Consider the following 57,671-nt stretch of genomic DNA (forward strand, 5'->3'; position numbering starts at 1 on the left):
CGCCTCGTTGTTCCAGTACCGGGCGATGTCCCCCTGGTAGGGGGTCGCCGGGGCCGGGATCGTCGCGGAGACGGTGGGGGTGATTTCTGTGGTCACTAAGGTGTCCGTTCCTTACCAGAAGGCGGGCAGGCTGTAGCGGAAGGTGTTGGTGCGGTGCCAGTCGTGGTTGCCGTCGACCCACGCGGCCACGCCCTTGAGGAAGCGCACCACGGGGGGCAGGGGGCAGGCCGCGGCCAGGTCGGCCGCCGCCGCCTCGAAGGCGTGCATGAGCTCGTTGTGGACCTCGACCGCCTTGAGATAGGCGTCGCGTTCCGAGAGCTGCTCGCGTTCGGCGATCACCACGGGCAGGTTGAGATGTCTGCCGGGGCTGGCGAGTTCCTTGGTGTAGGAGTACAGGTCGTTGACGATGGTGGTCGCGTTGCCGGCCAGGGCGATGACCCGTTGCATCTCCGGCCGGGCGTGCAGGTCCGCTGGGAGCTCGTAGCCTCCGATGGTGTCGGTGATGGTGGGGCAGGGGCGGAAGTTGTTGAACTGGCGCATCGCCAGGTACTCCCACACCTCGGGGACATGATCGGTTTCGGCCCAGGCCGCCTCGGCCAGGTAGCCCAGGTGCAGCCGGGCCATGTCGTGGCGGTAGCGGTCGGTCTGGGAGGGCGAGGCCATGCGCACGAAGTAGTCCATCGCGCTGCGGTAGGCGCGCCGCGGCGGGTCCGAGCCGAGCGACTCCTGCCACCCGGGCGCGTACTCGGGGGTCGTGTGGAGAGGGTCGAGCGCGGTGTGCGCGAGGAGGAGGCGTCCGCCGAGACCGACGGGGGAGCCGCCGTGGTCCTCGCAGTAGCAGTCGTCGACGGCGTTCTCCGCGACCATCAGCCGGGTGGCGATCATCAGGTGATCGACCGTCGGGGCGTCGGGGTGGCAGCCGACCATGTACCGCCCCACGGAGAAGCCGTCGAACTGGCCTTCCCACTCCTCGGGGTAGAGCTGGACCTCGTCCTCCGCCCAGCATTTGATCCGACGGCTCACCTCCTCGACTAGTTCCGGGTCGGGCTCCGGGACGGGGTGGTGGTACAGGCCCGGTACGGCCTGGCCCTCGGCGGGTGGCGCCGGGGCCGGGAGCGTGGCGACGGGCTCCGCGGGCAGTCGAAGCGGGGTGTGGGCCAGTGACAGTGAGGCGGTGCCCAGCCCGGTGGGTCCGCCGAGGACCAGCCGCCGGAGGTCCGGGTCGGTCGCGGGCGCCGGAGGTGCGGCGGCCTCGACCGAAGCGGCCGGTGGAGACGGCGGTGTGTCGGTCGGCGACGAACCGGCCGCCAGGGACAGCGAGGTCGTGCCCAGTCCGGTGGGTCCGCCCAGGACCCGCTGAAACGCCGGTACGGGAGGCGGGGCCGACAGGATGCCGGTGGTCGGCGGCGAGGGCGGCGGGGGAGCGAGCGGTGGATGCGCCACCTTCGCGAGACCGAAGGCGGCCGCGGTGACCGGAAGGTCGGGGACCGCCGGCGCGGGGACATCCGGTACGGCGGTGCCCGGCCTCGACCGTTGGGCGGGCAGGGATGGTACGGAGGACCCGGGATCGGACATCTTCGTTCTGCTCCTTAGTCGCGTCCGCGGGCGATCTGCACGTTCTCCATCACGCCGAGCGCGTCGGGCACGAGCACCGCGGCGGAGTAGTACGTGCTGACGAGATAGGACATGACGGCCTGCTCGTTGATGCCCATGAACCGTGCCGAGAGTCCCGGCTCGACCTCGTCCGGCAGCCCGGTCTGCCACAGACCGATGACCCCTTGGTTCTTCTCGCCCGTGCGCATGGCGATGATGGAGCTGGTCTGCTCCTTGCTGATCGGGATCTTGTTGCAGGGCAGGATCGGGACGCCGCGCCAGGCGGGGACGGACTGTCCGCCGACGTCGACGTGGTCCGGGTAGAGCCCGCAGGCGTTGAAACCGCGTCCGATCGCGGCGATGGTCCTCGGATGGGCGAGGAAGAACTTGGTGCCGCGGCGACGACAGAGCAGATCGTCCATGTCATCCGGGGTCGGCGGCCCTGAGTGGGTCTGGATGCGCTGCTTGAAGTCGGCGTTGTGCAGCAACCCGAACTCGGGGTTGTTGACGAGCTCGTGCTCCTGGCGCTCGCGCAACGCCTCGATGGTCAGCCGGAGTTGTTCCTCCGTCTGGTTCATCGGCCCGTTGTAGAGGTCGGCGACCCGGGTGTGGATCCGCAGCACGGTCTGTGCGACGGAGAGTTCGTACTCCCGAGGCTTCAGCTCGTAGTCGACGAAGGTGTGCGGCACGTCGATCTCGCCGACATGACCGGCCGACAGGGCGATCTCGGCCTCGCCGTGCTTGTTCTGCCGACGCCCGGTGGCCGAGGTGAACTCGCTGACGTGGGCCTGAAGACCGGGCGCGGAGTCCTTCACGGCGGTGAAGTCGGCGCGGGAGAGGGTCAGCAGCGTGCCCGATGTCTCGGCGGTGGCCGTGTACGCGTAGCGGGCCTCGGAGTCGAGGAGGGCGTCCTCACCGAAGTGGTCGCCGTCCGCGAGCACCGCGAGGGAGATCTCCCCGCCGTACTTGCCCTCCCCGGACTGACTGACACGCCCGTGGGCGATCAGGTGGATCCGGTCCGCAGGGCTGCCGCGCTCGACGATGACCTCGCCGGCGGCGAAGTCCCGCTGGTTGCAGCGCTCGGCGAGCGCGGTGAGGGCGTCCAGGTCCTCGAAGCCTCGCAGTAAGGCCAGTTCACCCAGTTCGCGCGGGATCACACGGACGGTGGAACCCTCCTGCACGAACTCGATGCGCCCGTCGCCGACGGTGTGCCGCAGCCGTCGGTTGACCCGGTAGGCGCCTCCCTTGGTCTCGACCCAGGGCAGCATCCGCAGCAACCAGCGGGAGGTGATCTCCTGCATCTGCGGGGCGGACTTCGTGGTGTGGGTGAGGTTGCGTGCGGCGGCGGTACTCAGGGACTGCTGCGGAGCTGCTGGTGCGGCCTGGGTTTCCGGGCTGCTGTCCACGGTCATCGCGGGGGGCTACTCCTTCTTGGCCGGCATCGGTGATCCATCCACTCGCTGGACCGTAATCGCCGGTAGAGCCGCCTCGCCCGGATAACCCGGATGCTTCCTCCGAAGCAGTGACAATCATGCGAATACGGTTTATCGGACCGTTGAGCGACATCACGCCACCCGCCGCGCATGATCAAGCCATCGGGAGAGGCCCGCGCCCTTGGGGTGAATCGACGACAGCCGTCCCCTGGTGTCCGGTTCTCGCCGCTGTGCGGTAAATGCCTGGACTGAGGGCCGCAGATGACGGGACACTTCCGACTTCCAAACCTCCGGGAGTGTGATGGGGACAACAGACACGCGAGCACCGGCGCCGGGCAGGAGCGCGGTCGTTCTGGCACTGCGCCGCTACGGCCAGGAACTGCTGAGACTTCGACGACTGGCCCTGCCCGCCCTGCTGCTGCCGGCCCTGGGCAACATCGGCACCCGTTACGTCGCGCCCCTGCTCATCGCCAAGCTGGCGGGTCAGGCCGTCGACGGCGGTCTCACCCTCGGCGCGGCGCTGCCGTACGTGTTGGGCTTCGGCGTGACGCTGCTGCTCGCCGAGGCCGTGTGGCGGGTCGGGCAGCACTGTCTGAACCGCGTGGACGCCCTCGGCATGGAGCACCTGTACGTGAGCGGCATGGACGAACTCCTCGCCAAGGACGCTGCGTTCTTCCACGACAACTTCGCCGGCTCCCTGACCAAGCGGGTGCTGAGCTACGGCAAGCGCTTCGAGGACTTCGTCGACACGATGACGTACCGGATCGTGGGCAGCCTCGTCCCCCTCCTGTTCGGCGCCGTGGTGCTGTGGAGCTACGAACCGATGCTCGTCGTCGGCCTCTTGGTGATGATCGCGCTGACCGTGGCGGCCGCGACACCGCTGATCCGGCGCAGGCAACGGCTCGTCAACGACCGCGAGGCGGCGCTCGCCCGGGTCTCCGGCCATGTCTCCGACAGCCTCATGAACATGGAGACCATCCGGGCGTTCGCGGCCGAACGCCGGGAGGCCGACGAGCACCGCAGCCGGGTCGCGGACTCCCGGCGCCTGACGCTGAGGTCGTGGGACTACGGCAATCTGCGCGTCGACACCCTCATCGCCCCGATGTCGGTGCTGACCAACGTACTCGGCCTGCTCCTCGCCATCGCTCTCGGCGGCCCGGCCCAGGGAGTGGAGCAGATCGTCGTCGCCTTCACGTACTACTCCAACGCGACCCAGATCATGTTCGAGTTCAACCAGATCTACCGACGCCTGGAAAGCTCGATGACCGAGGCCGCGCAGTTCACCGAGCTGATGCTGGATCCGCCCACGGTGCTCGACCCGACGGAACCCGAACCGCTCGCATCGCGCGACAGCGGCGTCCGGTTCGAGACGGTGACCTTCGCCCACGCCGGCGCGAAGCCGATCTTCGAGGGACTCGACCTGGACGTGCCCGCGGGCGCCCGGATCGGTCTGGTCGGCAGGTCCGGCGGCGGCAAGACCACCCTCACCCGGCTCCTGCTGCGGATGTCGGACATCGACGGCGGACGCATCCTGATCGGCGGGCAGGACATCGCCCGGCTGCGCCAGAGCGACCTTCGCTCACTGATCGCGTACGTCCCGCAGGAGCCCGCCATGTTCCACCGCAGCCTGCGGGACAACATCGCCTTCGCCCGGCCCGGCGCCACCGACGACGAGATCCGCGCCGCGGCCGGGGCCGCGCACGTCACGGAGTTCGCCGACCAGCTCCCCGACGGTTTCGCGACCTTGGTGGGGGAGCGCGGAGTGAAACTCTCGGGCGGCCAGCGCCAGCGCGTCGCCCTCGCCCGGGCCATCCTGCGTGACGCCCCGGTCCTGCTGCTCGACGAGGCGACCAGCGCACTGGACTCGGAGAGCGAGATCCTCGTCCAGGACGCCCTGTGGCGGTTGATGGAGGGACGCACCGCGCTCGTGGTCGCCCACCGTCTGAGCACCGTCGCCGGCATGGACCGCCTTGTCGTCCTCGACCGGGGAAGCGTCGTCGAACAGGGCTCCCACCACGAACTGCTCACGGCGAACGGCGCCTACGCCAAGCTGTGGCAGCACCAGTCGGGCGGCTTCCTCGGCGAGAGCGCGGAGTCCGATCCCGAGGACCCGGCCGCCCCCGGAGCGGGGCTCGGCGGCATGCCGGGACAGCCCGGCCGGGCGCCGGCCGAGGACGGCAGAACGCCGACACCCGCTCGTACGAGCACGGGGTCCTGACCGGTGGTCTCGGCCCGGCGCGGGCCGCGCCCGTTCACACCGGGTGCGGCCCGCGCCGAGCCGGGCCCGGGATGCCCTTGGGGCACCGGCCTCGACCGCCGGGCCGCCGCGGCGGACTCTCCTACGAGGAACGCGTCGGCGCGCTCGACACCGAGGGTCCGCCCCTCAGGGGATCCGGATCCCGCGCCCCGCCATGTACCGCACGGGGTCGATGTCCGTGCCGTAGTGGCGGCGGGCGCGTACCTCGAAGTGGAGGTGGGGGCCCGTCGCGCGACCCGTGGCGCCGGTGAGCCCGATGCGCTGGCCGGGGGTGACGCGCTGGCCTTCGCGCACCTGGATGCGGGAGAGGTGGGCGTACAGGGCGTAACTGCCGTCCGGCAGCCGCATGGTGACGGCCTTGCCGTACGTCCCGGAGCGGCGGGCGAGGACGACGACGCCGGAACCCACGGCGTACGCGGGGGTGCCGAGGGGGGCGGCGAGGTCGATGCCGGTGTGGTGGCCGGCGAGCCAGGGACCCCGGAGGCGGTAGCGGGCGGTGACCTTGTAACTGCGGCGCAGGGGCCGGGCCCAGCGGGGTCGGGACAGTGCGTCGGTCTCGGCGAGGTCGCGGTCCTCCTGGCGTTGGTCCGGGCCCGGTTCGAGGACTTCGGCGAGCGCGGCCTCGTAGTCCCAGTCGACGAACTCCGCACAGGCGCCGTCTGTTTCCTGGCCGGTCTCGGGGGCGAGCACCTCGCCGGGGTCGAGTACGTCCCCGCGGGCGGGAGGCGCGTCGGTAGCGGGCGGCTCGTCGGGTATTCGGCCGGCGATCGTGCCGCCGGCGAGCAGTGCCGCCGTCAGGCCGAGGGCCCGGCGACGGGTCGTACCGGATTCGTGGTCCATGTCCACGAGCACATCGCCGTGGCGCGCGGCTCGCACGCTTCCGTACGCCGATCGGGCAGGAGTGAGGCGACCGCAGTAGCGCGCGTCCCTCGATCGGGTGGGCCGGACGGCATGACTGTTGACGTCGTTCACCTCCGAAGCCGGTTGAGCCGGTGCGACCACGCGCCCGCCGCTCGACGCACCGCGCGCGAGGTGATTCTGAGCGACTCGTAGACTCCGCTGTGTGAAGTTCGTGCAGCGCAGGCTGCTGTGGCTGATGCTCCTCTGCTACCTGTCGGCCGGCGTGTTCCCGGGGCCCGGGGAGAGGGTGCGTGGGCTGGCGCTGCCGGTCTCCGTGGGGGGCAAGGCGCTGACGGTGTCGATGGTGTTGTTGGCGGTGATGCTGTTCAACGCCGGGCTGGGGGTGCGGGTCGCCGATCTGCGGGGTGTGATGGCACGGCCGGTGCGGCTGATGCTCGGCGTCGCGGCCAACGCCCTGCTGCCCCTGCTGGTGGTTCCGGTCGTCGCGGTCGGCCTGCGGGCCTGGCCCGATGCGGCGGAGGCGGAGGGCCTGGTGGTCGGGCTGATGCTGGTGCTGGCGATGCCGATCGCGGGCGGTGCCGCTTCCTGGGGGCAGAACGCGGGCGGCAACGTCCCTCTGGCCGTGGCCATGGTGATCGGCTCCACGCTGCTCAGCCCGCTCACCATCCCGCTGGGGATGCGGGTGACCGGCCTTCTGGTCGGTCCCGACGGTGCCGGTGCCCTGGACGACACGAGCACGGTCGACTTCATCGCCCGGACCGGGGCCGGATTCTTCGCCCTGGTGTCGGTGGTGCTGCCGTGCCTCGTCGGCATCGCCGTACGGGCCGCGCTCGGCGAGGACCGTGCGCGGCGTCTCCTGCCGGCGGTCAAAGCCGCCAACGTGCTGAACATCCTGCTGCTCTGCTACCTCAACGCGGCCGGCGCCCTGGGGCAGGCCCTCGCGCACCCTGATCCGGACCTGCTGGTGCTCGCCCTCGGGCTGTCCGGCGCGGTGTGCTGCCTGGCCTTCGCCTGCGGCCGCTGGATGTCCCGCTGGACGGGCGGCGACCGGCCCGACCAGATCTCCCTCACCTTCGCGACCGGCATGAACAACAGCAGCGCCGCGGCCGTGCTGGCCGCCGGCTGGTTCTCCCACCGCCCCGAGGTCCTGCTGCCGATCCTCTCCTACAGCCTCTTGCAGAAGGTCGTCGCAGGGACGGCGGGGAAGCCGCCCGGCCTCAAGGGGAGGTTCTCCATCGGCAGGCCGGGCGCCCGGTCACGCCGCGCAGCACATCAGCACTGAGGGACGTACGAGACATTTCACGGACGTGTTCGAGTCAGGGGGTGTCGGCGCTGGCCTCGGCGGGTTCAGCTCCGGCCTCCCGGGCCATGGTCAGGAACCGGTGGATGGCCTCGATGGGCATGTCCAGTCCTTCGGACGCGGACTGCTCGTCACCGAAGACGCGTACGGCCTCGGTGACGGCGACGGCCAGCTCGGACTCTGCCTTGTGGACCTTGATCTCCGCCTTGTCCACGATGTCGACCGCCAGCAGTTGGCGGCGCTGCTTCTCCTGCAGCCGCTGCTTGCGGGAAGGAGCCTTCTCGGGGGTCTGCACTGTCATGACCAAGATCATAGTGAGTCGCGGAGCGGCCGCGGCCCGGTACCGTGAGGCTCCGTCCGAGGTGCCGGCGCACCCGGGAATGCACGGGACGGGAGCCGCGTTACAGACCCTGAATGACATGGCCGGGTCAAGCGGCTCGGTGATGGTGGAAGGAGTACCTCATGGCACGCAGCACCACGCGGCCCGTGGTCAAGCTCAGGTCGACAGCCGGTACCGGGGTGACCTACGTGACCCGCAAGAGCCGTCTGAACGACCCCGACCGGCTCGTCCTGCGCAAGTACGACCCGGTGGCCGGCCGGCACCTGCTGTTCCGCGAAGAACGATGACCCACCGCCTCGGCCGTCGGCCGGGGCACACGAAGGAGGCACCACCCATGAGGACCGGCATCCACCCGATCTCGCGCCCGGTCGTCTTCCGCGACCGCGCGGCAGGGTTCCGCATGCTCACCCGCTCCACCCTCGACGCCCAAGGCACGGTCGAGTGGGAGGACGGCGTCACCTACCCGGTGGTCGACGTGGACGTCTCGTCCGCGAGCCACCCGTTCTACACCGGCACCTCGCGCATCGTGGACACCGCGGGCCGGGTGGAGCGTTTCGAGCGGCGCTACGGCCGTACCGCCGCCGCCCGCCCCTGACGGCGACCTCGCCGTTCCCTCTCCCCGGAAGGAGACCGCTGTGAAGGTGCGCAAGTCCCTCCGCTCGCTGAAGGCCAAGCCCGGAGCGCAGGTGGTCCGCCGACGCGGCGTGACCTTCGTGATCAACAAGAAGGACCCCCGCTTCAAGGCCCGCCAGGGCTGACGCCGTCCCGTCAAGCCGTGGCGACACGGCGGCCCGGCACCGTACTCCGGTGCCGGGCCGCATCATGGGATGCCTCCTCTCGTCCGGAGTCGGAGGAGCCGGCCGCTGGATCGGTGCCGCACCTGTTTGAGCTGGGCGCAGGCGTGTACGCGAGAGACATGACCTCCTCGCAGCGTGAGACAGAGCGAAAGTACGAGGCTCCATCGGCCGACGACACCACGTGGCTTCCGGACCTCGCCGGCGTGGCCGCCATCGAGGCGGTCGTGGCACAGGGCATCGACGAGCTGGACGCCGTGTACTTCGACACGGAGGACCTGCGCCTGGCGGGCGCCTCGGCGACCCTGCGGCGCAGGACGGGCGGCGCGGACGCCGGATGGCACCTGAAACTGCCCCTCTCGGGGGACACCCGGGAGGAAGTGCGGGCCCCACTGTCCGACACACTTCCGGACACGCTGAGCGACCTGGCTCTGTCCCGCACCCGAGGGGCGGAGCTGGCGCCGGTCGTGCGGATCCGCTCCACCCGGGAGACCCGCGGCCTCGTCGACGGCGACGGCAATGTCCTGGCCGAGCTGACCCTCGACAGGGTCCGGGCCGAGTCCCTGCGCGGCCTGCCCACGCTGGCCGTGTGGACCGAGATGGAAGTCGAGCTCGCGCAGGACACGGATCCCTCGCTGCTCGACGCCGTGGACAAGACGCTGCGCAAGAAGGGCGTCGACCGCGCGGGCCGGCCGTCCAAGCTGGCCCGTGCTCTGGAGGAGACGGGAGTGGGCGGGCGGCGGCTGCCGGACGAGCGGGTCGAGACCGTCGAGCCCGGCTCGGCCGGGGACGAGGTGCTCCGGTACCTGGACGAACAGGTGCGCACTCTGGTGAGCCTCGACCCCGCGGTCCGCCGCGACCGGCCCGACGCCGTGCACAAGATGCGTGTCACCTGCCGCCGGCTGCGCAGCACCCTGCGCTCCTACCGTTCGGTACTGGACCGTGCGGTCACCGACCCGATCCGCGACGACCTCAAGTGGCTGGGCGGCGAGATGGGCGCCGAACGCGACCAGGAGGTCCTCATGGAACGGCTCACCTCCCGCGTCGGGGCCGCGCCGCGCGAGCTGGTCCTCGGCCCCGTCACCGCCCGCCTTCAGGCGTGGAACGTCGCCAACGCCACCGCGGCACACCGGCGCACCCTCGATGCCCTGCGCACCTCCCGCTATCTGGCCCTGCTCAACGCGCTGGCCGCGCTCACGCAACACCCGCCGCTGCGTCGCAAGGCCAGCCGCAAGCCCGAGAAGGTGCTGGTCAAGTCGATCCTCAAGGAGTACGAGCGGCTCGCCGGCCGAGTGACCCACGCGCTGGAACTCTCCCCGGGAACGGAGCGTGACACGGCCCTGCACGAGGCCCGTAAGGCGGCCAAGAAGACGCGCTACGCCACCGAGCCGGCACGCGCCACGCTCGGCAAGCCAGCCAAGCGGCTCAGGAAGCGCGTGAAGGCCGTACAGAAGGTGCTCGGTGATCACCAGGACAGCGTCGTGGCACGGGACGCCCTGCGGAGTCTGGCCCTGACGGCGCACTCCGCGGGGGAGGCCGGCTTCACCTGGGGTCTGCTGTACGGCCAGGAACAGGCCGTGGCCGCGGAGCGTGAACGGGAGCTCCCGGAGGTGTGGGCCGAAGCGTCGGAGCCGGGTCTGCGCAAGGCGCTCGGCCACTGACACCCGCCCCTACGGGCACCCCCCGGCCGGGTGAAACAGCCTCGGCGGTCCGAGTCGGTGCGATGGGCCCTGTCGAGGAGGGCGGCATCGTTGCGGAGTCCCGACATCGGATTGCGCAGGAGGAAACGCATGCTCGGCACCGACTTCCGCACCGGATCACCCAACTGGATCGACCTCGGCAGCCCCGACATCGAAGCGGCCGCCGCTTTCTACGGGGCCGTCTTCGAGTGGCGGTTCATTTCCGCGGGGCCGGACGCGGGCGGGTACGGGTTCTTCCAGAAGGGCGCGAAGATCGTCGGCGCGCTCGGCCCGCTGACGGAGGAGGGCGCCAAGTCGGCCTGGACGACGTACTTCCAGAGCGACGACATCCAGGCCACCGCGCGGGATGTGCTCGCCGACGGGGGCACTGTGCGTGCCGAGCCCATGGACGTCATGGGCGAGGGCTGGATGGCCCAGTTCACCGACCCGCAGGGCGCGCAGTTCGCCGCCTGGCAGCCCGCGAGGACGAAGGGCCTGGAGGTGGCTTCGGAGGACAACACGCTGGTGTGGACGGAACTGCACGCCGGCGACCCGGCGGCGGCGATCCGCTTCTACCAGGGGCTGTTCGGCTGGCGTACCCAGGAGATGCAGGCTCCCGGGATGACGTACCAGGTGCTCAGCATCAAGGACGGCGACCAGCAGGAGGGCTCCTTCGGCGGTGTGGCCCAGCTCCAGGACGGCGGGGAGGACGCGCGCTGGATCCCGTACTTCGCCGTGGCCGACGCCGACGCGGTCGAGACGAAGGCGCGGGAGAACGGCGGTTCGGTGCTGATGCCGGCCACGGACGTGCCGGATGTCGGGCGAATCGCCTGGCTGGCCGACTCGGGCCGGGCGGCGTTCGCCGTACTGAAGCCGAATCCGCGTCAGGGATGACAGCCGCGCCCGAGAACGCCGGGTGCAGGGCTCGTCCCGCCCGGCGTTCCGGGCGGTAACTTGGTGGAGGATGCCCCCGAAGGAGGGCGATGGGATGCCATGGTTCGTGTGGCTGCTCCTTGCCGCGGCGCTCGGCGTCGCGGAGTTCTTCACGCTGACACTGGTCCTGGGCCTGTTCGCGGGCGCGGCGTTGGTCGCCGCCGTGGTCGCGGGCGTGGGCATCGGGACCCTCGGACAACTCGTGGCGCTCGGCGTGACCGCGTCGGCGGGGCTGCTCCTCGCCCGCCCGGTCGCGCTGCGGTACATGGCGGAGACACCGCTGATGCGCGACGGCAGCGACGCGCTGATCGGCAGGCGCGCCGAGGTCGTGCAGGAGGTCACCGCGACCCGTGGCCTGATCAAACTCGGCGGCGAGGAGTGGACCGCCCGGGCCCTCGACGAGAGCCAGGTGATCCCGGTGGGGGCACTGGTGGACGTCATGGAGATCCAGGGCGCCACCGCCATCGTCTACCCCCGCGAGCTTCTGCCCTGAGCGTCTGATCGCACGGTTATGGAGGCACTGTGGAACCAGTTGTCATCGCCGTTGTCGTGGCGGCCATCGTCATCGTCTTCCTTGTCGCCTCCACGGTGCGGATCGTGCCGCAGGCGCGCCGCTACAACATCGAGCGGTTCGGCCGATACCGGCGCACGCTGCAACCGGGTCTCAACTTGGTGCTGCCGGTGGCGGACCGCATCAACACCAAACTCGACGTGCGGGAGCAGGTCTATTCGTCCGACCCCCGACCGGTGATCACCGAGGACAACCTCGTGGTGAACATCGACACCGTTCTCTACTACCAGATCACGGATCCACGGGCGGCGGCCTACGAGGTCGCCGACTACCTGCAGGCGATCGACCAGCTCACCGTGACCACGCTGCGGAACGTCATCGGCAGCATGGACCTGGAGGAGACGCTCACCTCGCGTGAGGAGATCAACTCCCGGCTCCGGGCCGTCCTCGACGACGCCACCGGCAAGTGGGGCATCAGGGTCAACCGTGTGGAGATCAAGGCCATCGACCCACCGCACACCATCAAGGAGGCGATGGAGAAGCAGATGAGGGCCGAGCGTGACAAGCGCGCGGCGATCCTGCACGCCGAAGGGGAGCGGCAGGCCAAGATCCTCACGGCGGAGGGCACGAAGCAGAAGGACATCCTGGAGGCGCAGGGCGCGCAACAGGCCATGATCCTGCGGGCGGACGGCGAGGCGAAGGCGGTGGAGCTCGTCTTCCAGGCGGTCCACCGCAACAATGCCGATCCGAAGGTCCTGGCCTACAAGTACCTGGAGACGCTGCCGCACTTGGCGGGTAGCGACAACAACACGTTCTGGGTGATCCCGGGAGAGCTGACCGAGGCGGTCCGGACCGTCACCCGTGCGTTCGGTGACCAGTCGACGGCGACTCCGGCTCCTGCGGCGCAACCCGAGAGCGCAGCTCCTGCCGGCGCCGGTGAGGTATCGGACGAAGCCCGCGGTCCCGCACTCGAATCGGGCTCGACGGCTCTGCTCGACGCCGCCAAGGCCGCCGACGAGGCCGGGAAGGAGGCCGCCGCAGCCGTGAACGACGCCAAGGCGGAGGCCGAGGCCGCACAGTCGACGACGGCGTCGCGTCGGGCGTAGACATACGGGGCGTCTCGGTTGTGACGCCTTTCGTGTGTTCGCGGTGGGTAGGGTGCGGCTGGGGTGGCGCGTACACCTGGCTGCCGCCTCGCCCCGCCTCCGCGCTCCGCACACACCTGGACGGTCGACCGACGTGCCAAGACGCCCCGAGGGACTGTTCGTCGGCCTGTGTACGTTCGACGTGGTCCAGCTCGTCGACCATGTGCCGGGCGCGGACGAGAAGGTGACGGCTCTTCGGCAGACGGTGGCCGCGGGTGGGCCGGCGGCCAACGCGGCCGTCGCCTTCGCGCACCTCGGTGGCGCGGCCACGCTGCTCACGTCGGTCGGGTGCCACCCTATGGGTGTCGTGGCCGCGGCGGAGTTGCGGGGGCTCGGGGTGACGGTGCGGGATCTGTCGGCCGACTCGGCCGCGCCGCCCGCCGTGTCCTCGATCCTGGTGACCGCGTCCAGCGGCGAGCGGGCGGTCGCGTCGACCAACGCGTCGGGACGCCGGATCACGGTGCCGGATGACCTGGCGGCGGTGGTGGCGGGGTACGACGTCGTCGAGTTCGACGGACATCACATGGAGCTGGCGGTGGCCGTCGCGCGCGCCGCACGTGCCGCCGGATGCCGGACCGTCCTCGACGGCGGCAGTTGGAAAGAGGGCACGGAGCAGCTGCTGGCCTCGGTCGACGTGGCCGTCTGCTCGGACGCCTTCCACCCGCCCGGCACCGCATGTCCTGAGGAGGTGCTGCGGTTTCTGCGCGAACGCGGGGTCACCTGGGCGGTGGTGAGCCGGGGCGGGCGGCCCCTCGTGTGGGAGGGGCCGAACGGCGGCGGCACGGTGGAGGTACCGGACGTGCGGGTCGTGGACACGCTGGGCGCGGGCGACGTGCTGCACGGCGCTCTCGCTCACCGGCTCACCGCACAGGGCGAGTTGACCGCGCGGGGATTCGCGGCGGCTCTGCGTGAAGCCGCCGTGTGGGCCTCACGGGCGTGCACGTCGTTCGGCACACGGGACTGGATGCGGGAGGGGCCTTCGCCGTCCGGGACTTCGTTGGTGCCGTGAGGTCCCGGACGGCCGTGCACACGTGAGGGAACACGCACCCGCTTCCCGGAGACGCGGCGGCGAGGAGCGGAGCAGGTGTCACGGGGCGTAGGTGATGTGGGGGCGGGGCGGGGTGGACATGCCGGATCCGAGGAAGTAGTCGACCTGGTGGGACTGCATGTACCCCTTGAAGGTCATGGCGTTCCGATAGGCCGGGTTGGGCGCGAGGGTGTACAGCCGGGTGGTCGTGGGCTGGTTCGTGGTGAAGATGATCAGCTCGTCGTAGGCGGAGTCGGTGTACATCGCCTCCTCGCGCCAGTCGCCGACGATGTCGCCCACGAAGAGGGGGTTGATCCCCTGGGAGGCGTCGACGGCACCGTAGTTCCAGGTGCTCACCAGGCGCGGCACGCTGCCGGTCGACGTCGGGTGCAGCGGGCCCCACTTCTCGATCTTGCCGTCGTTGAGCAGTTCCGCGGTGAGGTCGCCGTCCCACCACAGGCCCAGCTGCGGCCAGGGGCGCTTGGCGGTGTCGGGTTCGGTGAGGGCGTTGGTGCGCGCGTTGTACAGGCCGGAGAACGACCAGACCTCCATGCCCGGGTAGCGGGAGTCGATGTCGGCGGCCATGCCATGTCCGACGTCGGCGGGGCCGCCGTAGTGCTGCCAGATCAGGGCGCCGGTGGATGCCCTTGGGGCCCATGGAGTAGCGCAGGGTGCCGTCGCCGTTCAGGACGAACCCGATCTCGGCGATCTCGTCGGTGCCGTCGCCGTTGACGTCGATGGCGCGGGTGTTGTGTCCGTCGGGTGCGTCCTGGCTGCCGCGTTGCCAGGTCCACTGGCGGTCCAGCGAGCCGCCGTCGTACTTCCAGGCGCCGATCATCAGGTTGAACGCCCCGCCGTCCTGCCGGTTCTTCATGAAGGCGACCAGGCTGGAGGTCGTTCCGTCGAGGTAGGCCACGCCGAGGCGGGCGGCGAGCGGGCCGTCGGACAGATAGGTCGTGGGGATCGACGAGTACCGGCTGAGCGCGCCGGTGCGGCCGTCGAGGACCGCCATCCACTGCCGGGAGTCGTCGGCGTGCGTCCAGGTGGTCCCGTCGCCGAAGGTCACCCCGTCGGCGATCTTCAGGGCGACCTCGGCGTCGCCGTCGCTGTCGAAGTCGTAGACCGTGACACGGGCAGGGCCCGCCCGGGCGGCGTCGCCCTACCCGTTCACGCCCGCGGTGGTACGGCGGGCGACCAGCGTGGGGGAGAGCTTGATCTGCACGGAGGTCTTGGTGCGGTCGGCGATCCGCTCCAGCAGCAGACGCACCGCGTTGCCGCCGATCTCGTGCCCCGCCTGGTCGACGCTGGTCAGGGAGATGGGGCTGAAGGAGGCGAACGTCGTGTTGTCGTACCCGGCGACCGAGATGTCGCCGGGAACGGACAGCCCGGCGTCGGTGAGGGCTTCCAGGGCGCCCATCGCGACGATGTCCGCGCCGGCGAAGACGGCCGTGGGCCGTCGTGAACGGGCGAGCAGTTGCCGGGCGCCCTCGTATCCACCCTGTTGGGTGTAGGTGGTGGAGACGATGTCGATCTCGTCGGCGAGGCCGTGCGCCCGCATGGCACGCCGGTAGCCGTCCGCGCGCTGGGCGTTGGGCATCTCCGCGATGCGCGTGGGGTCGGTCTCGTGGTGCTCGATATGAGCGATACGGCGGTGGCCGAGGCCGACGAGGTGATCGATGACCAGGGACGCGCCCGCCATGTCGTCGTCCGTGACGGTGTCGTAGACGGGGGACTGCCCGTGCCGGCCGACCACGACGGTCGGCACGGCGGAGGCGACGTGCTCCAGGCGGGCGCGCGAGGAGACGGGAGCGATCAGGATGATGCCGTCCATCCCCCGGTCGATCATGGCCTCCGTGACCCGGGCCTCGGTCCGCTCGTCGTTGCAGCCGCCGGGGCCCAGGAAGACCTGGTAGTCGGTGTCGGCGAGGCGGCCGGTAACGCCGTCGACGATCTCGGGGAAGAAGGGGTTGCGGATGTCCGGGAGCATCACGCCGATGGTGTACGTCTGGCCGCGCAGACCCCGCGCGGCCGCCAGGGGCCGGTAGCCGAGCTCGTCGATGGCGCGCCGCACCTTGGCCCGCATCTCAGGGCTCGCCCCATAGGCGTTGCGCAGCACTTTGGACACCGCGGTGGTGGACACCCGCGCATGACGGGCCACGTCGACGATCGTCACGCGACGTGCGGGCTTGGGCGGCTCCATGCGGCTTCCTCCGGTGCCGTGGGCAACGTTGGCGGAAAGTGTACGGAGAAAGTCCTCCCGGGGTAAGTGCGATCAACGGAGCGGGATCGGTCGGACGGGGACAGCGCCGTAACAATCCTGCAGCGTGCGCGGCATCTTGACGTCATGCGGCGGGCTCTCTAGGGTCTGGCACCACCCGATGGGAAACGTTACCCGTCAGCCCCCAGCGGGTGCGCGTTCCGCTGTCGTCCGCAGCCCACAACACAACATTCCCGGCGGGTGCCCTCACTCCGCCGAGCCGCTCCAGCCCGCAACGGGCAGGCTTTGAATCGTTTCAAGGAAGCAGGTCCGCCCGTGACCCTCGCCCCGAACGCCCAGCTCCCGGACCGTGACCACTCCCCGGACCCCGTCCCGGGCGCCCCGGCCCGCCGGGCGCGCACCACACCGCCCTGGTGGTTCATGGCTCCGGCCCTGCTGCTGTTCGCCTTCGTCGTCCTTGTCCCCAGCGCCCGCGGGCTGTACTACGCGTTCACCGACTGGGACGGCCTGGACCCCGACTTCTCCTTCGTCGGCCTGGACAACTTCGCCGAGATGACCCGGGACGCCGACGCGGTCCAGGCCATCTGGCACACCCTGCTCATCGCCGTGGCCATCACGATCGTGCAGAACGCGGTGGGGCTGCTGCTGGCCCTGGGCGTCAACTCGGCCATCAAGTCCCGCAATCTGCTCAGGGTCCTGCTGTTCGCGCCGGCGGTGGTCACCCCGATCGTGACCGCCTACCTGTGGCGGAACCTGCTCGGCCCGGACGGCGCGGTCAACAGCCTCTTCGGCGCCGTAGGACTCGACGGCTTGCGGCAGGACTGGCTGGGCAGCCCCGACCTGGCCCTGTGGACGATCGTCGCGGTGATCGTCTGGCAGTACGCGGGCTATTCGATGGTCATCTTCCTGGCCGGACTGCAGTCGGTACCCCCGGAGATTCACGAGGCCGCCTCCCTCGACGGCGCCGGCCCCGTGCGCCGCTTCTGGTCGGTGACCCGGCCGCTGCTGGCCCCGGCCTTCACGATCAACCTGCTGCTGTCGAGCATCGGCGGGCTCAAACTCTTCGACCAGGTCTACGCGTTGACCGGCGGCGGCCCCGGGCACGCGACCGACACCCTCTCCACGCTCATCTACAAGGACGCCTTCACCCTCGGCGAGTTCGGCTACAGCATCGCCCTCGCCGTGGTTCTGACGATCGTCGTCGCCATCGCCTCCACCGGTCAGTACGCCATGCTGGCCCGCAGCGAGAGGGCCGCCTCGTGAACCGCTACCGCCCCCGCACCCTTGCCCTCGAACTGTCGATGATCGCCATCGCGCTCACCGTCGGCTTCCCGGTCTACGTCCTGGTCAACCTCGCCATGCGACCGGCCTCGGACACCTCGTCCCCCATCAGCCCGACCAGCTCGCCGACCCTGGACAACTTCACCACCACCTGGCAACAGGGCGCCCTCGGCGGGGCGTTGGCCAACAGCCTGCTGGTGACGGCGTGCAGCGTCGTGATCGTGCTGACCGTCTCCTCCCTCGCCGCCTATCCGCTGGCCCGCATCACGGCCCGCTGGTCACGAGGCACCTATCTGCTGGTCCTCCTCGGCCTCGTACTGCCGTTCCAACTCGCCTCGCTCCCGCTGTACCAGACCATGCGCGACCTGGGCCTCCTCGGCACCCCATGGGCGCTCGTGCTCTTCTACTCCGGCCTCCAGGTCCCGTTCACGGTCTTCCTGTACGCGGGTTTCCTGCGCGCCCTGCCCCGTGACTTCGAGGACGCGGCCCTGATCGACGGCTGCTCCCCGCTCCAGAGCTTCCGGTATGTCGTCCTGCCCGTGCTCAAGCCCATCACGGTGACCGCGCTGGTGCTCAACACCGTCACCATCTGGAACGACTTCTTCACCCCGCTGCTGTACCTCAGCGGCAGCGCCCAGCAGACCATGCCCGTCGCCATCGCGGGTTTCGTCGGCCAGTACGTCACCGACTGGAACCTCATCTTCGCCGCCCTGGTGATCAGCATCCTGCCGGTCCTGCTCATCTACTTCCTCCTGCAACGCAGCATCATCAACGGCTTTGCCGGAGGGCTGCGGGGATGACGCCTCGCCCTCACCCCGCCTTCTGCTCCGCAAGGGAGACACGATGAAGACACGCATGCTCACGGCCCTCGTCACCACGGCGACGGCCACCGCCCTGCTGGCCGCCTGTAGTGGCGGCACCAAGTCCGCGTCCGGCGCCGGCGGTTCCAAGACCCTGACACTGGCCTCGGTCGACCAGGGCTCCATCGAGGACGTCGTCAAGGCGTTCGAGAAGGCCAACCCGGGCGTCAAGGTCCGCTACACCACCAGCGGCGCCGACCAGTACCAGCAGCAGATCCGTACCCAACTCGCCTCGGGCACCGCACCCGACGTGATGTCGGTGTGGCCCGGCAACGGCAACCCCGGCGCCACCCACGTCCTCGCCAAGCCCGGCTATCTGCGCGACCTCTCCGACCAGCCGTGGGCCGCGAAGATGCCGGCGGCGATCAAGTCCGTCGCCCAGTACGAGGGCAAGACGTACAACGCGATCTTCGGCCAGAACGGCATCGGCGCGGTCTACAACGAACAGGCCCTGAAGAAGGCCGGCCTCACCCCGCCGGACACCTGGACGAAGCTGCTCGCCTTCTGCCGCGACGCCAAGGCCAAGGGAACCCCCGCCTTCGCGCTGGGCAACCAGGACAACTGGGTGACCCAGCTGGTGCTGTACGCGCTGGTCGCCACCACCGTCTACGGCCCCGACCGGAACTTCGACCAGAAGATGCAGGCGGGCCGGGCCACCTTCGCGAAGTCCGAGTGGGCCACCGCCCTGGACAAGTACCTGACGATGGAGAAGACCGGCTGCTTCCAGAAGAACCCGCTGGGCACCAACTACGAGGCCAGCCAGCAGCTCGCCGCCACCGGCAAGACCCTCGGCATCGTCCAGGGCAACTGGGTCATCGCCCTGCTCAAGGGCAAGAACCCCGAGGGCACGTTCACGCTCAAAGCGCTTCCGGCGACCGACACCCCCTCCCAGACCCTCATCCCGGCCGCGGCCGGCGCCGGGTACGGCGTCAACGCCAAGGCGAAGAACCCCGAACTGGCCCTGAAGTTCGTGAAGTTCGTGATGTCACCGCAGGGCATGAACCTGTTCGTCAAGAAGCAGGGCGGCCTGCCCTCCCTCCCGGACACGGGTTACCGGGCCGACGCCTCGCTCACCGAGCTGTCGGCGTTCATCACCGCCAACCGCACCGTGCCGTTCATGGACCAGCTGTGGCCCAACGCCAAGGTGCAGCAGACCATGCTCAGCGGCCTCCAGGAGATCTTCAGCGACCAGAGCACGCCGGAAGAGCTCCTCAAGGACATGGACAGCGACTACCAGGCCGGCTCCTGACCGCCGGGCCGGCGCCCGAAGGGCCGACGGAGTGAGCGATGAAGCACCCCAGAACCGAAGGAGTGGCCATGCCGAAGGACCGACGGGACCCGGCCGGCGCGCCGTGCTCGCGGCGACCGCGGGCGCGGTGCCGCTGATGGCCGGCACGACGGGCGCGCCGCCCGACGGGGCCGCGCCGCGGCGCCCCGTGGAGGAGGGCGAAGTGTATGGACTGACCGTGCAACACCGCACCGACCCGCTCGGCGTGGACGCCGCACGCCCCCGCTTCGGCTGGCGCATGCGGTCCGCCGGGCGCGGACGGAGCCAGGGCGCCTACGAGATCCTCGTGGCGAGCTCACCGGGCAAGCTGTCCGGGGACCGCGCCGACGTCTGGAGCAGCGGCCGTGTCCCGTCCGCCGAGTCGGTGACCGTCCGCTACCGGGGGAAGCCGTTGCGGGCCGCGACCCGCTACCACTGGACCGTCAACGTCTGGGACGCCCAGGGCCGCTGGATCGGCAGCGGCCCCGTGGCCTGGTTCGAGACGGGCCTGATGAGCACCGACGGCGTCACCGGCTGGGACGACGCCGAGTGGATCGGGATGAGCGGCAAGAGGCCCCACTCGCCCGGCGCGCCGATGCTGCGCACGCAGACGCGCCTGAAGGGCCGGGTCCGTGGGGCGCGGCTGTACGTCTCCGCGCTCGGCGTCTACGACGCCTACGTCAGCGGGCACCGGGTGACCGTCCCGCAGGACGGCGGCACCACCCTCGAACTGCTGCCGCCCGGCTGGACGAACTACGACGTCCGCACCGACTACCTCACCTACGACGTCACCCACCTCGTCGCCCGGGAACCGGTCGTCACCCTGGCGGCCGTCCTCGGCAACGGCTGGTACAACGGTCGGATATCCGAGGGCAGTTCGTACTGGTCCGAGGACGGCCACGCCCTCGCCCTGAAGGCCAAGCTGCTGATCCGCTACGCCGACGGCACCACCGAGTCCGTAGTCACCCGGCCGGACGGCACCTGGAAGGCCACCGACACCGGCCCCTGGCGCGCCGACGACCTCTACGACGGCGAGACCTACGACGCCCGCGCGGAACTGCCCGGCTGGACGTCCTCCGGCTACGACGACTCCGCCTGGTCCGACACCGAACGCGTCCCCTACACGACCGTGTACCCCGACGCCCAACTCCTTGCCTACCCGGCCGAGTCCGCCCGGCTGATGAGCCGCTGGGACCGCCGGCCTCAGTCGGTCACCGTGTACACGGGCGTGACCGGTGCGGGCCGGGGCCGCGTGGTCGTCGATCCCGACCGCACGGTGACCGACCCGCTCAAGGCGGCCACCGCCCAGGTCGTGATCGGCGCGGGCGACACCGCGCTCTTCGACCTGGGCCAGAACATGGTCGGGGTGCCGCGCTACAGCGTGCGCGGCCCCGCCGGCGCCCAAGTCGCCTTCCGGTTCGGGGAGATGCTCAACGACGACAGCGCCGGCGCGGACGGCCCCGCGGGCTCGGTCTACCGGGCCAACCTCCGCACCGCCAAGGCCACCAGCACCTATGTCCTCAAGGGTGACCACGACGGCGAGACCCACCAGGACTCCCTCACCTTCTACGGCTTCCGCTACGCGTCCGTCACCGCGACCGAGACGGTCACGATCACCCGGCTTACGGGCAGGGTCGCCACCTCCGTGGTGCACGAGACCGGGGCGGTCACCACCGACGACCCGGACACCAACCAGCTGATCAGCAACATCCGTTGGGGCCAGCGCGGCAACTACCTGTGGGTGCCCACCGACTGCCCCCAGCGCGACGAGCGCCTCGGCTGGACGGGCGACACCCAGGTCTTCGCCACCACCGGCCTCTACAACGCGGACGCCGCCCCCTTCCTCGCCCATTTCCAGGACACGGTCGTCGACTCCGCGACGCTCTACGGCATGGACAAGGCCCAGTTCACCGGGGTCGCCCCCGGCGGACGCTACAACTGGCCGGGCGGCGGCAGCGGTTGGGCCGACTGCGGGGTCGTACTGCCCTGGACGCTGTGGCAGATGACCGGCGATCCGCAGGTCGTCGAGCGCAGCTGGCCCGCGATGACCCGCTACCTCGACTGGATCCGTCAGCAGACCGGCGACACCTACGCCGGACAGGGCTCCCTCACCGGCGACTGGCTCGCCCCGCAGCAGACCAGCGCCCAGTTGATGAGCGACGTCTACTACGGCTACACCGCTCACCTGATGGCCCGGATGGCCCGCGCCATCGACCGCCCGTCGGAGGCGTCCGCCTACGAGGAGCTCTTCACGGGCATCAAGCGGGCCTTCATCGCCAAGTACCTGAGCAGCGAAGGCGGGACGGTCACCCTCCGCTCCAGCCTCGGCGAAGCCTCACCGATCGAACCGGGCGTCGACCCGAACCAGACGACGGAGGACAACACCCAGTCCGCCCTGCTGTGGGTGCTCAAACTCGGCTTCTACGACACCGAGGCCCAACACCGGGCCCTCGTCGGTCACTTGGCGGACAACATCGGCAACGACGCGGCCTACAAGGCGGCCCACCCGGACAGCAGCCGGGTCAAGTACGCCGAGAACACCCTGTCCGTGGGCTTCCTCGGCGTCAACGTCCTCGCCCCGGTCCTCAGCGACGAGGGCCGCACCGACCTGGCGTACCGGCTCCTCCACCAGGACGCGATGCCGTCCTGGCTGTACTCGGTGCGGAACGGGGCCACCACGGTGTGGGAGCGCTGGAACTCCTACGCCGGGGACGACGGCTTCGGCCCGGTCAGCATGAACTCCTTCAACCACTACGCCTACGGCGCCGTCATGGAGTGGATGTACGCCTACATGGCCGGCATCGCCCGCGACCCCGACAGCCCCGGCTTCAAACACTTCCTCCTCCAGCCGCACCTCGACCCCACGGGGCGGATCACCCGCGTCTCGGCGGCCTACGAGTCTCCGTACGGCCGGATCAGGAGCGAGTGGGGGCTCGACGGGGGAGGCACGACCCTCTCGTACGACGTCCAGGTGCCCGCCAACAGCGAGGCCACCCTGCGCCTTCCGGCCGCCTCCGCCGACGCCGTCCGCGAGGGGCGGACGCCGCTGGCCGGCGTCGAGGGGGTGCGCTTCCTCGGCCATGCCGACGGTGTGGCCTCCTACCGGCTGCCCTCCGGCTCGTACCAGCTCACCAGCAGGCTTCGCTGACCAACGCGTGGGTGTGCGGGGGCGCCGTGCACCCACGCCGGGTGGGCAGGGATGCCGTACACCCGTGATTGAAACGTTTCATACATCTCGCTTCCGACGAGGGAGACTTCGCATGGCAGAGGCATCGAACGGCACACCGAGCCGCAGACGGGTGGTCGGCACCATGGCGGCATCCGCCGCGGGACGCGCTCTTCCCCTGACGCCAGGGCTTGCCGCGCAGAGCGCGTACGCCCAGCAGCAGGACAGCAGCGGTGGCGGCGCCCGGGTCGTGGGGCTCGCGATCGACGGCCGTGAGGACCGTCCGCTCGGTGTCGACGACCCCGCGCCGCGCCTGAGTTGGCGGGTCGTCCACGCGGGCGGAGGGTGGTTGCAGAGCGCCTACCAGATCCGGGCGGCGCGCTCGGAGCGCGACCTCGACGCCGGGCGCCTGCTGTGGGACAGCGGCAGGGTCCGCTCCGCCGCGCAGACCGACGTCGCGTGGCGGGGGCCCGCGCTCGGCTCACGAGACCGCGTCGTCTGGCGCGTGCGGGTATGGGGCGAGCGGGGCGAGGCGACCCCGTGGAGCGGCTCGGCCTCCTGGGAGATGGGGCTGCTACGGCACGCAGACTGGGGCGCGGCACGCTGGATCGAGTACGCCGGACGCACCGTCGACCAGCCGCTGCCCGTGTTCGCCCGCGCCTTCCGCGTCGACGGCCGAGGCGGCGGCGTCAGCAGGGCCCGGCTGTATCTGTCCGGCGTCGGACTCCACGTGGCCCGGCTCAACGACCGGCCCGTCACGGACGAGGTGCTCGCCCCGGGCAACTCCAACTACCAACTGTCCGTCGAGTACCGGGCCTACGACGTCACGCACCTCATCAGGAACGGCGACAACACCCTGGGTGTCGAACTGGGCCATGGCACCGCACTGGTGACCCGGTCCGTGACCAACAGCGCGACCGGGCGCGGCGCCCCGTACAGCTGGTGGCAGAGCCAGTTCAAGGGCACCGGAAGCCTGGTCGAGGCCGCCCCGCGGGGTTCCGGCGCCGTCAAGGTGAGCAGCGTGGCCAACTACCACGTCGGGGGCAGCGTCAACATCGACACCGGTGACGGGGGAGTGCGGCTGGAGTCACGGACGATCACGGCGATCGACACCGCGGGCACCACCCTCACCTTCCAGCCCGCCCTCTCCTTCGACCACGCCTCCGGCGCCGGGGTCTCCGCCTCGGGCAACTCGCTCGCGAGCACCGACCCCAGCGCGGGTGCCGCGGTCACCCCGCGTCTCATCGCCCGCCTTGAGGTCACCAAGGCCGACGGCACCGTCCAGACCATCGTCAGCGACCGCTCCTGGAAGGCGGCCCTCGGCCCGACGACCACCGCCAACTGGTACTCCGGCTCCGACTACGACGCCCGACGCGAACAGCCCGCCTGGACCGCTCCCGGCGCCGACCTGAGCGCGGCGGCCGAGCGCCGCGACGGCATGGCCATGGGCTGGGTCGACGCCGGCCTCGCCCCGCCCCCCAACCTCACCACCGAGCTGGTGTGGCGGGCGGCCGAGCCCCTCAAGGTCGTCGACAGGCTGCGACCGGTCAGCGTCACCCAGCCCCAACCGGGCGTCTGGGTCTTCGACTTCGGGCAGAACTTCGCCGGCTGGCCCCAGCTCGACCTGAAGGGCCGGGTCCCCGCCGGAACCACCGTCAAGCTCCGGCCCGCCGAGTCCCTGGCCCCGGACGGCACCGTGGACCAGGCATCCATCCGCGGCGGCGGCGCGGCCCGGGGAACCGACGTCTTCGCCGCCTACACCACCCACGGCGCGACCGTCGACGAGACGTGGCACCCGCGGTTCCACTACTTCGGCATGCAGTGGATCCAGGTCACCGGCCTGCCCGAGGGCTACACACCCACCCGCGACACGATCACCGGTCTGCAGATCCACGCGGACGTGCCGGCCGCGGGCGACGTGCGTACCTCGGACGAGCGGATCAACCGCATCCACCGTATGTCCCGTTACTCGATCATGAGCAACGTCATGTCGACGTTCACCGACTGCCCGGGCCGCGAGAAGCTCGCCTACCCGGCCGACTACCTCCAGCCCTTCGCCTCACTGCACCGCACCTTCGGATACGCCGCCTATCTGCGCACCATGGAACGGCACTTGGCCGAGGGCCAGTCCAAGGCGGGCGACAACATCGGCAACGTGGCGCTCAAGGCGCCGGTCTACGACTGGGGTTACACGGGCCGCTTCGGCGACGAGATCAACTGGGGCGACGGCATCGTCCTGACGCCGTGGTTCCTGTACGAGACGTACGGCGACACGCAGACGATGGCCCGCTACTACCCGCAGATGCAGGCCTTCGTCACCTACATCCGCACCAAGAAGGCGGGCACCGGCCAGGACGCCCACCTCGTGGACGCCGCGCTGGCCGACTGGATCGCGAGCGAGCAGACCTCCGGCCGTATCACCGGCACCTGGGGCTACCACCAGGTCGCCGACCGGATGGCCCGCATGGCCGACCTCCTTGGCCGCACGGCAGACGCCGCCGAGTACCGCAGCCTCGCCGCGAACATCAAGAAGGCCTTCAACGACGCCTTCTACAACAGCTCCCTCGGCCGTTACACCGCCCAGGGCGAGCAGGGCACCACGGGGGCGACCCAGGCCGCACAGGCGCTGGCACTGGACGAGGGGCTGGTGCCGGAGGGCGAGCGGGAGAAGGTCCTGGACGCGCTGGTCGAGCTGGTCCACGCCCATCAACCGTACGGCGGGGGCCCGCACTTCAGTGGCGGCACCATCGGCCTTGCCCCCATCGTCAGGGCCCTCCACGAAGGCGGCCGTGACGACGTCCTGTGGGACGTGCTCCAAGAGGAAACCCGCCCGAGCTACGGCTACTTCATGCGGCCCACGACGGCCAATCCGGGCGGTCTGACGACCCATCCCGAGCAATGGGACATGGGCAACTCCAAGAACCACATGATCCTCCTCCAGATCGAGGAGTGGTTCCACAGCGGCCTCGCCGGAATCCGCCGGCCGCGCGGCGGCGTGGCCTACCGCGAACTCGTCGTCGACCCGCGGCCGGTGGGCACACTGACGCACGTCGCGGGCAGCTACCGCACTCCCTACGGCGAGGTGTCGTCGGAGTGGACGCGCACGGACGGCGTCTTCCGCCTCAGGGTCGAGGTGCCGCCCAACACGACGGCGGAGATCCGGGTACCGACGGGAGGCGGCAAACCCGGGCAGGCGCCGGACGGGGCGAGGTTCGAGCGCGTCGACGGGGACCGGGCCGTGTACCGGGCCGGTTCCGGCTCTTACCTGTTCATCGCCCACGAGAAGCGGTAGCCGACACGGCAGTCGGCGAGCGGGAGGGACAGGACGTCCCTCCCGCTCCGCAGCACCCGGAATCTCCCCGGCGAGCCGACGCGGACGGTCGGGCTCGGTGTGTTCGTGTGCGTCGCGCGGTACGACGGTGTTGCGGGTCCGGATACTGCGTTCGTCACCGCGCGGCAGGACGACATCGGCACCGGGCTCTTCCTCATGGCGCATGCGTTCATGCGGCAGCAGCACATGGAACGGGCCGAGCTGGCGGCCAGTTCCGGGGTGGCTGTATGGGAACCGATGGCGACAGTCTCTGCATGCCCGAGGTTCGGCCGACGAACTTTGAGATCCACGCCATGAGCACTGCTGTCGCGGGCCACAGCCGCACTTCTGGAGGGAGATCCTGAAGCCTGAGCAGATCCACGATCAACCACTTGGCCCGCGAGGTCAACCGCGATCTGATCCAGCTCTCGGGCGCCAGAGTTCCTGAGGCTCTTCGCGACTTGGCCGAGCGGAGCGCAGTCGACTAGTTGATGTTGTTACAGGTTTCGCTGCGGCCGCGGCGGCGCTGAGTCCGCTGAAGCGGAGAGCCGGCCTGGGGTGGCGGGCAGGTCGGCTTCGGCGGCGGGAGTTGCGGGGGGACGCCGTCCGTCGCGTGGCGGACGGCGTCCTGTGCGGTGTCAGCCGCTGAAGACCAGTTCGGCCTGGTCGCGCTTGGTGGTGTGCAGGTCCCAGTAGACCGGGGCGATCTCCTCCGGCTGGGCGGTGGGGAAGCCGGGGACGGCCGCCACGCCGATGGAGACGTCGATCCCGATGTGGGCGGCCTGGATGCCGGTGCCGTCCAGTTCCTTGTGCAGGTTGAGGACCCAGTTGCGCAGTGCGGCCGCCGCGGCGTTGACGTTGCCGACCTGCGGTACGGGGTCGATGGATCCGGCGCCCGTGGTGAACAGCAGGGTGCCGACGCCGGCCTCGCGCATGGCGGGCAGCACCGCCTGCGTGGCGGCGATCGCCCCGTAGAGCTGGAACTCCATCTCGTGCTGCACATGGCCGGGTTCGGTCTGGGCCGGGGTGGTGAGGGTGGTGGAGCCGAGTGTCCCGACGGGGGAGTACTCCAGGACGTCGATACCGTCGAAGCGCGCTGCGGCGTCCTTGAGCGCCTGGGTGAGGGCGTCGCGGTCGAGGACGTCCGCCGGGAACGCGGCGGCCGTGATGCCTTCGGCGGTGAGGGTGTCGACGAGCCGGTCGAGCTTGCCGCGGTCGCGGGAGACGAGCGCGATGTCGAAGCCGTGGGAGCCGAAGGTGCGCGCGATGGCCAGGCCCAGCTGAGGGCCGGCGCCGATGATGGCGATGGTGGTCACGGGGTGATCCTTCCGGGCGAGTAATGGATAGCCCTATCCGCTTCATGGCCCGGATAGGGCTATCCGGTTATCTGGCGTCCACCGTATCACCAAAAATGGATAGGGTGTTCCGATTGGTGGGGCGGCGGCACCGGAGGGTGGGGGAGCAGGACAGTGGCGCCGACTGCCGCGCATCCCCCTCTGCGGCCTCAGCAGCCGCAACGCCGCCTGAGCACCTTCAGCCGCGCTGCCAGTACAACCGCTCCGTCCTGTCCGGATCGTCGACGATCGTGCACTCCGCGTCGAGCCGCATGGTGGCGCGCCGCTGCGGCGTGTACGCCGGCCAGGCCGGCACCCCGTCCGCGGCGGGGCGTCCTCGGTGGGCGAAGCCCGCCCACAGTCCGCTCATGTGCCGCGCGGTCGCGAGCCGGCCCGGCGACTGATCCGCGTTGAGGAGGGAGTCGAGGTTCTTGTCGGTGTTGGCGAACTTGAGGTTGATGTCCGACGCGTGCGGCGAGCCGAGGGGGAAGTCCGTGCCGGGCACCAAGGTGGGGTTCTTGTAGGCGAGCTGGTACATGAACACCGGCGCCGCGCGTTGCGCCGCCTTGGCCTCCGCGATCTTGATCGCGTCGCGCCAGATCGGCGAGGTGGTGATGGCGAAGTAGAGCTGTGCGGGTGTCGCGTCGGGCCGGGACCTGTGGAAGACTTCGATGACGCGGTCGAGTTCGGTGCCCTGATACGTGCGGCCCAGTTCCCTGCGCAGGCCGGCCTCGTCGATCCGGAAGATGTCGGGCGGCCCGAACAGGCTGAAGAACACCGTCTCGTCGCGGCATGTGCCGCACATCAGCGGCTTGCCCGCCGAGAAGGGGGCTGCGCCGTCGGCGAAGGGATGCCGCGGGATGACGGTGCCGTCGACGAAGGCGCCGAAGCCCGGGAGCGAACCGGGGTCGCCCCAGGGTGGCGCGCCGTTCGCGGCTTCGGACTGCTGGATCGCGAGCAGTCTCTCGGCCGGTATCCCGTTCAGCGCGGGGATGTCCGCCACGGTCAGTCCCAGGAGCTCCAGCGTGCGCTCGGCCCGCGCGGTGGCGCCTGCGCGGGTGGGGAAGCGCAGCGGCGCGGCGCTCTCGATCGAGGCCTTGTGGAAGAGCGGAACAGCGTCCGGCATCGTGTGGATCGCGGCGGTCTTGGCGCCGCCACCGCTCTCGCCCCAGACCATCACGTTGTCGGGGTCGCCCCCGAAGTTCTCGATGTTCTCCCTGGTCCAGTGCAGCGCCGCGAGGATGTCCAGCATTCCTTGGTTGGCGGCGTACCGGTCGTCGGCGGCGAGATCTCCCAGGAACAGGTAGCCCAGCAGGCCGAGCCGGTGGTTGGACTCGACCACCACCACGTCGTAGAGCTGCGCCAGATGGGTGCCGTCCTGCCCAGTGGCGGAGCCGGAGCCGATCATGTAGCCGCCGCCGTGGTTGTAGAACATCACCGGTCGCCGCCGGCGGTCCGCGCCGGGCGTCCAGATGTTGAGGTAGAGGCAGTCCTCGGAGGGCGCGGGCATCCGGCCGTTGCCGTTCGGGCCCATCTCGTTGCCGGCCGCCTGGAAGGCCGGGTTGGGGAAGTCCACCGTGTCGCGCACGCCCCGCCAACTCCGGGGTGGCTTGGGGGGCCTTGAACCGCAGTTCGCCGAGCGGTGGGGTGGCGTAGGGCACGCCGAGGAACTTCACGATGCCGTCCTCGCGCCGTCCGCGCACCCTGCCGTAACAGGTCGCCGCCTCGTCCGTTCGGTGCGCCCCGCGCGCGAGCGCCGGCGTCGGGACGCTCGTCGCGGCGACGACGGACAGGGCTCCGCCGATCACCGTCCTGCGGGTCATCTTCGAACCTGGCATCGGACCTCCTCGGATGGAGAGCGCGCAGCGGAAACCGTTGCCCTCGGCAGCGTTCACCGGGCAAGTGGATGAATCGATTCATTACAGGCTTACGGTCGTCCCGAAGTGCGCTTTCTTGAGCGTACCCAGCCGTACAGGTGGTGCGTGTCAGTGCGCGGTGGCGGGCCATCGGCGCTCCGACTGGGAAACGTTATCCATGAGGTCGTGGGCGCACAAGGAGTTCGACCGGCCATCCACGTCAGCCCGCGAGGGTCCCCGGAGGGCCCCAGAAGCCGAATTCCAGGACGACCGCCTCAGAAGAGAAAGAGCACCCCTGTCACGCACATCGCCGCAAGTACCGCGATCGACAGGACGTTGAACGTCACGTCCTGATTCTGCGAGCGGTGTTCGGCGGTGCGGTCGAGGGTGAAGACGGCCGGGTCGGCCTGGGAGTAGTGGACGGTGACCTCACGGCCGTACGCCCCGGCCGGGTCAGGGAGATGGGACGTGCAGTGGGCCGTGACGGCGGTGCCCTCGTGGGTGGTGAACGACACGACCGGGGTGATGGTGGTGTACGTGTGGCCGTCGTCCTGGTCGATGCTGACGTCCCTGAGGACGGCGACGACGCGACCCTCGGTGCTCTCCATCGCGGCCAGCTCGGCCGTGTGGTCGTTCTTGGCGCGGATCGTGGCGGGCAGGTGTGCGGCGGCGTAGAGAGCCAAGGGTCCGCCGAAGCCGATCAGGGCCCACGGCCAGGCCCAGTGGACCGCGGACAGGACCACCAGGCCGACGTACACCAGGAAGAGGGCGAACGACGGCCAGCCGAGGCCGCGGCTGGGCTCCTCGGGGCGGTTGGTGAACCGGTAGGCATGCGGTCTGCCGCGCGGGTGGCTGATCCCGACCTCCCTGCCGTCCCACGCCTCCGTGATCATCTCGCCGCGCTCACCGTCGTTGGTCACGGTGACCTCCTGCCCGCTGGCCGGGTCGGTGTAGGTGACGACCACCGATATCCCGCCCTTGCGGGACCCGCCGTGCCGGGGCTCGCGCACCCGCTCGACGCGTCCCGCCAGCCGGACCGTCCGCTGTGCCTTGGTCACCCCGGCCAGCGACATCCCGAACCCGACCAGCGCCACCGCACCCCACAGTGCGCACCACAGCACCAGAAACCCGGCCCACCCCACGTGTCCTCCTCCTGTCGATCCGGTCAACTGCCGCTGCGCCGCAGTACCTTGCCGTGCGCGTCCGCCTCCAGCGTCCCCGTGCTCCCGTCGCCGGTCACCACGATCCTGAGCGTGAGCTCGCCGGTCACCCCGTCCGCGGTCAGCTGCCAACTGCGCGGGGTGTCGACTCCGGTGCCGGCCTTGTCGACCAGCGCGGGGATGCGGTCGTAGGGCAGGGACCGAGGGTCGAATCCGCTCATGCCGCCGGGGGAGAAGACGACCGTGAGCAGGCGCTCCTGTACGACCAGGGTGAGCGCCCGGCGTTTGTCCGAGTCCCGTGTCAACGACTCGACGGACTTGCGGAGTTCGCCCTGGTCGAGCATCGACTGGCCCGGACCGAGGGTGACGGTGCCGGTCGCGGAGGTCACGGTGGTCGTGGACGACGACGAGGAGGCGGACGTGGACGGCCCGGGCGAGGCGCCACCCGTACCCTCGTCGCGGTCGAAGAGGTCGGCGCGGAACAGTACGAGCACGGCGGCCACGCCGAGCAGCAGCCCGAGCAGCGTGACAAAACCGGGGGCGCAGCCCTCGGGGGAGTCGCTCCTCATGGCGGGACCGGGTGCCGAGTCGACGCGCGCACCGGCCGCCCGCTCCTCCCAGTCCGGTGTCGGCCGCCGCACGATCCGGCTCTTCCACGGCCGGTCCGGCGGATAGTCCACCACCACGATGCCGCGCGGCCGGTAGTCGGCGAGCTCGACGAGGTTGACGTCCTGGCGGATCTCGACACGGAAGGCGGGAGCGTCGTCCGGTGCGACGGACAGCTCGAACCGCACCGGAACATCGCTGGCCTCACCTCCGACGGCCTCCAGGCTCTCGATCACCGCGAGCGCCGTACGCGGTACGACGGCCGCCTCCCGGGCACGACGAGGCGATGTGGCGAGGAGGAAGACGAGCCCATAGGCCGAGGGCAGCGCCAACCCGAGGACGATCAGCGACACCTCCCCGACGACGCACCCGCTGATGAAGGCGGTGAGCGAAGCGCCGATCACACCGCCCGTCACAAAGCCCAGGGCGAGGTCGGCGGGCCTGCCGCGGGTGGGCGGCGCGGCCGCGGTGATCGTCATGCGGCCGATTCTGCACGTCGGAGGTGACGCGCGACAGGCCCCTGAACGACCCGGGAGTACGGACTTTGTCCTGAGTGTGGAAAAAGAAGTGCCCTACTCATGCGTAAGTACTTCCACGTCTGGAAAATCGTTGTTACGTTCCTCTCCGACAGCCTGACGGGTGAGGGGAGAGGAGGGATCGTGCGGCGGATGACTGCTCGACCTGAGAACGCGCATCAGGCACGACTGCTGCGTCTGCTGCGGGACAACGGGTCCAACTCCCGTGCCCAGCTGGGCGATCAGGTCGATCTGTCACGGTCCAAGCTGGCCGTGGAGGTGGACCGGCTCCTGGACACCGGGCTGGTGGTCGCGGACGGACTGGCCCCCTCCCGGGGCGGTCGGCGCTCGCACAACATCCGGCTCGCGCCGACGCTGCGTTTCCTCGGCGTCGACATCGGCGCCACGTCGATCGATGTCGCCGTCACCAACGCGGAGTTGGAGGTCCTGGGGCATCTGAACCAGCCGATGGACGTCCGTGAGGGGCCGGTGGCGGTCTTCGAGCAGGTGCTGGCGATGGCCGCGAAGTTGCGGGCGACGGGGCTTGCGGAGGGTTTCGACGGTGCCGGTATCGGTGTTCCGGGGCCGGTGCGTTTCCCCGAGGGTGTTCCGGTGGCGCCGCCGATCATGCCGGGCTGGGACGGGTTCCCGGTGCGGGAGGCGCTCAGTCAGGAACTCGGCTGTCCGGTGATGGTCGACAACGACGTGAACCTGATGGCGATGGGGGAGCAGCACGCGGGCGTCGCCCGTTCGGTGGGCGACTTCCTCTGCGTCAAGATCGGTACCGGTATCGGCTGCGGCATCGTCGTCGGTGGCAGCGTCCACCGCGGGGTCACCGGTAGCGCGGGCGACATCGGGCACATCCAGGCCGTACCCGACGGGCGTCCGTGCGCCTGCGGCAACCGGGGCTGTCTGGAAGCCCACTTCAGCGGTGCCGCGCTGGCCGCCGACGCCGAGCAGGCCGCCCGTGAGGGCCGGTCGGCGGAGCTCGCCGCCCGGCTGGAGGCGGCGGGACGCCTGAGCGCCTCGGATGTCTCGGCCGCCGCGGCGGCGGGCGACGCCGTGGCTCTGGAACTCATCCGGGAGGGCGGGAAGCGTCTGGGGCAGGTCATCGCCGGGCTCGTCAGCTTCTTCAATCCGGGTCTGGTGGTGATCGGCGGAGGTGTGACCGGGCTCGGACACACCCTGCTGGCCAGTGTCAGGACCCAGGTCTACCGGCAGTCCCTGCCGCTGGCCACGGGCAACCTGCCCATCGTGCTGGGTGAGCTGGGACCCGCCGCCGGAGCCATCGGTGCGGCCCGCCTCATCAGCGACCACGTCTTCTCACCGGCCTGACCGCCGCCCGAACCCGACGGCGGACACGGCCCACGACGCCTGCCGTGGCGACCCCACGGCGCGCTCTCGCAACACCTCAAGCGACACACCCAGCGACGGACTCGGCCACACTTCCAGAAACACACCGAGCGGCAGAATCGGCCATACCTCCAGCGTCACACCCAGCCGCACTTCAAGCGACAGACTCGGCAACACCTCAAGCAACATCCCCAGCGCCGCCGTAGCCGCCGCATGCCGTCGACGGCCGGCCGCCACCCCCTGCTCGCCAGGCCGTCAGGCCTGCCCCGCCCTGCCCCGCCCCGGCACCCACGCACACGCGTACGACGCCCCGGGCTCCCCAGAGCTGCCCCCGCACCCGAACGCCCCTGTCCAGCCTGCCCGTTCACGGAGCACACCCCCCGAGGGGATCCTTCATGGCACCACAACCACCCCTGCTCACCATGGCCGGCATCACCAAGTCGTTCCCGGGCGTCCGCGCCCTGGACGGTGTGGACCTGGAGGTCCAGCCCGGGGAAGTCCACTGCCTCCTCGGCCAGAACGGCGCCGGCAAGTCCACTCTGATCAAGGTGATCGCCGGCGCCCACCAGCCCGACGGCGGGGAGATCACCTGGCAGGGCGAGCCGGTGGCCCTCAGGTCGCCGATCGCCGCCATGCGCCTCGGCATCGCCACCATCTACCAGGAACTCGACCTGATCGAGGGCCTGTCCGTCGCCGAGAACGTCTACCTGGGCCACGAGCCCACCGCCGCCGGGTTCGTCGTGCGCGGCTCCGCCGCCCGTACGGCGACCGCGCGGTTGCTGCACCGGCTGGGCCACTCGGAGATCGACCCGACCCGGCTCGTCGGTGAACTGTCCGCCGCCCAGCAGCAGATCGTCTCCATGGCCCGCGCGCTGTCCCACGAGGTCCGCCTGATCGTGATGGACGAGCCGTCGGCGGCGCTCGACCCCGAAGAGGTGGACAACCTGTTCAGGATCGTGGGCGATCTGACCGCCGAGGGCGTCGCCGTCATCTACATCTCCCACCGGCTTGAGGAGATCCGCCGCATCGGCGACCGGGTCACCGTCCTGAAGGAGGGCCGGTCGGTCGCGGGCGGGCTGCCCGCCAAGTCGACACCGACCAACGAGGTCGTGGCCCTGATGACCGGACGCAACGTGGAGTACGTCTTCCCCGAGCGCCCCGCGGCCGGATTCGCCGCGGAGCGGCAGCCGGTGCTGACGGTCGAAGGGCTCACCCGGCGAGGGGAGTTCGCACCCGTCGACCTGGAACTGCGGCCCGGAGAGATCGTGGGCCTCGCCGGGCTCGTCGGGTCCGGGCGCAGCGAGATCCTGGAGACGATCTACGGGGCCCGCAAACCCGACGGCGGTCGCGTCCTCGTCGACGGCACCCCCCTGCGCCCCGGAAGCGTGCGCGCCGCCGTCCGCGCCGGCATCGGCCTCGCACCCGAGGAACGCAAGGCGCAGGGCCTGCTGATGCTGGAGTCCGTCAGCAGCAACGTGTCGGTCTCCACCCTGTCGCGGTTCGCCCGCGCGGGCTGGATCGACCGCCGCGGCGAACGAGCCGCCGCGCACCAGGCGGTACGGGAGCTGTCCCTGCGGCCGGACAACCCCGACGCCGCGATCCGGACCCTGTCCGGCGGCAACCAGCAGAAGGCCGTGCTCGCCCGCTGGCTGTTGCGGGGCTGCAAGGTGCTGCTGCTGGACGAGCCGACCAGGGGTGTCGACATCGGGGCCCGGGCGGAGCTCTACGCCGTGATCCGCCGGCTGGCCGACGAGGGCCTGGCCGTACTTCTCGTGTCCAGCGAGGTGCCCGAGGTCCTGGGACTCGCCGACCGGGTGCTGGTGCTCCGTGAAGGCAGCGTCGTGCACACGGCGGACGCCCGGGAGCTCGACGAGCACCGCGTACTCGATCTTGTGATGGAAGGGAGCCTGACGCCATGACGCAGCCGGCCACTCGGGCGCAGCAGGAAGCGCCCACGCCCGCCGCCAAGTCCGCGGGGGAGCAGGACAGTTCGCGCCGATCGTGGCTGCGGTGGGACGTGCGCACGCTGTCCCTGCTCGGTGTCCTCGCCGTCCTCGTCGCCGTCGGTGGGATCACCGCGCCGGACGAGTTCCTGGCGACGAGCAACCTCCAACTCGTACTCACCCAGGCGTCCGTGATCGGCGTCGTCACCGTCGGCATGACGTTCGTCATCACCAGCGGCGGGATCGACCTGTCGGTCGGCGCGATGGTGGCGCTCGCCTCGGTATGGGCGACGACCGTGGCCACCCAGGAGTTCGGCTTCGCCGGCATCCTCTTCACCGCCGTGATCGTCGGTGTGGGCTGCGGTCTGGTGAACGGGCTGCTGATCGCCTACGGCAGGATGGTCCCGTTCATCGCCACGCTGGCCATGCTCGCGTCCGCCCGGGGTCTGGCCCTGCAGATCACGGACGGCAGCACCCAGGTCGTCTCGGTCCAGTCCGTGCTCGACCTCGGCTCCCGTGACTCCTACGTCCTCGGTATCCCGCCCCTGGTGCTGATCTTCGCCGCGGTCACGGTCATCGGCTGGCTGCTGCTCAACCGCACCACCTTCGGCCGCCGCACGGTCGCGGTCGGTGGCAACGCGGAAGCGGCACGCCTCGCAGGCATCGACGTCCGCCGCCAACGCCTGTACCTGTACCTGCTGTCCGGACTGTGCTGCGGCATCGCCGCCTTCATGCTGATCGTGCTCGCCGGGTCGGGCCAGAACACCAACGGCAACCTCTACGAGCTGGACGCCATCGCCGCCGCGATCATCGGCGGCACGCTGCTCAGCGGTGGCCGCGGCACCATCGTCGGCTCCGTCCTCGGGGTGCTGGTCTTCACCACGATCACCAACATCTTCGCCCTGAACAACCTCGAGACCGCTGTCCAGCAGATCGCGAAGGGCGCCATCATCGTCGCCGCTGTGCTGGTCCAGCGCCGCTCGCTGCACGGCGACTCCTGACGCCGGACGGCGGCCCCTGACACCGCCGTCCGGCCCCCTGCCTGCCTCAACCACCGCACACCGCCCAGTCGAAGGGTCGATCCGCCATGGCCAGAACCCCCAACACCAGCCGCAGAGCACTCCTGTTCGGCACCGCGGCCGTCTCCGCCGGCGCTCTGCTGACCGCCTGCACCAGCAACGAGACCAAGGACCAGGAACCGGCCGCGGACAACGCCCCGGTCGCCGACGACAAGCCCGGCAAGGCCGTCACCATCGGCTTCGCGGGCCCGCAGGCCGACCATGGCTGGCTCAACGCCATCAACGACAACGCCAAGTCGCGGGCGAAGAAGTACTCGGACGTCACCCTGGAGATCACCGAGGGCTCCAACGACACCGCCCAGCAGATCGGCCAGATCCAGACCCTCATCAACAAGAAGGTCGACGTCCTGGTGATCCTCCCGGCCGACGGCAAGGCCCTCACCCAGGTCGGCCTCCAGGCCATGCGGGCCGGCATCCCCGTCGTCAACCTCGACCGCGTCTTCGCCTCCCCGCAGGCCTACCGCTGCTGGATCGGCGGCGACAACTACGGCATGGGCCTCAACGCCGGGCACTACATCGGCGAACAGCTCAAGGACAAGAAGAACGCCAAGGTCGTCGAACTCGCCGGCCTCGACAACCTCGAACTGACCCAGCAGCGCACCAAGGGCTTCGACGACGCCCTGAAGAACTACCCCAACATCAAGAAGGTCGCCCGTCAGGCGGCCGACTTCACGGTCGAGTCCGGACAGGCCAAGATGGCCCAACTCCTCCAGGCCCAGTCGAACTTCGACGCGCTGTGGAACCACGACGACGACCAGGGCGTGGGCGCGCTGCGCGCCATCGACCAGGCCGGGCGCGACGACTTCCTGATGGTCGGCGGCGCGGGCGCCAAGTCCGCGATGGACGCCATCAAGGCCGGCAACAGCGTGCTCAAGGCGACCGTCCTGTACCCGCCGACGATGGCCGCCTCCGCCATCGACCTCGCCCGGGCGCTCGGTCAGGGCAAGGGGGTGGGCGGCCTCGCCGAGTTCGAGATCCCCTCCTCGCTGACCCTCTACTCGGCCGTGGTCACCAAGGACAACGTCGACCAGTACCTGCCGACCGGCTTCATCTGACCGGGCCGGGCCCAGCGCCCCGCCAAGACAGCGATGAGTCAGTGACACTCCGACGAGGAGGAATCCGGATGGAACAGAGGGACGCTCGGACCGCAGCGCCCGCACTCGGCGTGGGCATGGTCGGCTACGCGTTCATGGGCGCCGCGCACTCACAGGGGTGGCGCACCGTAGGGCACGTGTTCGACCTGCCGTTGCGGCCGGTGCTGGCCGCGATCGCCGGCCGCGACGCGCTCGCCGTGCGGGCGGCGGCCGACAAGCACGGCTGGGCCGCGACGGAGACCGACTGGCGTGCCCTCATAGCCCGCGACGACGTCCAGCTCGTCGACATCTGCACCCCGGGCGACAGCCATGCCGAGATCGCGATCGCCGCGCTGGAGGCCGGCAAGCACGTGCTGTGCGAGAAGCCGCTGGCCAATTCGGTCGCCGAGGCGGAGGCCATGGTCGCGGCGGCCGAAGACGCCCGTGCACGGGGCCAGTTGGCCATGGTGGGCTTCAACTACCGGCGCGTACCCGCCCTCACCTTCGCCCGTCGGCTGATCGGCGAGGGCAGGCTCGGCACCCTGCGCCACGTACGGGTCAGCTACCTCCAGGACTGGCTGGTCGACCCTGACTTCCCGCTGACCTGGCGGCTCCAGCGGGAGCACGCGGGGTCGGGGGCGCTCGGCGACCTCGGCGCGCACATCGTGGACCTCGCCCAGTTCCTGACGGGCGAGGCACTGGTCGGCGTCTCCGCCCAGTTGGAGACCTTCGTCAAGGAGCGCCCCCGCCTCGACGGCGCCTCCTCGGGCCTGACCGCGTCGGGCGGCGCCCGACGCGGGCCGGTGACCGTGGACGACGCGGCCGTCTTCACCGGCCGGTTCGCCTCCGGGGCGCTCGCCGTGTTCGAGGCGACCCGTATGGCGTCGGGGCGCAAGAACGGCCTGCGGCTGGAGGTGAACGGCGAGTTCGGCTCGCTCGCCTTCGATCTGGAGCGTCTCAACGAGCTGTTCTTCCACGACCACCGCGAGCCCGCCGCCACGGCCGGGTTCCGCAGGATCCTCGTCACCGAGCCCGAGCACCCGTACCTGGAGGGCTGGTGGCCGCCGGGCCACCCGCTGGGCTACGAGCACACCTTCGCCCACCAGGCCCGCGACCTCGTCGAGGCCATCGCGACCGGCACCGATCCGATCCCGTCGTTCGCCGACGGGTTGCAGGTGCAGCGGGTGCTCGCCGCGGTGGAGGAGAGCGCCGAGAAGAACTCCGTCTACACGCCCGTCGCCGTCTGAGGAGGGTCTCCGAGATGCCACGACAGTTCACGCTCTTCACCGGCCAGTGGGCGGACCTCCCCCTGGAGGAGGTCTGCCGCCTCGCCCGCGACTTCGGCTACGACGGCCTCGAACTCGCCTGCTGGGGCGACCACTTCGAGGTCGACAAGGCCCTGACGGACCCGTCCTACCTGGACTCCCGACACGCGTTGCTCGACAAGTACGGCCTCAAGTGCTGGGCCATCTCCAACCACCTCGTCGGCCAGGCCGTCTGCGACGCCATCATCGACGAACGCCACCAGGCGATCCTGCCGGACGCCATCTGGGCCGACGGTGACCCCGAAGGCGTACGCCGGAGGGCCGCCGACCGTATCAAGGACACCGCTCGCGCTGCGGCCGCCTTCGGTGTCGACACCGTCATCGGCTTCACCGGATCGTCGATCTGGCACCTGGTCGCGATGTTCCCGCCCGCGCCCGAGGCGATGATCGAGCGTGGCTACGAGGACTTCGCCAGCCGCTGGAATCCGATCCTGGACGTGTTCGACGCGGAGGGTGTGCGGTTCGCGCACGAGGTCCATCCCAGCGAGATCGCCTACGACTACTGGACAACCCAGCGCGCGCTGGCAGCCGTTGACCACCGGCCGGCCTTCGGGCTGAACTTCGACCCCTCCCACTTCGTGTGGCAGGACCTGGACCCGGTCGGCTTCCTCTACGACTTCCGCGACCGGATCTACCACGTCGACTGCAAGGAAGCCCGCAAGCGCCTCGACGGCCGCAACGGCCGCCTCGGCTCCCACCTCCCGTGGGGCGACCCGCGCCGTGGGTGGGACTTCGTCTCGGCCGGGCACGGGGACGTGCCGTGGGAGGACGTCTTCCGGATGCTGCGCTCCATCGGCTACGACGGCCCGATCTCGGTCGAGTGGGAGGACGCCGGCATGGACCGGCTCCAGGGCGCCCCCGAGGCACTGCGCAGTCTCAAGGCGTACGACTTCGAGCCCCCGTCGACCTCGTTCGACGCGGCGTTCGGCGGCGGCGACAACTAGCCACCACCGTCGGGCGATTGCCCTCTCTCAACTCGTCAGAGCCGACCAGGTCCGTGCCCGGCAGCGGTGAGCCGCCGGGCCGGTCCGGGCTGCCCCGCCCCTCCTTTGTCCTGCTGCGGGAAGAAGTTCGCTTTCTTCGTGCACAAGGGGTTCCGGCCAAAGACGAACGGGGCTACGGTCCCTTCGTGCACAGGAACCACACAGTGGTCCGAGACTGACCCGCACCGCGTAGGGCCAAGTGCCCCCAGGTATCCCGCAGTTCTCATCGGCGGCCTTCTGCCGCCCCCTCGCACGCCGTAACCGCGCCCGCTGACGGAGAAGAACTCCCAGGCCGCGGCCAAAGCCGCCCCAATGCCGGCGGTGGGCGAGAGGCTCCGCGCCTCGCCCACCGTCCTCCACACCACATCGGCACATCGACATGGCAGGGAGGCAGCCCGTGAACAACGACGGGAAAGCAGCGCAGCCCCAGAACGGGGAGGCGACGGCACGCACCGGTGTCTGGTTCGTCGGGGCCCGCGGATCGGTGGCCACCACCGCCGTCGCCGGATGCGCGGCCGTCACCGCCGGACTGCACCCGCCGACCGGCATGGTCACCGAGACCCCGCCGTTCGACGGCGCCGGCCTGCCGCCCCTGTCCTCGCTCGTCTTCGGCGGCCACGACACCGCCCACGCCCCGCTGCCCAAGCGGGCCGAACACCTCACCGACGCGGGCGTCCTGCCCCACGGCCTCGCCCCCGCCGTCCGCGCCGAACTCCACGCCGCGGACGAGGAGATACGGCTCGGCGGCCCCCTTCCGGACGACGCTCGCGACGACGAGGAACTCATCGCGGACTTCGCCGCCGACCTCACCTCGTTCCGCGCCCGCAACGCACTGGAGCGGGTGGTCGTCGTCAACGTCTCCTCCACGGAGGCGCTGCCCGCGCCCGATGCCGTACGACTGCCGCCCAGCTCCCTCTACGCGGCCGCCGCCGTGCGAGCCGGCTGCCCCTACGTCAACTTCACGCCCTCCACCGGGCTGCGCACCCCGGCCCTCACGGCCGCTGCCGCTCGTGCCGGACTTCCCCACGCGGGCCGGGACGGCAAGACCGGCCAGACGCTGCTGCGCGCCGCGCTCGCCCCGATGTTCGTCCAACGCGCCCTGGAGGTACGGGCCTGGTCGGGCACCAATCTGCTGGGCGGCGGAGACGGCGCCGCGCTCGCCGACCCCGGCGCGGCGGCGGCGAAGAACGCCGGCAAGGAACGCGTCCTGGCCGACACCCTCGGGCACACCCCGCAGGGCGAGGTGCACATCGACGACGTACCGGTGCTCGGCGACTGGAAGACCGCCTGGGACCACATCGCCTTCGACGGCTTCCTCGGCTCGCGCATGATCCTCCAGACCATCTGGCAGGGCTGCGACTCGGCCCTGGCCGCCCCCCTGGTCCTGGACCTGGCCCGACTGGTCGCCCGTGCCCACGAGGCGGGTCTGTCCGGCCCGCTCCCGGACCTCGGCTTCTACTTCAAGGACCCCGACGCGGGCCCGTCGGGTCTCGCGGAGCAGTTCACCGCGCTGCTGTCGTTCGCCGACCGACTGCGGGAGGCGCGGTGATCCGCCGCCTACGCGGCCGCGTCACACCGGTGCGCCCGTCCAAGCCCGCCGCATCGCGCGCACGCCTGCGGGACTGGGCCGAACTGCTCCGCGTCTCCGCGCTGTTCACCGTCCCCGGCGATGCCCTCGCCGGCGCCGCGGCCACCGCTCCGCGGCCCAACCGCGGCACGGCGTACGCCATGGGTGCCTCGCTCTGCCTCTACGAGGCGGGCATGGCGCTCAACGACTGGGCCGACCGCGACGAGGACGCCGTCGACCGCCCGCACCGGCCCCTGCCTTCCGGCCGTATCTCCCCGACGGCCGCACTGGGCGCGGCCGGACTCCTGACCGCGGCGGGCCTGACGCTCGCCGCCCGCGCGGGCCGCCCCGCACTCGCGGCGGCGTCGGCCCTGACCGCCACGGTCTGGGCGTACGACCTCCGCCTGAAGCACACCTCGGCGGCCCCCGCGGCGATGGCCGCGGCCCGCGCCCTGGACCTCGTGCTCGGCGCGACGGCCACCCTGACGTCCCCTCAAGGACGCGTCCCCGCCGCTCCCGACGCCGCCCGCCGCATCGCGGCGCCCGCCCTCGCCCTGGCCGCCCACACCTACGCCGTCACCGCCGTCTCCCGGTACGAGACGCACGGAGGTTCCGCGCGCACCCCCCTGGCTGCCCTCGCCGTGACGACCACCCTCGGCGTCCTGCTGGCAGGCAAGCGCGCGACGCCCCCGACACTGGCGGCCATCGCATACGTCCGCACCACCGCCCTCCCGTACCTGCACGCCGCCCTGAACCCGTCCCCGCCCCTGACCCAGCGCGCCGTGGGCGGCGGGATCCGCGCCCTGATCCCGCTCCAGGCCGCGCTCGCCGCCCGGTCCGGGGCGAACGGCACGGCCCTCGCCGTCCTGGGGCTCGTCCCCGTGGCCCGCACGCTGGCACGGAAAGTGAGCGTCACATGAGCCGCCACCAGCGCCTCCGCCTCGGTTACGGCACCAACGGGCTCACCGACCTCCGTCTCGACGACGCCCTCGGCCTCCTCGCCGACCTCGGCTACGACGGCGTCGGACTGACTCTCGACCACATGCACCTCGACCCGCTCGCCCCCGATCTCGTCGCCCGCACCGCCCGAGTCGCCCGCCGGCTCGGCGCACTCGGCCTCACCGCGACCGTCGAGACCGGCGCCCGCTACGTCCTCGACCCCCGCCGCAAGCACGGCCCGTCGCTGCTCGACGCGGACCCCGAAGGGCGGGCCGCCCGCACCCGGTTGCTGCTCACGGCGGTCCAGGTCGCGGCGGACCTCGGAGCCCACGCCGTGCACTGCTTCAGCGGCATCACACCTCCCGGCACCGACGCCGACACCGCCTGGCAGCGCCTTGAGGCGGCGCTCACACCCGTACTCGACGCCGCGGCGGCCGCCGGCGTACCGCTGGCGATCGAACCCGAACCGGGCCACCTCCTCGCCACCCTCGACGACTTCCACCGGCTCCGCCGTATGCTCGACGACCCGGAGCCGCTCGGACTGACCCTCGACATCGGCCACTGCCAGTGCCTGGAAGCGGAGTCGCCCGCCGACTGCGTCCGGGCGGCCGGGCCCTGGCTGCGACATGTGCAGATCGAGGACATGCGGCGCGGGGTGCACGAGCATCTGCCGTTCGGCGACGGCGAGATCGACTTCCCGCCCGTGCTGGACGCCCTCGCCGCCACCGGTTACCAGGGCCTGACCGTCGTGGAACTGCCCCGCCACTCCCACGCCGGACCCGAACTGGCCCGCACCTCCATCGAGTTCCTGCGAGCCGTGGCGGTCGCCCCCGTGAAGGGGGTCTCGGCGGCATGACGCGACCACCCCTGACCTGGACCCGTGACACCGTCAGCGCGGCGTTGCCCACCGATGACGCCCGCAGCTGGTTCGACGCAGCACTGACGGACGCGGCACAGGCCTCACCGACCTGGGAGCTGCGGTTCGCCGCCGCCGGACGGCACTGCGGCAACGACCACGCGGACGCCGTACGGGCACTGCTGCTGGTCGAGGCCACCTCGGGGATCGACACCCTGAACCGGCTCTACCAGCACGGCAGCGCCGCCGAACGCCGGGCCGTACTACGGGCGTTGCCCGCCCTGGTCGAGGGGCCGCACGCCGTGCACCTCGTCGAGGACGCGCTGCGCAGCAACGACACCCGGCTGATCGCCGCCGCCGTCGGCCCGTACGCCGCCGCCCACCTCGATCCGCACGCCTGGCGGCACGCCGTCCTGAAGTGCCTGTTCACCGGCGTCCCCCTCGACGCGGTCGCGAACCTCCCACAACGGGCGGCCGGCGACGGCGAACTGGCCCGCATGCTCACCGACTACGCCGCCGAGCGAACGGCAGCCGGCCGCGAGGTGCCCGACGACCTCGGCCGCGTGCTGACCCTGACGGGCGAAGAGCCCAAGGAGCTGTGATGCGCATCTTCGACCCCCACATCCACATGACGTCCCGCACCACCGACGACTACGAGGCCATGTACGCCGCCGGTGTCCGCGCCGTCGTCGAGCCGTCCTTCTGGCTCGGCCAGCCCCGGACCTCGACCGCCTCCTTCCTCGACTACTTCGACGCCCTCCTCGGCTGGGAGCCCTTCCGCGCCGCCCAGTACGGCATCGCCCACCACTGCACCCTCGCCCTCAACCCCAAGGAGGCCAACGACCCGCGCTGCACGCCGGTCCTGGACGAACTGCCCCGCTATCTCGTCAAGGACGGCGTCGTCGCCGTCGGCGAGATCGGCTACGACTCCATGACCCCGGCCGAGGACACCGCCCTGGCCGCCCAGCTCCAACTCGCCGCCGACCACGGCCTGCCCGCCCTCGTGCACACCCCGCACCGCGACAAGCTCGTCGGCCTGCGCCGCACCGTGGACGTCGTCCGCGAGTCGGGCCTGCCGCTGGAGCGGGTGCTGCTCGACCACCTCAACGAGACCACCGTCAAAGTCGCCAAGGACAGCGGCTGCTGGCTCGGGTTCTCCGTCTACCCGGACACCAAGATGGACGAGGACCGCATGGTCGACATTCTGCGGATCCACGGAACGGAGAAGGTCCTCGTCAACTCGGCGGCCGACTGGGGGAGAAGCGACCCCCTCAAGACCCGCAAGGTCGCCGACGCCATGCTCGCGTCCGGCTTCGCCGAGGACGACGTCGACCAGGTGCTGTGGCGCAACCCCGTCGCCTTCTACGGACTCAGCGGCCGACTGAGCCTCGACGTCCCCGAAGCCGAGGGCTCGCACGAGGGCAACTCCATCCTGCGCGGAGGCGAGTAGCCCATGCGCTTCCGCCACCCCGACGGCTCCACCGTCCACCTCGCCTACTGCACCAACGTCCACCCCGCCGAGACCCTCGACGGCGTCCTCGCCCAACTCCGCGACCACTGCGAGCCCGTGCGCAGATCCCTGGGCCGCGACCGCCTCGGCATCGGCCTGTGGCTGGCCAAGGGCGCCGCACACACACTGATCGCCGACCCGGTGGCACTGCGGAGCCTGCGCGCCGAACTCGACCGGCGCGGGCTCGAAGTGGTGACACTCAACGGCTTCCCCTACGACGGGTTCGGCGCCGAAGAGGTCAAGTACCGCGTCTACGAACCCGACTGGGCCGACCCCGAACGCCTCGCACACACCACCGACCTGGCCCGGCTGCTGACCGCGCTGCTGCCCGACGACGTCACCGAAGGGACCATCTCCACCCTTCCGCTCGCCTGGCGCACCGGCTTCGACGGGCACGCCGCCGCCACCGCCGGCGCGGCGCTGACCACACTGTCGGGCCAGCTCGACGCACTGGAGGAGCTGACCGGTAAATCGATCCGTGTCGCGCTCGAACCGGAGCCAGGGTGCACGGTGGAGACCACCGCGGACGCGATCGGGCCGCTCACGGCGCTGCCCGGCGACCGCATCGGCGTCTGCGTGGACACGTGCCATCTCGCCACCTCCTTCGAGGACCCGGCCACCGCCCTGACCGCGCTCGACACGGCCGGCGTCGGCATCCCCAAGGCGCAGCTGTCGGCCGCCCTGCACGCCGAGGAACCCGGCAGGCCCGAAGTCCGCGCCGCCCTCGCCGCCTTCGACGAACCCCGCTTCCTGCACCAGACCCGCACCCTCACGCCCGGTGGTCTGCGCGGTACCGACGACCTCGGCGAGGCACTGGCCACCGATGCCCTGCCCGACGCCGCACCCTGGCGCGCCCACTTCCACGTCCCCCTGCACGCCCCGCCCGCCGCACCGCTGACCTCCACCCTGCCGGTGCTCCAGGAGGCCCTGGCCCTGCTGGTGGGAGGCGTGCAGCCACGCACCCGGCACCTCGAAGTGGAGACCTACACCTGGCAGGCGCTGCCGCCCGAGCTGCGCCCCCGCACCCGAGCCCAGCTCGTCGACGGCATCGCCGCCGAACTCACCCTCGCCCGCGACCTGTTGACCGACCTCGGCCTGAAGGAACTCCCATGAGCAGCCGCCCGACACCGCTCCTGGTCCTCGACGTGGTCGGCCTCACCCCCCGTCTCCTGGACGACATGCCCCGTCTCAAGGCGCTGGCGGTCTCCGGCTCGCAGGCCCACCTGTCCACCGTGCTCCCGGCCGTGACCTGTAGCGCCCAGTCGACTTTCCTGACCGGCACGCTGCCCGCCGAGCACGGCATCGTCGGCAACGGCTGGTACTTCCGCGAACTCGGCGACGTACTGCTGTGGCGGCAGCACAACGGACTCGTCGCCGGCGACAAACTCTGGGACGCCGCCCGCCGCGCCCACCCCGGCTACACGGTCGCCAACATCTGCTGGTGGTACGCCATGGGCGCAGACACCGACTTCACCGTCACCCCACGGCCGGTCTACTACGCCGACGGCCGCAAGGAACCCGACTGCTACACGCGCCCACCGTCCCTGCACGACGAACTCACCGAAGAACTCGGCACCTTCCCCCTCTTCCACTTCTGGGGACCGGGCGCGGACATCGTCTCCAGCCAGTGGATCGCCGACGCCACCCGCCACATCATGCGCACCCGCCATCCCGACCTGACCCTCTGCTACCTCCCTCATCTCGACTACGACCTCCAGCGGTTCGGCCCCGACGACCCGCGCTCGCACCGGGCCGCCGCCGAACTCGACGCCGTCATCGGCCCGTTGCTCGACGACGCCCGCGCCGAGGGCCGCACGGTCGTGGCCCTGTCCGAGTACGGCATCACCCGCGTCAGCCGCCCGGTCGACATCAACCGCGCCCTGCGCCGCGCCGGCCTCCTCGAAGTGCACACGCAGGACGGCATGGAGTACCTCGACCCGATGGCCTCCCGCGCCTTCGCGGTCGCCGACCACCAGATCGCCCACGTGTACGTCCGGCGCCCCGAGGATCTGGCGGCCACCCGCGAAGTGCTGGCGGACCTGCCGGGCATCGACGAGATCCTCGACGACGAGGGCAAGAAGGCCAACGGGCTCGATCACCCGCGCTCCGGCGAACTGATCGCGGTCGCCGCGCCGGACGCCTGGTTCACGTACTACTACTGGCTCGACGACGACCGGGCCCCCGACTTCGCCCGGCTCGTCGAGATCCACCGCAAGCCCGGCTACGACCCCGTCGAGCTGTTCATGGACCCCGAGGACCCCTACGTCCGCCTCAAGGCGGCCAAGGCGGTGGCCCGCAAGAAGCTCGGCATGCGCTACCGCATGGCGGTCGTACCCCTTGATCCCGCACCCCTTCGCGGCAGCCACGGCCGCCGCCCCACGAGCGACGACGACGGTCCGCTCGTCCTGGTCTCCACCCCCCGCGCAGTGTCCGGCCGCGTCGCGGCCACCGAAGTGAAATCCCTGCTCCTGCGGCTCGCCGGCCTCTCCTGAGACCGGCGGCCGCCAGGCTTCCGCAGCACTCGCTACAACGAAAGAGAGAACCACTGTGACCGCGTTCAACGACGAAGCCGTCACCGGCGACGACCTGCGCTGCACCCTCGGCGTCAGCCGCCGCCGTTTCCTCAGCACCTGCACGGCCGTCTCCGCCGCGGCGATCGCCGCTCCGGTCTTCGGCGCCGCCCCCGCGCTGGCGCAGGACAGAACCGAGGCCGCCGCCGACCGGGGCCGTTCCGCGCTGGTCCCGCCGAACAAGCGGGGCATCATCCTCTACACCGTCCGTGACGCGGTCGGCCGCGACCCGCTCGCCTCCGACCTGCCCTCCGGGTTCCGCGAGGTGTTCAAGCAGCTGTCGCGCTTCGGCTACCGGCAGGTGGAGTTCGCCGGTTACGGCCAGCACGCCAACGCTCCCGGCGGCGCCGACCTGGGCACCGTCCAGGGCGCGAAGCTCCTGCGCTCCTGGCTCGACGAGTACGGGCTGCGGGCCCAGGGCAGCCACGGCTACATCCCGCCGTCCTGGCCGCTGACCACGTCCGACCTGGACACCTTCAAGCGCTTCCTGGAGATATCCAACATCCTCGGCATGGAGCACATGGGGACCGGCGCCGACCCCACCAACACCCGCTACCGGGCCGACTGGGACGTCGCCGCGGAGAAGTGGAACACCCTGGGCGGCATCGCCCGCCGTGAGGGCCTCAAGCTGTACACCCACAACCACGACGCGGCTTACGACTTCCTGCTCGACGGTGGCCCGCTCGACGACCAGGGCAAGCCCACCCGCAGCTCCGGCATCCGCAAGCTGGAGTACTTCCTGAAGGTCACGGACCGCAAGAACGTCTATCTGGAGCTGGACGTCTTCTGGGCACACGTGGCCCAGTACAAGTTCCACACGTACACCGCCCACGACGGCTCGCAGCGCGAGGACGTCTTCGACCCGGCCGCCCTCGTGGTCCGCAACACCAACCGCTTCCCGCTCTTCCACGCGAAGGACGGCGTGATCAACCTCCAGAGCGGCCTGGGCTACGACATGGTGCCGTTCGGTACGGGCGACATCGACTACCGGAAGTTCTTCACCCGGGTCGGCGCGAAGAACTACCACAACCCGATGGTCGAGCAGGACAACGCGCCGAGCACGACCGCCCTCGGCCAGTCCCTGGAGTTCGCCAAGGTCGGCTACGACAACCTCGCGGCCCTGCGTGCCTGCAACTGACGTCCTGTCACCCACTGTTCAGGTCAAAGGAGTTCTGAGTGCGTAACAGACGCATCGTCACCCTGCTCGGGGCGGCCGCCCTGGCCGGAGCCATCGGGCTGCTGCCTCTCCCCGCGGCCCAGGCCCACCCGTCGGACCCCGCACCGCCGACGTCGTCGGACTTCCAGAAGGTCACCCTCAACGACCGCCCGGGCGAGCCGATGGCCCTGGCCGTGCTGCCCGACCGGCGTGTGCTGCACACCGCCCGCACCGGAGAGGTCCGCGTCCACGACCCCAAGAGCGGCGTGAACTTCCTCGCCGCCGACATGAAGAAGAGCCCCGCCGGGCTCTACCAGCACGACGAGGAGGGCGTGCAGGGCATCGCCGTCGACCCGGGCTTCGCCAAGAACCACTGGGTCTACCTCTACTACTCGCCCCGCCTCGACACCCCCATGGACGACCCGGCCACCCCGGGCGTCAACGAAGGCGACGCACCGCAGTTCGGCACGGCCGCCGACTTCGCCAAGTACAAGGGCGTGACCCGCCTGTCTCGGTTCAAGCTCGTGGGCAACAAGCTCGACTTCGGCACCGAGCAGAAGATCCTCGACGTGCCGGCCGACCGCGGCATCTGCTGCCACGTCGGCGGCAAGATCGACTTCGACCGCAAGGGCAACCTGTTCCTGTCGACCGGCGACGACTCCAACCCGTTCTCCTCCGACGGCTACGCCCCGCTCGACGACCGCGCCGACCGCAACCCGGCCTACGACGCGCGGCGCACCGCGGGCAACACCAACGACCTGCGCGGCAAGGTCCTGCGCATCAAGGCCAAGCGCAACGGCGGCTATTCGATACCCGACGGCAACCTGTTCGCCCCGGGCACGGCGAAGACCCGTCCCGAGATCTATGCCATGGGCCTGCGTAACCCGTTCCGGTTCGGAGTGGACGAGAAGACCGGTGAGGTCTACGTCGGCGACTACTCGCCCGACGCCAACAGCGCCAACCCCAACCGCGGTCCCGCCGGCCAGGGCCGCTGGATGGTCATCGACCGCCCCGCCAACTACGGCTGGCCGTTCTGCGTGACCCAGGACCAGCCCTACCAGGACTACGACTTCGCCACCCAGACCTCCGGCGGCGCCTTCAACTGCGCCAAGCCGGTCAACGACTCACGCCACAACACCGGCCGCAGCGAGCTGCCCCCGGTCGAGGACGCCGAGATCGTCTACGGCTACGGCGCCACCCCGGAGTTCCCCGAACTCGGCACCGGCGGCATCGGCCCCATGGGCGGCCCGGTCTACAGCTACGACAAGCACAACAAGGCCGCCAACCGCTGGCCCCAGTACTTCGACGGCAAGCCGCTCTTCTACGAGTGGACCCGCGACCAGATGAAGGCCATCACCCTCGGCAAGAACAACGAGGTGCGGAAGATCGAGGACGCGATCCCCGGTATCGTCACGGACGGCCCGATCGACGCCGAGTTCGGCCCCGACGGCGCGCTGTACGTCCTCGAATACGGCACCGGGTACTTCGCGGAACTGCCCGAGGCCCAGCTCTCCCGCATCGACTTCGTCCGCGGCAACCGCACCCCGGAGCCCAAGGTCGCCGCGGACGTGGTCAACGGCACCAGTCCGCTGACCGTCCAGTTCTCCAGCAGCGGCACCAAGGACGCCGACGGTGACGCCCTGCGCTACGCCTGGGACTTCGACGCCGACGGCACCGTCGACTCCAGGGAGGCGAACCCGACGCACACCTTCGACAAGAACGGCGTCTACGACGCCACGCTGAAGGTCACCGACAGCACCGGCCGCTCGGCCTCCGCCTCGGTGCCCGTCGTGGTCGGCAACAAGGCGCCGGTCGTCTCCCTCACCACCGACCCCGCCCCGCACGGCGGCACGCCGTTCCACTGGGGTGACACGGTCACCTGGCAGGTCACCGTCACCGACGACCAGCCGGTGGACTGCGCCAAGGTCAGCGTCTCGTTCATCCTCGGCCACGACACGCACGGTCACCCGCTCTCCACGAGCAACGGCTGCTCCGGCTCGTTCAAGACCTTCGTGGACGGCGGTCACTCCGGCTCGGACAACCTCAAGGCCGTCTTCAACGCCACCTACACCGACACGCCCCCGGCGGGCCTCCCGTCCCTCACGGGCAGCGCCGAGGTCGCCCTGACCCCCGCCGACTGACCTCCACCGTCCACACCGTGGCGGGGCGCCACCCTCCGGGGCGCCCCGCCACGCACATGCGCGGGCGAAAGGAGGTGAGGCCGCAGAGTGCCTCGACGCGGGCACCTGCCGCTGACGAGGCCGCGTGGTGCCGTATCGGGAGAAGCGTTGACCGACGTTCGACTCCGGAGTCGGTCCGGGCGGCCGGGGCGGCGCACGCGTGCCGCGGTGTGGGCGCGGTGCCCCGGGCCGCCCGGCCGCTTGCGTTCGCGGTGGCGCGCGACGGTCCACGGGGCGGTGCCGGCAGGCACCCGGCGCGCGGTGCCGACAGGGCGGCGCCGCGGCGCGGTGTTCCTCGTGCGGGGCGTGCCGTCGAGCGGCAGGAGCGCGTGCAACCCGGCGAGCAGGGCCAGGACGTTGAGCAGCGGAGCCGGCATCGGGGACGGCAGCTCGCTGGCCAGGGGCACATACGCCCACAGCAGCGCGGCGGACCAGCGTGCCGTGAGCACCAGTCGATGCCCGGCGCGTCGTCCCTGCCCGACGTGCACGGAAGTCCTCTTTCCGTTCTTTCGCACGATGCTCTCCATTCCGGGAACCGGATCGTCGTTCATCAGGAGATCAGAGCACCGTGAATTCCCGGCAGGGCTCATGAGGGGGCTCATGAATCGCCGCCGACGCTCACGCCAACTGTCCGCCCCTATGCTGGTGTTCACGCGTAGTTCGGCCCTCGGAGGAGGTGGGCGTACGTGACTGACGTGGCCGCGGAGAGGCGAACCCGACCGCAGCGAAACGTACGGCTGGAAAGCCTGATCGAGGAATCCGGTATCAGTCACAAGAGACTCTCCCACCGTCTCAATCAGATCTGCCTGTCGCACGGAATCACCAGTGAGTACACGCACACCTCCGTGGCCAACTGGTGCCGCCGCGGCGTGCGGCCGCGCTGGCCCGTGCCGCAGCACATCTGCGCCGTGCTGTCCGAAGGCCTGGGCAGGCCGGTCGGCCTCGGAGAGATCGGTATGGAGCGGCCGGGGCAACTGGACCGCGACGCCGGTCTGGAGTTCCCGAGGGGCCAACGCGACGCGATCAGCGAAGCATCGTCGTATTGGAGCACAGTGAACCGGCGGACCTTCCTCGCCAGCTCGCCCTTTGCGGTCTCGGCCTTCTCGGAACCGGTGACGCGGTGGCTTGTCAACCCGACCGAGCCCCTGTCACCCCCGTCCGGGAAGATCACGGTCGACCGGTCGCACATCCAGGAACTGCGGGAGGCGGCCGACTCCGCCCGGCTGTGGGACTCCCGCTTCGGGGGCGCGACCTGGAAGTCCCAGTCACTGACCGCCTATCTGTACGACCGGGTCGCGCCGCTGCTGGACGGCAGGTACTCCGAGAGGGACGGACGCGATCTGTTCTCGGTGACCGCCGAGATGGCCAGGCTCGCCGGCTGGACCGCCTTCGACGCCGGCCAGCACCAGGTCGCCCAGCGCCACTTCATCCAGGCGCTGCGGCTGGCCAAGGCCGGCAGTGACGTGCACCTCGGTTCGTATGTGCTCAGCACCATGGCCATGCAGGCGCTGATGCGCGGTTTCACCTCCCAGGCCATCGACATGGCCCAGGGCGCGTACGAGCGGGTTCCCACCGCCGACCCGCGCGTCCTGGGGTTCGCCAAGCTCATCGAGGCACGGGCCCACGCCCGGCAGCGGGACGCCCGGGCGGCCGCCTCCTGTCTCGCCACGGCCGAGCGGCTCCAGGAGCGTGGTGCGGCGGAGGGAGCCGGGGAGCGTCCCTGGATCGAGTTCTTCTCCCGGCAGCGGATCGTCACCGACGCCACGGAGATCTTCCGCGACCTCGGACATCCCCGGGCCACCTTCTCCTGGCACGCGCTGGGTTCGATGCCCGGGGACGCCTACGCCCGCTCGCGTGGCATCCGCCTCTCTGTCCTCGCGACCGCCCACGCCCAGTCGGGCGAGTTGGAGCACTCGCTGAGGCTGGGAGGCGAGTCGCTGAGGCTGTTCGGCCGACTCCAGAGCATCCGTGGACTCGACTACCTGAAGATCTACACCGAGTCGCTCGCCCCCTGGCGCCGCGAGCCGGTCGTGGTCGCCTACCTGAAGGACGTACGGGATCTGGCCGCGCAGCTCGCTACGGCCGCCTGAGCCGCCAGCCCAACAACCCCCAGCCGACAGCCGACCGACGGAGGTCGTGCCATGAACCGTCCCCACCAGCCGAGCCGTCCGAATCGCCGAATAGTGCTCTCCGCGGCGGGCGGCGGCACCCTCTCCGCCGCCCTGCCCGGCTACGACGGCTTCCCGGGGCGGCCGTCAGGACCGGCCGCGCGCCACCAGGTCCGCCCGGAGGAGGTCGCGGCCCTGCGCAGGGCCGTCGGGGCCGTCCGGCACGGCGATTCCCGGTACGGCGGTGGCAGCGCCCAGGCCCAGGCGGCGGTCCATCTGCTCGACCAGTGGGCCCTGCCCCTGTTCGGTCGGCCGGTGTCGGCGGGCCGCGAGCAGGAGCTGTGCGGGATCTGCGCCGAATTGGCCCGCCTGGCCGGCTGGGCGGCGCTCGACACCGGGCGACACGCCGCCGCCGCTCGGCACTTCGAGCGCGCCCTGTACTGGGCGCGCGCGGCGGACGACGCCGACGCGACCACGTATGTCCTGGCCACCATGGCCCTGCACGCCGCCCTCTACCGGCGTCCCGCCACCGCCCTCGACATGATCCAGGGCGCGCTCGGCACGGGTGTGCACCACGCGAGTTCCCGCGTCCTGGCGTTCGCCCGGCTCATCGAAGCCCGCGCCCACGCCCGCGCGAGCGACAGCCGGGCGGCCGGCACCGCCCTCGCTGCCGCCGAGCGTCTCCTCGACGCCTCGCGCCCCGGAGACGCGCCGGAGTGGCTCGACTTCTTCACCCACCCCCGGCTCGCTGCCGACGCCGCGGAGATCCACCGCGACCTCGGTGACTTCCGGGCCTGTCTCGCCTGGCACGGGCAGGCGGAGGCGATGGCACCGAACGCCTTCACCCGATCGGTGGGCATGCGGCTCGCGGTCGTCGCCACCGCCCACCTCAAGACGGGAGACCTGGAGCAGAGCCTGGCCCTCGGGCACCGTTCGGTGGACGTCCTTCGGCAGGTCGACTCCCACCGCGCACGCGACTACGTCCTGCGGCTCGTCCGGGGCCTCACGCCACACCGGGACCTGCGCCCGGTCGAGAGCTTCCTCACTCGGATCCGACACGAACTGAGCCCCCCGGCACGGTAGTCGAACACCGGACGGACGGCGATCACCTCTCGCCTACCCTGCTCCCATGAGCCGACCCCCGAGCCTCGCCCTCCCCGCACGCACACGCGCCGGGCTCCTGGAGACCGAGCGAGGCCGCTTCGCCGCCCTCGACTGCACGCCGCCCGCCGGGGTCCCGCACGTCGGCACCGTGCTGCTCGTGCCCGGTTTCATCGGGAGCAAGGAGGACTTCCTGCCTCTGCTGCGCCCCCTGAGCGAGGCGGGATACCGCGCGGTGGCGGTCGACGGCCGCGGCCAGCACGAGACGCCTGGGCCGGCCGACGAGGAGGCGTACGCGCAGCACGAACTGGCCGCCGACGTACGCGCTCAGACGGCGGCACTCGAAGAGGAAGGCACGGGAGGTGCGCAGGGCGCGGGAGTTGGGGAACCGGGCATCTTGCTGCACCTGCTCGGACACTCGCTGGGTGCCCTGACCGCCCGCAGCGCCGTACTCGCCGCCGCGACCTCCTGCCCCTGGGCCTCTCTCACCCTGATGGGATCGGGCCCGGCCGCGGTCCGGCCCGAGCAGCAGAAGCGCGTACGGCTGCTCGTCGAATGGCTGCCGACGCTGGGAAAGGAGGCCCTGTGGCAGGAGATGCAGAAGGCACCGCGATCGGAGCAGGCGGCGGACGAACTGCCCGCCGACGTCGCGGAGTTCCTGCACCGCCGCTGGCTGAACACCGTTCCCGAGCAGCTCACCGCGACGGGCCGCCGCCTCCTCACGGAACCGGACCGGGTCGCTGAACTGGCCGCCGTACCGATCCCCAAGCTGGTTCTCTCCGGCAGTACGGACTATGCCTGGCCGGTGCCCTGGCAGGACGACATGGCCACCCGCCTCGCCGCCGACCGCGCGGTCATCGAAGGCGCCGACCACTCGCCCAACGTGGAACAACCCACCGCGACGGCCCGTGCCCTGATCGCCTTCTGGCAGCGGGTCGAGGCGCGGAGGCACACGCCGGGAACCCGGTCCAGGCTTTCAGCGTGAGGGTCGGACGGGGCCGGCGGTCCGCCCCACGTCACGCCGGCGTTGCAACGGCAGCGGGCTCCAGGCGGACGACGACGCTCTTCGACGTGGGTGTGTTGCTGATGTCGGCGACGCTGTCGAGCGGCACGAGGACGTTGGTCTCGGGGTAGTAGGCGGCGGCAGAGCCCGGGGGAGTGGGATAGCCGACGACGCGGAAGGCGTCCGCGCGGCGTTCCGAGCCGTCGGACCAGACGCTGACCAGGTCGACGAGGCTGCCGTCGGCGAGGCCGAGGCCGGTGAGGTCGGCGGGGTTGACGAGGACCACGCGCCGTCCGCCCTTGATGCCCCGGTAGCGGTCGTCCATGGCGTAGGGAACGGTGTTCCACTGGTCGTGCGAGCGCAGGGTCTGGAGGATCAGGTGACCCTTGGGGGCCTGGAGCAGGGTGAAGTCGTTGACGCTGAAGACGGCCTTGCCGGTGGGGGTGCGGAAGACACGGGAGTTGACCGGGTTGGGCAGGCGGAAGCCGCCCGGGCGGCGGACCCGTTCGTTGAAGTCCTCGAAGCCGTCGACCACCCGGGCGATGCGGTCGCGGACGCGGTCGTAGTCGGCCTCGAAGTCGGCCCAGGGGATGTCCGGCGACGAGCCCAGCACCTTACGGGCGAGGCGGGTGATGATGGACACCTCGCTCAACAGGCGCGGGGAGGCGGGGGCGAGGCGGCCGCGGGTGGCGTGGACCTCGCTCATGGAGTCCTCGACCGTCATGAACTGCTCGCCGCCCGCCTGTATGTCCCGATCGCTGCGGCCCAGCGTGGGCAGGATGAGGGCGGTGCGTCCGCACACCGCGTGGGAGCGGTTGAGCTTGGTCGAGATGTGCGCGGTCAGCCGGCAGGTGCGCAGCGCGCGCTCGGTGACGTCGCTGTCGGGCGAGGCCCGGACGAAGTTGCCGGCGACTCCGACGAACACCTTGGCGTGGCCGTCGCGCATGGCCCGGATCGAGTCCACGGAGTCCAGACCGTGCCGGGTGGGCGGCGCGAAGCCGAACTCGCGCCCCAGGGCGTCCAGGAAGGCCTGTGGCATGCGCTCCCAGATGCCCATGGTGCGGTCGCCCTGCACGTTGGAGTGCCCGCGCACCGGGCACACCCCCGCGCCCGGGCGGCCGATGTTGCCGCGCAGCAGAAGGAAGTTGACGACCTCGCGGATGGTGGGCACGCCGTGCTTGTGCTGGGTCAGGCCCATCGCCCAGCAGACGATGACACCGCGGCTGGCCAGCACCCGCTCGTGGACCCGCTCGATCTCGTCCCGGCTCAGTCCGGTGGCCTCCAGCACGGCGTCCCAGGACGTCTCCCGGATGTGCTCGGCGAAGGCGTCGTAACCGGTGGTGTGCGCGTCGATGAACGCGCGGTCCAGGACGGTGCCGGGCTCCTTGTCCTCGGCCTCGACCAGCATCAGGTTCAGCGCCTGGAACAGCGCGAGGTCGCCGCCGGGCCGTATCTGCAGGAACTGGTCGGCGATGTCGGTGCCGCGGCCGATGACGCCGCGGGCCTTCTGCGGGTGCTTGAAGCGCAGCAGCCCCGCCTCGGGGAGCGGGTTGACGGCGATGACGTGGCCGCCGCGGCGCTTGGTCTCCTCCAGGGCGGAGAGCATGCGCGGGTGGTTGGTGCCCGGGTTCTGGCCCACGACGAAGACGAGGTCAGAGTCGTACAGGTCGTCGAGGCTGACGCTGCCCTTGCCGATGCCGAGGGTCTCGCCGAGGGCCGAACCGCTGGACTCGTGGCACATGTTGGAGCAGTCCGGCAGGTTGTTGGTGCCGAAGGCCCGGGCGAACAGCTGGAGCAGGAAGGCGGGTTCGTTGGCGAGACGGCCGGAGGTGTAGAACAGCGCCTCGTCCGGGTGGTCCAGGGCGCGCAGTTCACGGGCGAGGAGGTCCAGGGCCTCGTCCCAGTCGATCGGCTCGTAGTGGGTCGCGCCGGCGCGCAGCACCATCGGTTCGGTCAGACGGCCTTGCTGGTTGAGCCAGTAGTCGGACTTCCGGCTCAGCTCGTCGACCGAGTGCTGCCGGAAGAAGTCGGCGCTCACCCGGCGGGAGGTGGCCTCGTCGGCGATGTGCTTGGCGCCGTTCTCGCAGTACTCGTTGCGGTGCCGCTTGCCGGGAGCGGGCTCGGGCCAGGCGCAGCCCGGGCAGTCGAAACCCTTGGTCTGGTTGATGTTGAGCAGCGTCAGCGCGGTCCGCTTCGGCGAGGTCTGCCCGAGCGCGTACTGGAGCGCGTGCACGACGGCGGGGGCGCCGGTGGCCCAGGTCTTGGGGGCCGACACCGACAGTTCGCCCTCGTCCGGTTCGCCTTCGTCGAGATCCCGCATCCCGCCCACGCCCTTTCCCCACCTGTCCTCCCGCACACTCTTCGCCCGTAGGTAGGGCCAGGTCAAAGCGGTAGTTCCGATCACGTGAAAGGCGTCACCGATCACCGGTGAGCCCGGGACAGAGTGAGCGAGCGTGGATCATTGAGGGGTGCTGCTGCGCCAACTCGAATACCTCGTCGCCCTCGCTCGCGCCCGCCACTTCGCGAAGGCGGCCCAGGCCTGCTATGTCTCCCAGCCGACCCTGTCCGAGGGCATCCGGAAACTGGAGGACGAACTCGGCGTGCCCCTGGTCCAACGGGGCCGCCGATTCGAGGGGTTCACCCCGGAAGGCGAACGGGTCGTCATGTGGGCGCGCCGCATCCTCGCCGACCGGGACGCGATGCGGGGCGAACTCCAGGCGCTGCGGGCCGGTCTGAGCGGGCGGCTGCGCATCGGCACCGTCCCCACGGCCGCCACGGCGGTCGCGCTGCTGACCCAGCCGTTCTGCGCCGCCAACCCCCTCGCCACAGTGCAGGTCTTCGCCGATCTGCGGTCCGAGGACATCATCAACCGGCTGGGGGCCTACGAACTCGACGCCGCCGTGACCTACCACAGCACCGTCGCCGACCACGGCTTCACGTTCGTACCGCTGTACCAGGAGCGGTACGTCCTGCTGATCCAGCGCTCCGCTGCCGAGGCGGGGCCCGCGGAGATCGCGTGGGAGGAGGCGGCGCACTATCCGCTCTGCCTGTTGCACCCCGGGATGCAGGGGCGTCAGGTCATCGACGCGGCCTTCGACTCGGTGGGTGTCCAGGTGACCCCGAGGGTGGAGACCGACTCGATCGCCTCCATGTTCGCGCAGGTCAGGGCCGGTCAGTGGGCGAGTGTCGTCCCGCACGCCTGGCTGCACGTCTTCGGTGTCCCGCCCGGCATGCACGCCGTCCCGCTCGTGGACCCGGTACGCACCGAGCAGATGGGACTGGTCCTGCCCGCCCGCGAGCCGGTTTCCCCGATCGGCCAGGCGCTGCTCGACGTCGCGGACCGCTCGGTCGTCGCGGCGACGCTGGAAGGGCTCCCCGACCCGTACTGAGCGGGAGCGCCGCCGTCTGGGCGCCCCTCAGGAGGTCTCCGGCGGCCATCCGAGGGCTCGGAAGACGGCGACGGGATCGAGGTAGTCGCG

At 70.9% G+C, this 57,671-nt stretch carries 47 protein-coding genes and 2 pseudogenes (1 of these 49 running past the window's edge); 35 read left to right on the forward strand and 14 right to left on the reverse strand.

The window, feature by feature from the left end:
* The 3 genes in view from OG885_RS42465 to OG885_RS42475 are tightly spaced (at most 15 nt apart) and all read right to left on the reverse strand, a layout consistent with a single transcriptional unit that may run on beyond the window.
* A protein-coding gene (locus OG885_RS42465) for a geranyl diphosphate 2-C-methyltransferase (RefSeq protein WP_399962465.1) crosses the window boundary here: on the reverse strand, positions 1 to 96 show its beginning. The gene continues 780 nt to the left of window position 1, outside the view; 96 of the gene's 876 nt are visible here — the first part of the coding sequence; it begins with the start codon at positions 94 to 96; its stop codon lies off the left edge, out of view.
* A gap of 15 nt (positions 97 to 111) precedes the next feature.
* On the reverse strand, positions 112 to 1,575 hold the full coding sequence (locus OG885_RS42470; protein WP_405741948.1) for a family 2 encapsulin nanocompartment cargo protein terpene cyclase: 1,464 nt from the start codon (positions 1,573 to 1,575) through the stop codon (positions 112 to 114).
* 14 nt (positions 1,576 to 1,589) lie between these two features.
* Positions 1,590 to 3,005, reverse strand: a complete 1,416-nt coding sequence (locus OG885_RS42475; RefSeq protein ID WP_405741950.1) for a family 2B encapsulin nanocompartment shell protein — start codon at positions 3,003 to 3,005, stop codon at positions 1,590 to 1,592.
* A 322-nt stretch (positions 3,006 to 3,327) separates the two neighbouring features.
* Here OG885_RS42475 and OG885_RS42480 point away from each other — a divergent pair, with 322 nt between their 5' ends.
* Positions 3,328 to 5,244, forward strand: coding sequence for an ABC transporter ATP-binding protein (locus OG885_RS42480; protein WP_405741952.1), 1,917 nt, complete (start codon positions 3,328 to 3,330; stop codon positions 5,242 to 5,244).
* Between the two features lie 165 nt (positions 5,245 to 5,409).
* On the opposite strand, the gene OG885_RS42485 is transcribed toward OG885_RS42480, so the two are convergent.
* Positions 5,410 to 6,123 (reverse strand): M23 family metallopeptidase, encoded by a 714-nt coding sequence (locus OG885_RS42485; protein WP_405741954.1) that lies wholly within the window; start codon positions 6,121 to 6,123, stop codon positions 5,410 to 5,412.
* A gap of 223 nt (positions 6,124 to 6,346) precedes the next feature.
* Here OG885_RS42485 and OG885_RS42490 point away from each other — a divergent pair, with 223 nt between their 5' ends.
* Positions 6,347 to 7,426 carry a bile acid:sodium symporter family protein gene (locus OG885_RS42490; RefSeq protein ID WP_405741956.1) on the forward strand — a complete coding sequence of 360 codons (1,080 nt, stop codon included), beginning with the start codon at positions 6,347 to 6,349 and terminating at the stop codon, positions 7,424 to 7,426.
* A gap of 34 nt (positions 7,427 to 7,460) precedes the next feature.
* Here OG885_RS42490 and OG885_RS42495 read toward each other — a convergent pair whose 3' ends face one another.
* Positions 7,461 to 7,745: a hypothetical protein gene (locus tag OG885_RS42495; protein WP_405741957.1), complete on the reverse strand. Its 285-nt coding sequence runs from the start codon at positions 7,743 to 7,745 to the stop codon at positions 7,461 to 7,463.
* A gap of 161 nt (positions 7,746 to 7,906) precedes the next feature.
* Between OG885_RS42495 and rpmG the strand changes: the two genes are divergently transcribed.
* The 8 genes from rpmG (at position 7,907) to OG885_RS42535 (ending at position 13,855) form a co-directional block, all read left to right on the forward strand.
* A complete protein-coding gene (gene rpmG, locus OG885_RS42500; RefSeq protein WP_399962477.1) occupies positions 7,907 to 8,071 on the forward strand; it encodes a 50S ribosomal protein L33 in 165 nt (54 codons plus the stop codon).
* Positions 8,072 to 8,118: 47 nt separating this feature from the next.
* Positions 8,119 to 8,379, forward strand: a complete 261-nt coding sequence (locus tag OG885_RS42505; protein ID WP_405741959.1) for a type B 50S ribosomal protein L31 — start codon at positions 8,119 to 8,121, stop codon at positions 8,377 to 8,379.
* A gap of 40 nt (positions 8,380 to 8,419) precedes the next feature.
* Entirely contained in the window at positions 8,420 to 8,542 is a 123-nt protein-coding gene (gene ykgO / locus OG885_RS42510; RefSeq protein ID WP_006130958.1) for a type B 50S ribosomal protein L36, read from the forward strand.
* A gap of 158 nt (positions 8,543 to 8,700) precedes the next feature.
* A complete protein-coding gene (locus OG885_RS42515) occupies positions 8,701 to 10,239 on the forward strand; it encodes a CHAD domain-containing protein (protein ID WP_405741961.1) in 1,539 nt (512 codons plus the stop codon).
* Between the two features lie 129 nt (positions 10,240 to 10,368).
* The gene (locus OG885_RS42520; RefSeq protein ID WP_405741963.1) at positions 10,369 to 11,151 is read left to right on the forward strand and encodes a VOC family protein; all 783 of its coding nucleotides are present in this window, start codon (positions 10,369 to 10,371) and stop codon (positions 11,149 to 11,151) included.
* Positions 11,152 to 11,245: 94 nt separating this feature from the next.
* The gene (locus tag OG885_RS42525) at positions 11,246 to 11,683 is read left to right on the forward strand and encodes an NfeD family protein (protein ID WP_399962485.1); all 438 of its coding nucleotides are present in this window, start codon (positions 11,246 to 11,248) and stop codon (positions 11,681 to 11,683) included.
* A 29-nt stretch (positions 11,684 to 11,712) separates the two neighbouring features.
* The gene (locus OG885_RS42530; protein WP_405741965.1) at positions 11,713 to 12,807 is read left to right on the forward strand and encodes an SPFH domain-containing protein; all 1,095 of its coding nucleotides are present in this window, start codon (positions 11,713 to 11,715) and stop codon (positions 12,805 to 12,807) included.
* A gap of 133 nt (positions 12,808 to 12,940) precedes the next feature.
* Complete coding sequence (locus OG885_RS42535) at positions 12,941 to 13,855, forward strand: PfkB family carbohydrate kinase (RefSeq protein WP_405741967.1); 915 nt, start codon at positions 12,941 to 12,943, stop codon at positions 13,853 to 13,855.
* A gap of 78 nt (positions 13,856 to 13,933) precedes the next feature.
* On the opposite strand, the gene OG885_RS42540 is transcribed toward OG885_RS42535, so the two are convergent.
* Together OG885_RS42540 and OG885_RS42545 are read right to left on the reverse strand one after the other, a co-directional pair.
* Positions 13,934 to 14,503 carry a hypothetical protein gene (locus OG885_RS42540; protein ID WP_405743140.1) on the reverse strand — a complete coding sequence of 190 codons (570 nt, stop codon included), beginning with the start codon at positions 14,501 to 14,503 and terminating at the stop codon, positions 13,934 to 13,936.
* A gap of 82 nt (positions 14,504 to 14,585) precedes the next feature.
* A pseudogene (locus OG885_RS42545) lies at positions 14,586 to 14,885 on the reverse strand (hypothetical protein); the annotation flags it as partial.
* Here OG885_RS42545 and OG885_RS42550 point away from each other — a divergent pair.
* Positions 14,830 to 14,994 carry a hypothetical protein gene (locus OG885_RS42550; protein ID WP_405741969.1) on the forward strand — a complete coding sequence of 55 codons (165 nt, stop codon included), beginning with the start codon at positions 14,830 to 14,832 and terminating at the stop codon, positions 14,992 to 14,994. The pseudogene OG885_RS42545 and the gene OG885_RS42550 overlap by 56 nt on opposite strands.
* A 38-nt stretch (positions 14,995 to 15,032) precedes the next feature.
* Here OG885_RS42550 and OG885_RS42555 read toward each other — a convergent pair whose 3' ends face one another.
* Entirely contained in the window at positions 15,033 to 16,073 is a 1,041-nt protein-coding gene (locus OG885_RS42555) for a LacI family DNA-binding transcriptional regulator (protein ID WP_405741970.1), read from the reverse strand.
* A 333-nt stretch (positions 16,074 to 16,406) separates the two neighbouring features.
* Here OG885_RS42555 and OG885_RS42560 point away from each other — a divergent pair, with 333 nt between their 5' ends.
* The 5 genes from OG885_RS42560 (at position 16,407) to OG885_RS42580 (ending at position 25,957) form a co-directional block, all read left to right on the forward strand.
* A complete protein-coding gene (locus tag OG885_RS42560; protein ID WP_405741972.1) occupies positions 16,407 to 17,354 on the forward strand; it encodes a carbohydrate ABC transporter permease in 948 nt (315 codons plus the stop codon).
* Positions 17,351 to 18,172 carry a carbohydrate ABC transporter permease gene (locus tag OG885_RS42565; RefSeq protein ID WP_405741974.1) on the forward strand — a complete coding sequence of 274 codons (822 nt, stop codon included), beginning with the start codon at positions 17,351 to 17,353 and terminating at the stop codon, positions 18,170 to 18,172. Before OG885_RS42560 ends, OG885_RS42565 begins: the two co-directional genes overlap by 4 nt.
* A gap of 43 nt (positions 18,173 to 18,215) precedes the next feature.
* Positions 18,216 to 19,481 carry an ABC transporter substrate-binding protein gene (locus OG885_RS42570; RefSeq protein ID WP_405741976.1) on the forward strand — a complete coding sequence of 422 codons (1,266 nt, stop codon included), beginning with the start codon at positions 18,216 to 18,218 and terminating at the stop codon, positions 19,479 to 19,481.
* 136 nt (positions 19,482 to 19,617) lie between these two features.
* A complete protein-coding gene (locus tag OG885_RS42575) occupies positions 19,618 to 22,647 on the forward strand; it encodes a family 78 glycoside hydrolase catalytic domain (protein ID WP_405743142.1) in 3,030 nt (1,009 codons plus the stop codon).
* A gap of 112 nt (positions 22,648 to 22,759) precedes the next feature.
* Positions 22,760 to 25,957, forward strand: coding sequence for a family 78 glycoside hydrolase catalytic domain (locus OG885_RS42580; RefSeq protein WP_405741978.1), 3,198 nt, complete (start codon positions 22,760 to 22,762; stop codon positions 25,955 to 25,957).
* Positions 25,958 to 26,613: 656 nt separating this feature from the next.
* On the opposite strand, the gene OG885_RS42585 is transcribed toward OG885_RS42580, so the two are convergent.
* From OG885_RS42585 to OG885_RS42605, 5 genes and pseudogenes are all read right to left on the reverse strand, one after another.
* The gene (locus OG885_RS42585; protein WP_405741980.1) at positions 26,614 to 27,291 is read right to left on the reverse strand and encodes an SDR family NAD(P)-dependent oxidoreductase; all 678 of its coding nucleotides are present in this window, start codon (positions 27,289 to 27,291) and stop codon (positions 26,614 to 26,616) included.
* 217 nt (positions 27,292 to 27,508) lie between these two features.
* The gene (locus OG885_RS42590) at positions 27,509 to 28,897 is read right to left on the reverse strand and encodes a carboxylesterase family protein (protein ID WP_405741982.1); all 1,389 of its coding nucleotides are present in this window, start codon (positions 28,895 to 28,897) and stop codon (positions 27,509 to 27,511) included.
* Positions 28,898 to 28,964: 67 nt separating this feature from the next.
* Positions 28,965 to 29,147: pseudogene (locus OG885_RS42595) on the reverse strand (carboxylesterase/lipase family protein); the annotation flags it as partial.
* Positions 29,148 to 29,440: 293 nt separating this feature from the next.
* Positions 29,441 to 30,307 carry a DUF3592 domain-containing protein gene (locus OG885_RS42600; protein ID WP_405741983.1) on the reverse strand — a complete coding sequence of 289 codons (867 nt, stop codon included), beginning with the start codon at positions 30,305 to 30,307 and terminating at the stop codon, positions 29,441 to 29,443.
* 23 nt (positions 30,308 to 30,330) lie between these two features.
* Positions 30,331 to 31,410, reverse strand: a complete 1,080-nt coding sequence (locus OG885_RS42605) for a hypothetical protein (RefSeq protein WP_405741985.1) — start codon at positions 31,408 to 31,410, stop codon at positions 30,331 to 30,333.
* Positions 31,411 to 31,599: 189 nt separating this feature from the next.
* On the opposite strand from OG885_RS42605, the gene OG885_RS42610 reads away from it, so the two are divergent.
* The 18 genes from OG885_RS42610 (at position 31,600) to OG885_RS42695 (ending at position 54,174) form a co-directional block, all read left to right on the forward strand.
* Positions 31,600 to 32,781, forward strand: coding sequence for an ROK family transcriptional regulator (locus OG885_RS42610; protein WP_405741987.1), 1,182 nt, complete (start codon positions 31,600 to 31,602; stop codon positions 32,779 to 32,781).
* A 413-nt stretch (positions 32,782 to 33,194) separates the two neighbouring features.
* Complete coding sequence (locus OG885_RS42615; RefSeq protein ID WP_405741989.1) at positions 33,195 to 34,718, forward strand: sugar ABC transporter ATP-binding protein; 1,524 nt, start codon at positions 33,195 to 33,197, stop codon at positions 34,716 to 34,718.
* The gene (locus OG885_RS42620; RefSeq protein WP_405741991.1) at positions 34,715 to 35,743 is read left to right on the forward strand and encodes an ABC transporter permease; all 1,029 of its coding nucleotides are present in this window, start codon (positions 34,715 to 34,717) and stop codon (positions 35,741 to 35,743) included. The genes OG885_RS42615 and OG885_RS42620 overlap by 4 nt, the downstream gene beginning before the upstream one ends.
* An 86-nt stretch (positions 35,744 to 35,829) precedes the next feature.
* A complete protein-coding gene (locus OG885_RS42625; RefSeq protein WP_405741993.1) occupies positions 35,830 to 36,876 on the forward strand; it encodes a substrate-binding domain-containing protein in 1,047 nt (348 codons plus the stop codon).
* A 68-nt stretch (positions 36,877 to 36,944) separates the two neighbouring features.
* A complete protein-coding gene (locus tag OG885_RS42630; protein ID WP_405741994.1) occupies positions 36,945 to 38,141 on the forward strand; it encodes a Gfo/Idh/MocA family protein in 1,197 nt (398 codons plus the stop codon).
* A 14-nt stretch (positions 38,142 to 38,155) separates the two neighbouring features.
* Positions 38,156 to 39,163, forward strand: coding sequence for a sugar phosphate isomerase/epimerase family protein (locus OG885_RS42635; RefSeq protein WP_405741996.1), 1,008 nt, complete (start codon positions 38,156 to 38,158; stop codon positions 39,161 to 39,163).
* 418 nt (positions 39,164 to 39,581) lie between these two features.
* Positions 39,582 to 40,751, forward strand: a complete 1,170-nt coding sequence (locus OG885_RS42640; protein WP_405741998.1) for an inositol-3-phosphate synthase — start codon at positions 39,582 to 39,584, stop codon at positions 40,749 to 40,751.
* 29 nt (positions 40,752 to 40,780) lie between these two features.
* On the forward strand, positions 40,781 to 41,689 hold the full coding sequence (locus tag OG885_RS42645; protein ID WP_405743144.1) for an SCO3242 family prenyltransferase: 909 nt from the start codon (positions 40,781 to 40,783) through the stop codon (positions 41,687 to 41,689).
* The gene (locus OG885_RS42650) at positions 41,686 to 42,564 is read left to right on the forward strand and encodes a sugar phosphate isomerase/epimerase family protein (protein ID WP_405741999.1); all 879 of its coding nucleotides are present in this window, start codon (positions 41,686 to 41,688) and stop codon (positions 42,562 to 42,564) included. The genes OG885_RS42645 and OG885_RS42650 overlap by 4 nt, the downstream gene beginning before the upstream one ends.
* The gene (locus tag OG885_RS42655) at positions 42,561 to 43,166 is read left to right on the forward strand and encodes an EboA domain-containing protein (RefSeq protein WP_405742000.1); all 606 of its coding nucleotides are present in this window, start codon (positions 42,561 to 42,563) and stop codon (positions 43,164 to 43,166) included. The genes OG885_RS42650 and OG885_RS42655 overlap by 4 nt, the downstream gene beginning before the upstream one ends.
* The gene (locus OG885_RS42660; protein WP_405742002.1) at positions 43,166 to 44,014 is read left to right on the forward strand and encodes a TatD family hydrolase; all 849 of its coding nucleotides are present in this window, start codon (positions 43,166 to 43,168) and stop codon (positions 44,012 to 44,014) included. Before OG885_RS42655 ends, OG885_RS42660 begins: the two co-directional genes overlap by 1 nt.
* A 3-nt stretch (positions 44,015 to 44,017) precedes the next feature.
* On the forward strand, positions 44,018 to 45,187 hold the full coding sequence (gene eboE / locus OG885_RS42665; protein WP_405742004.1) for a metabolite traffic protein EboE: 1,170 nt from the start codon (positions 44,018 to 44,020) through the stop codon (positions 45,185 to 45,187).
* On the forward strand, positions 45,184 to 46,566 hold the full coding sequence (locus OG885_RS42670) for a nucleotide pyrophosphatase/phosphodiesterase family protein (RefSeq protein WP_405742006.1): 1,383 nt from the start codon (positions 45,184 to 45,186) through the stop codon (positions 46,564 to 46,566). The genes eboE and OG885_RS42670 overlap by 4 nt, the downstream gene beginning before the upstream one ends.
* Positions 46,567 to 46,621: 55 nt before the next feature.
* Positions 46,622 to 47,782 carry a sugar phosphate isomerase/epimerase family protein gene (locus OG885_RS42675; protein ID WP_405742008.1) on the forward strand — a complete coding sequence of 387 codons (1,161 nt, stop codon included), beginning with the start codon at positions 46,622 to 46,624 and terminating at the stop codon, positions 47,780 to 47,782.
* A gap of 38 nt (positions 47,783 to 47,820) precedes the next feature.
* Complete coding sequence (locus tag OG885_RS42680; RefSeq protein ID WP_405742009.1) at positions 47,821 to 49,941, forward strand: PQQ-dependent sugar dehydrogenase; 2,121 nt, start codon at positions 47,821 to 47,823, stop codon at positions 49,939 to 49,941.
* Positions 49,942 to 50,825: 884 nt separating this feature from the next.
* On the forward strand, positions 50,826 to 52,070 hold the full coding sequence (locus OG885_RS42685; protein ID WP_405742011.1) for a sporulation protein: 1,245 nt from the start codon (positions 50,826 to 50,828) through the stop codon (positions 52,068 to 52,070).
* A 51-nt stretch (positions 52,071 to 52,121) separates the two neighbouring features.
* Complete coding sequence (locus tag OG885_RS42690) at positions 52,122 to 53,171, forward strand: sporulation protein (protein ID WP_405742013.1); 1,050 nt, start codon at positions 52,122 to 52,124, stop codon at positions 53,169 to 53,171.
* 46 nt (positions 53,172 to 53,217) lie between these two features.
* Positions 53,218 to 54,174 carry an alpha/beta fold hydrolase gene (locus tag OG885_RS42695; protein WP_405742015.1) on the forward strand — a complete coding sequence of 319 codons (957 nt, stop codon included), beginning with the start codon at positions 53,218 to 53,220 and terminating at the stop codon, positions 54,172 to 54,174.
* A gap of 31 nt (positions 54,175 to 54,205) precedes the next feature.
* Here OG885_RS42695 and OG885_RS42700 read toward each other — a convergent pair whose 3' ends face one another.
* Positions 54,206 to 56,512 (reverse strand): FdhF/YdeP family oxidoreductase, encoded by a 2,307-nt coding sequence (locus tag OG885_RS42700; protein ID WP_405742017.1) that lies wholly within the window; start codon positions 56,510 to 56,512, stop codon positions 54,206 to 54,208.
* Between the two features lie 148 nt (positions 56,513 to 56,660).
* Here OG885_RS42700 and OG885_RS42705 point away from each other — a divergent pair, with 148 nt between their 5' ends.
* Positions 56,661 to 57,581: a LysR family transcriptional regulator gene (locus tag OG885_RS42705; protein WP_405742019.1), complete on the forward strand. Its 921-nt coding sequence runs from the start codon at positions 56,661 to 56,663 to the stop codon at positions 57,579 to 57,581.
* Positions 57,582 to 57,671 lie beyond the last annotated feature (90 nt).

Source organism: Streptomyces sp. NBC_00028 (genome assembly GCF_045041065.1).
Lineage (GTDB): Bacteria > Actinomycetota > Actinomycetes > Streptomycetales > Streptomycetaceae > Streptomyces.

Excerpts from the sequence above, each read along its gene's own strand:
- OG885_RS42620 (WP_405741991.1), top strand. The coding sequence starts at position 34,715 with ATGACGCAGCCGGCCACTCGGGCGCAGCAGGAAGCGCCCACGCCCGCC.
- OG885_RS42520 (WP_405741963.1), top strand. The coding sequence starts at position 10,369 with ATGCTCGGCACCGACTTCCGCACCGGATCACCCAACTGGATCGACCTC.
- OG885_RS42690 (WP_405742013.1), top strand. The coding sequence starts at position 52,122 with ATGAACCGTCCCCACCAGCCGAGCCGTCCGAATCGCCGAATAGTGCTC.
- OG885_RS42480 (WP_405741952.1), top strand. The coding sequence starts at position 3,328 with ATGGGGACAACAGACACGCGAGCACCGGCGCCGGGCAGGAGCGCGGTC.
- OG885_RS42615 (WP_405741989.1), top strand. The coding sequence starts at position 33,195 with ATGGCACCACAACCACCCCTGCTCACCATGGCCGGCATCACCAAGTCG.
- rpmG (WP_399962477.1), top strand. The coding sequence starts at position 7,907 with ATGGCACGCAGCACCACGCGGCCCGTGGTCAAGCTCAGGTCGACAGCC.
- OG885_RS42670 (WP_405742006.1), top strand. The coding sequence starts at position 45,184 with ATGAGCAGCCGCCCGACACCGCTCCTGGTCCTCGACGTGGTCGGCCTC.
- OG885_RS42630 (WP_405741994.1), top strand. The coding sequence starts at position 36,945 with ATGGAACAGAGGGACGCTCGGACCGCAGCGCCCGCACTCGGCGTGGGC.
- eboE (WP_405742004.1), top strand. The coding sequence starts at position 44,018 with ATGCGCTTCCGCCACCCCGACGGCTCCACCGTCCACCTCGCCTACTGC.
- OG885_RS42470 (WP_405741948.1), bottom strand. The coding sequence starts at position 1,575 with ATGTCCGATCCCGGGTCCTCCGTACCATCCCTGCCCGCCCAACGGTCG.
- OG885_RS42570 (WP_405741976.1), top strand. The coding sequence starts at position 18,216 with ATGAAGACACGCATGCTCACGGCCCTCGTCACCACGGCGACGGCCACC.
- OG885_RS42610 (WP_405741987.1), top strand. The coding sequence starts at position 31,600 with ATGACTGCTCGACCTGAGAACGCGCATCAGGCACGACTGCTGCGTCTG.
- OG885_RS42475 (WP_405741950.1), bottom strand. The coding sequence starts at position 3,005 with ATGACCGTGGACAGCAGCCCGGAAACCCAGGCCGCACCAGCAGCTCCG.
- OG885_RS42580 (WP_405741978.1), top strand. The coding sequence starts at position 22,760 with ATGGCAGAGGCATCGAACGGCACACCGAGCCGCAGACGGGTGGTCGGC.
- OG885_RS42575 (WP_405743142.1), top strand. The coding sequence starts at position 19,618 with ATGGCCGGCACGACGGGCGCGCCGCCCGACGGGGCCGCGCCGCGGCGC.
- OG885_RS42695 (WP_405742015.1), top strand. The coding sequence starts at position 53,218 with ATGAGCCGACCCCCGAGCCTCGCCCTCCCCGCACGCACACGCGCCGGG.
- OG885_RS42635 (WP_405741996.1), top strand. The coding sequence starts at position 38,156 with ATGCCACGACAGTTCACGCTCTTCACCGGCCAGTGGGCGGACCTCCCC.
- OG885_RS42555 (WP_405741970.1), bottom strand. The coding sequence starts at position 16,073 with ATGGAGCCGCCCAAGCCCGCACGTCGCGTGACGATCGTCGACGTGGCC.
- OG885_RS42660 (WP_405742002.1), top strand. The coding sequence starts at position 43,166 with ATGCGCATCTTCGACCCCCACATCCACATGACGTCCCGCACCACCGAC.
- OG885_RS42525 (WP_399962485.1), top strand. The coding sequence starts at position 11,246 with ATGCCATGGTTCGTGTGGCTGCTCCTTGCCGCGGCGCTCGGCGTCGCG.
- OG885_RS42640 (WP_405741998.1), top strand. The coding sequence starts at position 39,582 with ATGGCAGGGAGGCAGCCCGTGAACAACGACGGGAAAGCAGCGCAGCCC.
- OG885_RS42515 (WP_405741961.1), top strand. The coding sequence starts at position 8,701 with ATGACCTCCTCGCAGCGTGAGACAGAGCGAAAGTACGAGGCTCCATCG.
- OG885_RS42655 (WP_405742000.1), top strand. The coding sequence starts at position 42,561 with ATGACGCGACCACCCCTGACCTGGACCCGTGACACCGTCAGCGCGGCG.
- OG885_RS42505 (WP_405741959.1), top strand. The coding sequence starts at position 8,119 with ATGAGGACCGGCATCCACCCGATCTCGCGCCCGGTCGTCTTCCGCGAC.
- OG885_RS42495 (WP_405741957.1), bottom strand. The coding sequence starts at position 7,745 with ATGACAGTGCAGACCCCCGAGAAGGCTCCTTCCCGCAAGCAGCGGCTG.
- OG885_RS42650 (WP_405741999.1), top strand. The coding sequence starts at position 41,686 with ATGAGCCGCCACCAGCGCCTCCGCCTCGGTTACGGCACCAACGGGCTC.
- OG885_RS42700 (WP_405742017.1), bottom strand. The coding sequence starts at position 56,512 with ATGCGGGATCTCGACGAAGGCGAACCGGACGAGGGCGAACTGTCGGTG.
- OG885_RS42605 (WP_405741985.1), bottom strand. The coding sequence starts at position 31,410 with ATGACGATCACCGCGGCCGCGCCGCCCACCCGCGGCAGGCCCGCCGAC.
- OG885_RS42625 (WP_405741993.1), top strand. The coding sequence starts at position 35,830 with ATGGCCAGAACCCCCAACACCAGCCGCAGAGCACTCCTGTTCGGCACC.
- OG885_RS42485 (WP_405741954.1), bottom strand. The coding sequence starts at position 6,123 with ATGGACCACGAATCCGGTACGACCCGTCGCCGGGCCCTCGGCCTGACG.